At 57.5% G+C, this 55,961-nt stretch carries 55 protein-coding genes and 1 tRNA gene (1 of these 56 running past the window's edge); 34 read left to right on the plus strand and 22 right to left on the minus strand.

The genetic code is table 11. From position 1 onward, the window contains the following. The 5 genes from Q672_RS26920 to Q672_RS26940 all read left to right on the plus strand — a co-directional run. Window positions 1-873: hypothetical protein (locus Q672_RS26920; RefSeq protein WP_235047197.1), on the plus strand; the 873-nt coding region annotated here is incomplete at its 5' end. Between the two features lie 46 nt (window positions 874-919). Next, entirely contained in the window at window positions 920-2,755 is a 1,836-nt protein-coding gene (locus Q672_RS26925; protein WP_022985594.1) for an AAA family ATPase, read from the plus strand. A gap of 63 nt (window positions 2,756-2,818) precedes the next feature. Then, window positions 2,819-3,277 (plus strand): hypothetical protein, encoded by a 459-nt coding sequence (locus tag Q672_RS26930; protein WP_022985595.1) that lies wholly within the window; start codon window positions 2,819-2,821, stop codon window positions 3,275-3,277. A gap of 121 nt (window positions 3,278-3,398) precedes the next feature. Next, a complete protein-coding gene (locus tag Q672_RS26935) occupies window positions 3,399-3,800 on the plus strand; it encodes a GFA family protein (RefSeq protein WP_022985597.1) in 402 nt (133 codons plus the stop codon). 105 nt (window positions 3,801-3,905) lie between these two features. Further along, window positions 3,906-4,835, plus strand: coding sequence for an alpha/beta hydrolase family protein (locus Q672_RS26940; protein WP_022985598.1), 930 nt, complete (start codon window positions 3,906-3,908; stop codon window positions 4,833-4,835). A 32-nt stretch (window positions 4,836-4,867) separates the two neighbouring features. Here Q672_RS26940 and Q672_RS26945 read toward each other — a convergent pair whose 3' ends face one another. Both Q672_RS26945 and Q672_RS26950 read right to left on the minus strand, forming a co-directional pair. Next, window positions 4,868-6,190 carry a dihydroorotase gene (locus Q672_RS26945; RefSeq protein ID WP_022985599.1) on the minus strand — a complete coding sequence of 441 codons (1,323 nt, stop codon included), beginning with the start codon at window positions 6,188-6,190 and terminating at the stop codon, window positions 4,868-4,870. Between the two features lie 71 nt (window positions 6,191-6,261). Continuing rightward, window positions 6,262-6,480, minus strand: a complete 219-nt coding sequence (locus tag Q672_RS26950) for a hypothetical protein (protein ID WP_022985600.1) — start codon at window positions 6,478-6,480, stop codon at window positions 6,262-6,264. A gap of 73 nt (window positions 6,481-6,553) precedes the next feature. Between Q672_RS26950 and Q672_RS26955 the strand changes: the two genes are divergently transcribed. The 9 genes from Q672_RS26955 (at window position 6,554) to Q672_RS26995 (ending at window position 12,846) form a co-directional block, all read left to right on the plus strand. Beyond that, window positions 6,554-6,979, plus strand: coding sequence for a TraR/DksA family transcriptional regulator (locus Q672_RS26955; RefSeq protein WP_022985601.1), 426 nt, complete (start codon window positions 6,554-6,556; stop codon window positions 6,977-6,979). 4 nt (window positions 6,980-6,983) lie between these two features. Next, entirely contained in the window at window positions 6,984-8,207 is a 1,224-nt protein-coding gene (gene zigA, locus Q672_RS26960; RefSeq protein WP_022985602.1) for a zinc metallochaperone GTPase ZigA, read from the plus strand. Next, the gene (locus Q672_RS26965) at window positions 8,204-8,830 is read left to right on the plus strand and encodes a DUF1826 domain-containing protein (protein ID WP_031226558.1); all 627 of its coding nucleotides are present in this window, start codon (window positions 8,204-8,206) and stop codon (window positions 8,828-8,830) included. The genes zigA and Q672_RS26965 overlap by 4 nt, the downstream gene beginning before the upstream one ends. A gap of 13 nt (window positions 8,831-8,843) precedes the next feature. Next, a complete protein-coding gene (locus Q672_RS26970; protein WP_022985604.1) occupies window positions 8,844-9,305 on the plus strand; it encodes a transcriptional repressor in 462 nt (153 codons plus the stop codon). A 69-nt stretch (window positions 9,306-9,374) separates the two neighbouring features. Beyond that, window positions 9,375-9,785: a MerC domain-containing protein gene (locus Q672_RS26975; RefSeq protein ID WP_022985605.1), complete on the plus strand. Its 411-nt coding sequence runs from the start codon at window positions 9,375-9,377 to the stop codon at window positions 9,783-9,785. Beyond that, window positions 9,757-10,362 (plus strand): ZrgA family zinc uptake protein, encoded by a 606-nt coding sequence (locus Q672_RS26980; protein ID WP_022985606.1) that lies wholly within the window; start codon window positions 9,757-9,759, stop codon window positions 10,360-10,362. Before Q672_RS26975 ends, Q672_RS26980 begins: the two co-directional genes overlap by 29 nt. Window positions 10,363-10,364: 2 nt before the next feature. After that, window positions 10,365-11,060 (plus strand): ABC transporter ATP-binding protein, encoded by a 696-nt coding sequence (locus tag Q672_RS26985; protein WP_022985607.1) that lies wholly within the window; start codon window positions 10,365-10,367, stop codon window positions 11,058-11,060. Between the two features lie 2 nt (window positions 11,061-11,062). Next, window positions 11,063-12,301, plus strand: coding sequence for an ABC transporter permease (locus Q672_RS26990; RefSeq protein WP_022985608.1), 1,239 nt, complete (start codon window positions 11,063-11,065; stop codon window positions 12,299-12,301). A gap of 2 nt (window positions 12,302-12,303) precedes the next feature. Beyond that, complete coding sequence (locus Q672_RS26995) at window positions 12,304-12,846, plus strand: DUF3299 domain-containing protein (protein WP_022985609.1); 543 nt, start codon at window positions 12,304-12,306, stop codon at window positions 12,844-12,846. Window positions 12,847-12,882: 36 nt separating this feature from the next. On the opposite strand, the gene Q672_RS27000 is transcribed toward Q672_RS26995, so the two are convergent. Beyond that, window positions 12,883-14,775: a propionyl-CoA synthetase gene (locus Q672_RS27000; protein ID WP_022985610.1), complete on the minus strand. Its 1,893-nt coding sequence runs from the start codon at window positions 14,773-14,775 to the stop codon at window positions 12,883-12,885. Window positions 14,776-15,048: 273 nt separating this feature from the next. Between Q672_RS27000 and Q672_RS27005 the strand changes: the two genes are divergently transcribed. After that, complete coding sequence (locus Q672_RS27005) at window positions 15,049-15,351, plus strand: antibiotic biosynthesis monooxygenase family protein (protein ID WP_022985611.1); 303 nt, start codon at window positions 15,049-15,051, stop codon at window positions 15,349-15,351. Between the two features lie 188 nt (window positions 15,352-15,539). Here the strand turns inward: Q672_RS27005 and mscK are convergent, their stop codons facing one another. Then, a complete protein-coding gene (gene mscK / locus Q672_RS27010) occupies window positions 15,540-18,884 on the minus strand; it encodes a mechanosensitive channel MscK (protein WP_035482233.1) in 3,345 nt (1,114 codons plus the stop codon). A 263-nt stretch (window positions 18,885-19,147) separates the two neighbouring features. Between mscK and Q672_RS27015 the strand changes: the two genes are divergently transcribed. The 3 genes from Q672_RS27015 to Q672_RS27025 all read left to right on the plus strand — a co-directional run bounded on the left by Q672_RS27015 (window position 19,148) and on the right by Q672_RS27025 (window position 22,236). Further along, window positions 19,148-20,179: a phospholipase gene (locus tag Q672_RS27015; RefSeq protein ID WP_022985613.1), complete on the plus strand. Its 1,032-nt coding sequence runs from the start codon at window positions 19,148-19,150 to the stop codon at window positions 20,177-20,179. 87 nt (window positions 20,180-20,266) lie between these two features. After that, the gene (locus tag Q672_RS27020; protein WP_022985614.1) at window positions 20,267-21,610 is read left to right on the plus strand and encodes a peptidylprolyl isomerase; all 1,344 of its coding nucleotides are present in this window, start codon (window positions 20,267-20,269) and stop codon (window positions 21,608-21,610) included. After that, window positions 21,610-22,236 (plus strand): hypothetical protein, encoded by a 627-nt coding sequence (locus tag Q672_RS27025; protein ID WP_022985615.1) that lies wholly within the window; start codon window positions 21,610-21,612, stop codon window positions 22,234-22,236. Before Q672_RS27020 ends, Q672_RS27025 begins: the two co-directional genes overlap by 1 nt. Here the strand turns inward: Q672_RS27025 and Q672_RS27030 are convergent. The 10 genes from Q672_RS27030 to Q672_RS27075 form a co-directional block, all read right to left on the minus strand. Beyond that, window positions 22,182-23,171 (minus strand): PA2778 family cysteine peptidase, encoded by a 990-nt coding sequence (locus Q672_RS27030; protein ID WP_081703654.1) that lies wholly within the window; start codon window positions 23,169-23,171, stop codon window positions 22,182-22,184. The genes Q672_RS27025 and Q672_RS27030 overlap by 55 nt on opposite strands. 12 nt (window positions 23,172-23,183) lie before the next feature. Continuing rightward, window positions 23,184-23,573 (minus strand): PA2779 family protein, encoded by a 390-nt coding sequence (locus tag Q672_RS27035; protein WP_022985617.1) that lies wholly within the window; start codon window positions 23,571-23,573, stop codon window positions 23,184-23,186. A 43-nt stretch (window positions 23,574-23,616) separates the two neighbouring features. Next, window positions 23,617-25,806, minus strand: coding sequence for a selenide, water dikinase SelD (gene selD / locus Q672_RS27040; protein ID WP_022985618.1), 2,190 nt, complete (start codon window positions 25,804-25,806; stop codon window positions 23,617-23,619). Continuing rightward, the gene (locus Q672_RS27045) at window positions 25,803-26,576 is read right to left on the minus strand and encodes a PhzF family phenazine biosynthesis protein (RefSeq protein WP_022985619.1); all 774 of its coding nucleotides are present in this window, start codon (window positions 26,574-26,576) and stop codon (window positions 25,803-25,805) included. The genes selD and Q672_RS27045 overlap by 4 nt, the downstream gene beginning before the upstream one ends. A 35-nt stretch (window positions 26,577-26,611) precedes the next feature. Further along, window positions 26,612-28,096, minus strand: a complete 1,485-nt coding sequence (locus tag Q672_RS27050) for a PhnE/PtxC family ABC transporter permease (RefSeq protein WP_022985620.1) — start codon at window positions 28,094-28,096, stop codon at window positions 26,612-26,614. Continuing rightward, window positions 28,093-28,740 carry an ATP-binding cassette domain-containing protein gene (locus Q672_RS27055; protein WP_022985621.1) on the minus strand — a complete coding sequence of 216 codons (648 nt, stop codon included), beginning with the start codon at window positions 28,738-28,740 and terminating at the stop codon, window positions 28,093-28,095. Before Q672_RS27055 ends, Q672_RS27050 begins: the two co-directional genes overlap by 4 nt. Next, window positions 28,741-29,616: a putative selenate ABC transporter substrate-binding protein gene (locus Q672_RS27060; protein WP_022985622.1), complete on the minus strand. Its 876-nt coding sequence runs from the start codon at window positions 29,614-29,616 to the stop codon at window positions 28,741-28,743. A gap of 156 nt (window positions 29,617-29,772) precedes the next feature. After that, window positions 29,773-30,912, minus strand: coding sequence for a tRNA 2-selenouridine(34) synthase MnmH (mnmH, locus tag Q672_RS27065; RefSeq protein WP_326929259.1), 1,140 nt, complete (start codon window positions 30,910-30,912; stop codon window positions 29,773-29,775). 358 nt (window positions 30,913-31,270) lie between these two features. Beyond that, on the minus strand, window positions 31,271-32,140 hold the full coding sequence (locus tag Q672_RS27070) for a MaoC family dehydratase (protein ID WP_022985624.1): 870 nt from the start codon (window positions 32,138-32,140) through the stop codon (window positions 31,271-31,273). 144 nt (window positions 32,141-32,284) lie between these two features. Then, on the minus strand, window positions 32,285-32,920 hold the full coding sequence (locus Q672_RS27075; RefSeq protein ID WP_022985625.1) for a TetR family transcriptional regulator: 636 nt from the start codon (window positions 32,918-32,920) through the stop codon (window positions 32,285-32,287). A 184-nt stretch (window positions 32,921-33,104) separates the two neighbouring features. On the opposite strand from Q672_RS27075, the gene Q672_RS27080 reads away from it, so the two are divergent. The 4 genes from Q672_RS27080 (at window position 33,105) to Q672_RS27095 (ending at window position 36,900) form a co-directional block, all read left to right on the plus strand. Continuing rightward, window positions 33,105-34,229 carry a ferredoxin reductase gene (locus Q672_RS27080; protein ID WP_022985626.1) on the plus strand — a complete coding sequence of 375 codons (1,125 nt, stop codon included), beginning with the start codon at window positions 33,105-33,107 and terminating at the stop codon, window positions 34,227-34,229. Between the two features lie 18 nt (window positions 34,230-34,247). Further along, window positions 34,248-35,390, plus strand: a complete 1,143-nt coding sequence (locus Q672_RS27085) for a fatty acid desaturase family protein (RefSeq protein ID WP_022985627.1) — start codon at window positions 34,248-34,250, stop codon at window positions 35,388-35,390. A 123-nt stretch (window positions 35,391-35,513) separates the two neighbouring features. Further along, the gene (locus Q672_RS27090; RefSeq protein ID WP_022985628.1) at window positions 35,514-36,527 is read left to right on the plus strand and encodes an AraC family transcriptional regulator; all 1,014 of its coding nucleotides are present in this window, start codon (window positions 35,514-35,516) and stop codon (window positions 36,525-36,527) included. A 94-nt stretch (window positions 36,528-36,621) separates the two neighbouring features. Then, window positions 36,622-36,900, plus strand: coding sequence for a hypothetical protein (locus Q672_RS27095; RefSeq protein WP_031226569.1), 279 nt, complete (start codon window positions 36,622-36,624; stop codon window positions 36,898-36,900). Window positions 36,901-36,997: 97 nt separating this feature from the next. Here Q672_RS27095 and Q672_RS27100 read toward each other — a convergent pair. From Q672_RS27100 to Q672_RS27110, 3 genes are all read right to left on the minus strand, one after another. Continuing rightward, window positions 36,998-37,085, minus strand: a tRNA-Ser gene (locus Q672_RS27100). Window positions 37,086-37,226: 141 nt separating this feature from the next. Next, window positions 37,227-37,664 carry a YiiD C-terminal domain-containing protein gene (locus Q672_RS27105; RefSeq protein WP_022985630.1) on the minus strand — a complete coding sequence of 146 codons (438 nt, stop codon included), beginning with the start codon at window positions 37,662-37,664 and terminating at the stop codon, window positions 37,227-37,229. After that, on the minus strand, window positions 37,661-38,218 hold the full coding sequence (locus Q672_RS27110) for a nitroreductase family protein (protein ID WP_022985631.1): 558 nt from the start codon (window positions 38,216-38,218) through the stop codon (window positions 37,661-37,663). Before Q672_RS27110 ends, Q672_RS27105 begins: the two co-directional genes overlap by 4 nt. Window positions 38,219-38,375: 157 nt before the next feature. Here Q672_RS27110 and Q672_RS27115 point away from each other — a divergent pair, with 157 nt between their 5' ends. Then, on the plus strand, window positions 38,376-39,920 hold the full coding sequence (locus Q672_RS27115) for an adenylate/guanylate cyclase domain-containing protein (protein ID WP_031226571.1): 1,545 nt from the start codon (window positions 38,376-38,378) through the stop codon (window positions 39,918-39,920). A gap of 100 nt (window positions 39,921-40,020) precedes the next feature. Here the strand turns inward: Q672_RS27115 and Q672_RS27120 are convergent, their stop codons facing one another. The 3 genes from Q672_RS27120 to Q672_RS27130 all read right to left on the minus strand — a co-directional run bounded on the left by Q672_RS27120 (window position 40,021) and on the right by Q672_RS27130 (window position 44,103). Beyond that, window positions 40,021-41,673 (minus strand): hypothetical protein, encoded by a 1,653-nt coding sequence (locus Q672_RS27120; protein WP_022985633.1) that lies wholly within the window; start codon window positions 41,671-41,673, stop codon window positions 40,021-40,023. Between the two features lie 156 nt (window positions 41,674-41,829). Further along, window positions 41,830-43,086, minus strand: coding sequence for an HlyC/CorC family transporter (locus Q672_RS27125; RefSeq protein ID WP_022985634.1), 1,257 nt, complete (start codon window positions 43,084-43,086; stop codon window positions 41,830-41,832). Window positions 43,087-43,302: 216 nt separating this feature from the next. Next, the gene (locus tag Q672_RS27130) at window positions 43,303-44,103 is read right to left on the minus strand and encodes a cytochrome C assembly family protein (RefSeq protein ID WP_022985635.1); all 801 of its coding nucleotides are present in this window, start codon (window positions 44,101-44,103) and stop codon (window positions 43,303-43,305) included. Between the two features lie 219 nt (window positions 44,104-44,322). Between Q672_RS27130 and ffh the strand changes: the two genes are divergently transcribed. From ffh to rplS, 5 genes are all read left to right on the plus strand, one after another. Beyond that, window positions 44,323-45,759: a signal recognition particle protein gene (gene ffh, locus Q672_RS27135; RefSeq protein ID WP_022985636.1), complete on the plus strand. Its 1,437-nt coding sequence runs from the start codon at window positions 44,323-44,325 to the stop codon at window positions 45,757-45,759. Between the two features lie 302 nt (window positions 45,760-46,061). Then, window positions 46,062-46,310: a 30S ribosomal protein S16 gene (gene rpsP / locus Q672_RS27140; RefSeq protein ID WP_022985637.1), complete on the plus strand. Its 249-nt coding sequence runs from the start codon at window positions 46,062-46,064 to the stop codon at window positions 46,308-46,310. Continuing rightward, window positions 46,310-46,864, plus strand: coding sequence for a ribosome maturation factor RimM (gene rimM / locus Q672_RS27145; RefSeq protein ID WP_022985638.1), 555 nt, complete (start codon window positions 46,310-46,312; stop codon window positions 46,862-46,864). The genes rpsP and rimM overlap by 1 nt, the downstream gene beginning before the upstream one ends. A gap of 1 nt (window position 46,865) precedes the next feature. Further along, window positions 46,866-47,663: a tRNA (guanosine(37)-N1)-methyltransferase TrmD gene (gene trmD / locus Q672_RS27150; protein ID WP_022985639.1), complete on the plus strand. Its 798-nt coding sequence runs from the start codon at window positions 46,866-46,868 to the stop codon at window positions 47,661-47,663. A 10-nt stretch (window positions 47,664-47,673) separates the two neighbouring features. Next, window positions 47,674-48,030 (plus strand): 50S ribosomal protein L19, encoded by a 357-nt coding sequence (rplS, locus tag Q672_RS27155; RefSeq protein WP_022985640.1) that lies wholly within the window; start codon window positions 47,674-47,676, stop codon window positions 48,028-48,030. A gap of 531 nt (window positions 48,031-48,561) precedes the next feature. On the opposite strand, the gene Q672_RS27165 is transcribed toward rplS, so the two are convergent. Continuing rightward, on the minus strand, window positions 48,562-48,816 hold the full coding sequence (locus Q672_RS27165) for a GlsB/YeaQ/YmgE family stress response membrane protein (RefSeq protein ID WP_022985642.1): 255 nt from the start codon (window positions 48,814-48,816) through the stop codon (window positions 48,562-48,564). Window positions 48,817-48,951: 135 nt separating this feature from the next. Here Q672_RS27165 and xerD point away from each other — a divergent pair, with 135 nt between their 5' ends. The 6 genes from xerD (at window position 48,952) to Q672_RS27195 (ending at window position 54,845) form a co-directional block, all read left to right on the plus strand. Next, window positions 48,952-49,860 (plus strand): site-specific tyrosine recombinase XerD, encoded by a 909-nt coding sequence (xerD, locus tag Q672_RS27170; RefSeq protein ID WP_022985643.1) that lies wholly within the window; start codon window positions 48,952-48,954, stop codon window positions 49,858-49,860. Between the two features lie 46 nt (window positions 49,861-49,906). Next, window positions 49,907-50,677 (plus strand): DsbC family protein, encoded by a 771-nt coding sequence (locus Q672_RS27175; RefSeq protein WP_022985644.1) that lies wholly within the window; start codon window positions 49,907-49,909, stop codon window positions 50,675-50,677. Window positions 50,678-50,786: 109 nt separating this feature from the next. Further along, complete coding sequence (alaC, locus tag Q672_RS27180) at window positions 50,787-51,977, plus strand: alanine transaminase (protein ID WP_022985645.1); 1,191 nt, start codon at window positions 50,787-50,789, stop codon at window positions 51,975-51,977. A 66-nt stretch (window positions 51,978-52,043) separates the two neighbouring features. After that, window positions 52,044-53,345, plus strand: a complete 1,302-nt coding sequence (locus tag Q672_RS27185) for a homoserine dehydrogenase (RefSeq protein ID WP_022985646.1) — start codon at window positions 52,044-52,046, stop codon at window positions 53,343-53,345. A gap of 58 nt (window positions 53,346-53,403) precedes the next feature. Further along, on the plus strand, window positions 53,404-54,486 hold the full coding sequence (thrC, locus tag Q672_RS27190; protein ID WP_022985647.1) for a threonine synthase: 1,083 nt from the start codon (window positions 53,404-53,406) through the stop codon (window positions 54,484-54,486). Window positions 54,487-54,635: 149 nt separating this feature from the next. Then, window positions 54,636-54,845 (plus strand): DUF3565 domain-containing protein, encoded by a 210-nt coding sequence (locus tag Q672_RS27195; RefSeq protein WP_031226574.1) that lies wholly within the window; start codon window positions 54,636-54,638, stop codon window positions 54,843-54,845. 178 nt (window positions 54,846-55,023) lie between these two features. On the opposite strand, the gene Q672_RS27200 is transcribed toward Q672_RS27195, so the two are convergent. Continuing rightward, window positions 55,024-55,961, minus strand: partial view of an EstA family serine hydrolase gene (locus Q672_RS27200; protein WP_022985649.1) — the 3' portion only. 289 nt of this gene lie beyond the right edge of the window; 938 of the gene's 1,227 nt are visible here — the last part of the coding sequence; its start codon lies off the right edge, out of view — the gene reads right to left on this strand; it ends in the stop codon at window positions 55,024-55,026.

Consider the following 55,961-nt stretch of genomic DNA (forward strand, 5'->3'; position numbering starts at 1 on the left):
GTTCTAATTAATACGCTGTTATGTTTATTAGGAGGCTTAATGCCAGAACCAATAACAACTGTAGGTCTCGGAGCGGTAGCGGCTTATCTGGGTAAAGATGGACTTAATAAAATGCTTGGGCCTACGGCGGATTACTTGGGTGAAAGTCTTCGCGACTTTGCACAAAAGCGAGCACAGAATGTAGGAAGAATTTTCGGCAAAGCCGAGCAGAAACTAGGCGATAAAATTGAACAGCCAGGGCAAGTTCCACCCAAAGTCCTCAAAACAATAATTAATGAAGGCTCATATTCTGATGATGAGATTGCCGTTGAATACTTTGGCGGCATACTTGCTTCTTCGCGGACCGAGCAGGGTCGAGATGATCGGGGTGCTAGAATTGGAAAAATTCTAGATGGCCTATCTGTGTATCAAATAAGAACGCATTACATTGTATACACTTTGGTTCGTAAGCTATTTAAAGATAGTGGCTACAAATTCAATCAAGAAGACCGACCAAGAATGCAGATATTTATTCCATGGGATTCATATGTTGGTGCAATGGAATTTTCACAAAGTGAAATGGATCAATTTATACCTATAGTCAATCACTCGTTCTTCGGTTTGAATACTGATGACTTAATAGAAACTTTCCAATATGGGCCTGAAGAGCATATGAAAAAACTGTGCCCTGAAGTCCAAGGTGGAGGAATTATTGTTTCACCTAGTGCATTTGGCGCAGAGCTTTACTTGTGGGGGTATGGGCAAGGAGATAAAGATCTGGCTTTCATTTTGAATGATGATGAATTTGAGGATATGAAAGGCCTGCCCGTTATAATGAATGGCGTAATACCGAGTGATAAACAACATAACAAGAAAATGCAGCCGACGCAGTAAACTGCGCAGCTGATTTGAGCGTTATATTGAACCAAGGTAGTGCAGAGTGAATCTGATAGAATTAAGTAACTTTAAGAAATTTGATGAGATCAATGTTGATCTTAACGAAAATGGACTATCACTGATCTCTGGGGTTAACAACTCGGGAAAAACCAGCCTCTTACATGCTCTTGCTGTATGGGAGTATGCAAAGATCCTTTTGATTAATTATCGGGGGCAGCAGTCGTTACTTGAAGAATATGATGTAGAGAAAAAAGGGCTTGGTATTGCTCCTGAATCATTTTCACCAATTAGCATTCCTTCCTTGAGATATCTTTGGAAAGACCAAAGGACAATTGGCTCCTATCAGCTCAAAATAAAAGTAGGGTGGAAGGGGGCAGAAAATAGAAATCTCTTTCTAGAGCTTGCGTATACTCTTAACGGAAATAATTTCGCAATAAAAAAGTCTGATTCTAATCTTTCTGAGTCAGATAAAATACCTACTATTGCTTACCTTCCACCTTTTGGTGGAATGAATGAAAATGAAAGTTGGTTGTCTGTAGCAGATCGAAGAAAGCTAATAGGAAAAGGGCAGGCTGGCTCTGTAATTAGAAACTTACTGTTGGATTTACACGACGCTCATGAGTCGACCATTGAAGAGAAAAAGAATGAGCTTTTTCCAAATAAGCAAAGACTAACACAAGCAGACCAACAAGTACTTAAAGGTATAAGCACTGAATGGAGGCAGCTAAAAGAAATACTTTCTGAAGTGTTTCATGTAAATCTTTATGTGCATGATTTTGATAGCCAGTTTCATAATTTCGTAAGTGTCGATGTCATAGATTTGATTAAAAATCCTGACACCCAAGAGAAAGAGAGAAATAATTCAAGTAAAAGAGACCTGATGGTCGAGGGAAGTGGTTTTCTACAATGGTTAAGTGTTTTTGCTTTAGCCTTAGACAAAAACAACGATGTGCTTCTACTTGATGAGCCTGACGCCCATTTGCATTCATCTTTGCAGTCTCTCCTGATGGAGAAGTTGGAAAGGATATGCGAAGAAAACAACAAGCAGATTCTAATGGTTAGCCATAGTTCTGATTTAATAAAGCTAATTGACTACCAGAAAGTCTTGCATGTTGAAGCTTCAAAAGCAGAATACTTAAAAAACAATGAAGAAAAAGTGTTGGTTCTGGAAGGGCTCGGCAGCAAATATTTCCCCCTTCTTGATTCCATGATAGAACACAAAAAGGTATTACTTGTTGAAAATGCAAGTGATGCCCGTATTCTAAAGTCACTCTGTATAAAGCTGGGAAAGGTTTGGCCAGAAAATATTGTTGAGTGGGTGACGAACAAGAAGCATAAAGAACGTAAAACTTTAATTGTTGAACTCAATCAAAAAATAACTCAAGAAACTGGCAGCCACATAACAGCGTATAGCCTTAGAGACTTGGATGATGATAACTACAATACTACAAATTCAAGTTTGCATGACAATGGTAAAGATGTTCAGAGAGATGATTCAGGCCAACATGTGATAATGATGTACAGAACATTGAGGCGACGAGAAATAGAGAATTACTTGATAGTTCCTGAGGCAATCAGTCGCTATATTTCTAATAATTGTCGAAATCGAGAAATCATTAAGGATGTTGATGCGGTTAGGAATTATCTTGCAAATGAACATGGACTGGTAGTCCCTGAAACATATAAGCTCTCTGAAAGAGCGAGTAATACTGAGGCACTATTTATCAAGGATGTGAAGCCTGTTCTTGATGGGATAAATTCACACTTTAGAGTTAAGTTTGATAAAGAAGAATACATAAATTCAATTAATAGTAATGAAATAAGCGAAGATCTCATTACCATCATAGATGAAATAATAGATATGTGTACAACTGATTAATATAACAAATGGTTCCAAGTGACGCCTTTGGCGCACCTGAACCAAGCGTTAGCCAAGGACCCTATGACAATCACCATGGCAGCAATATTTTCACTGATTGCAGGACTGATCGGAGCGGTCTTTGGGCATGTTTTATCCGAAAAAAAGAGCCGCAACGATGAGTTGGCAAAAATGCGACTGGATGCGTACTCAGACTTTTTGAAAGCCATTTCATTCCTTGTTTCTGCTAGAAGATCCGGGCGAATACAAGATGAGATTTCTGAGCTTGGAGCTCTCAATGATGCGAAGTCGCGGATTTGCGTATGCGCCGATGCTGGTGTGGTAGAGGCCTTGGAAGGTTTTTGGCTGCAAGGTGGTACGCTTGAGAAAGAGCAGGAAATTCTTGCTTACACAAGGCTGTGTAGGATGATGCGTCAAAGTTTGGGTAAAGACGATCTTTCCCTGGAGATTCGCTTGTCCGATATACTTTTTAGACTGGAGCCTTCTACCTTCTCATATCGGAGAAAGGTTGATGAAGGTTAATAACAGGAAATGGGGTTAGATCTTCCATTTCCCAAAGCTGATGCCCTGCGAGCGAGGGTTGGGGCAGATCTCACATTCCAGTTTCAACCAGCTTCTCTCCCCATAGAATGGAAGAATATCCATGACGGATCATTTCGGCTCTTGTCTGTGTGGCACCGTGCGTTTTCAGATCAAAGGGGATTTTGACCGCTTCTATCTCTGCCACTGCCAGCATTGCCAGAAAGATACAGGCTCAGCCCATGCCGCTAATCTGTTCTCCTCTTCAGCTCAACTGATCTGGCTATCGGGTGTCGATGTGGTCAGGTCATTTACGCTTCCTGATACCCGGCATGCCAAAAGTTTCTGCTCGTTGTGTGGCTCGGCGTTGCCGGATGCGCAGGCTTCGGGTCTGCTGGTGGTGCCTGCAGGGTGTCTGGATACGACAGTCCCAGTGATGCCAACGGCACATATTTTTTTGGCCAGTAAAGCGGTTTGGGAAGGAGAGGTTAATGATGCGCCAGGGTTTGATGGGTTGCCTGGTTGAACTTTCCCGGGCTTGTCGGCCTCGAAAGAGGCAAGGTTCAGGTCGTTCCCCATACTCGGGATGATCACCAACGAGCTGCTCTGAACGGTCTGCCGGAAAATGCCCATGTATAAAGCTCTCGTGATCATAATGGCGTTGCTGCTGTTTGCTATTCAGGATGTGTTTGCCGAAGAGGGGGAGCGCTTAACACGGGCAGATGGGTCAGAGATCACGTTCTATCTGGACCAGAAAGGAAGCGGTCATTTGCTGGTGCTGATGCAGGGCTCAGACTGCAAGAGTGTGGCCCACAGCAAGGTGATTAATGATCGCTTTGCCACCGTTATTGGTGATGCGGATGTCCTTACGGTGGAGAAGTATGGCCTTACCCGGTCGGTTTCCTGGAACGGTTCGGGTGATAGCCCGGAGTGCCCCGCGTCGTATTATGAGCATGACTCGCCACAGCAGCGGGCGGACGATTATCTGCAGGTGATGTCCTGGTTGGATAACCGATTTCACTATGACCGCATTACGCTACTCGGGGGAAGCGAGGGGGCGTTGGTGGCGGCGATGGTGGCTTCCCGCAGTGATGCGGTGAGCGCGGTTGTCTCTCTGAATGGCGGCGGCCGCTTTTTCGTCGATGATGTGCTGCACAGTATGGCGCTTGAACTACCTCCGGAGGCATTCGAAGAAGCGAAACAGGATTTTCTGGCGTTTGCCGATTCTGTCGAAGCTGCCGAGAATATGGACCTTGTGATGAGCGGCCATGGGTTTCGTTGGTGGAAAAGCATGCTTGCAGCAGATCAAACAGCATTGCTGATGAGTGTCCGCACCCCTGTGTTGATTATTCAGTCTGCTCTTGATGAGAGCGTTTCGCCTGCGTTAGCGAGCAACCAGGCTCTCATGCTCAAACAGAATAAGTCTGAGGTAGAGTTTCTGTTTGCTGAGGGGCTGGACCACCGGTTTCATGACCTTGCCGGGGTAGATCGTACCAGTGAGATTATCGTGTTTGTCCGCGATTGGCTGGCGCGAAGGCGAAGTGGTGCCCCTGCCGGGTGAATGCCTCGGTTGTTCTTTGCGAGCGGGGCCTTTTACAGAAACTGAATGGCTTGCCCGGCCGGACTGCCAATCACTTCCTCCTCTGCCATAACGAGGCGGCCGCCAACAATGGTCGCGCTGGGCCAGCCTTGGAGCATCATTCCGTCAAAGGCGCTCCAACCAGAGGGCGACGCCAGTTTGCGATCATCCACAGCCTGACGTTTCTTCAGGTCGACCAATGTCAGGTCGGCATCATAGCCGACGGAGATACGCCCTTTGCCTGCCATACCGAAGAGACGGGCCGGGCCGGCGCAGACCAGATCCACGAGTCGTGTTAGGGTCAGTTTTCCCTCATTTACATGGTTCAGCATCAAGGGCAACAGGGTTTGGGTGCCGGTCATCCCACTGGGAGAATCGGGATAGGGGCGCTGTTTTTCGTCCCGGGTATGGGGAGCATGATCGCTGCCGATAACATCCACAATGCCGTTGGTGACCGCTTTCCAGAGGGCTTGCTGATGTCGCGAGTCCCGAATTGGGGGATTCATCTGGGCCAGCGTGCCCAGTCGCTCATAGCACTGTGGGGCGGTGAGAGTGAGATGTTGCGGCAACACTTCAACGGAGACCCGTGATTTGTGGTGTTGCAGGAAGGCCATTTCTTCTGCGGTGGAGATGTGTAGCAGGTGCAATGGGCGCCCGGTCTCATTGGCCAGGCTGACGATACGCCGGGTGGCCAGCAAGGCACTGTCCTCGTCCCGCCAGAGGGAATGCGCCCGGGGGTGCGCGGCGTCTTCGGCGATGTGGCGGCGAGCGCGCAGGCGGGCCTCATCTTCTGCATGAATGGCAACCCGCCGTTGCCCGTGGCGGAGGATAGATCGCAACACATTGTCGCTGTCCGCCAGCAAATCTCCGAAAGAGCTGCCCATAAAGACCTTGACGCCGCAGCACCCTGGCAGTCGTTCCAGGCGGGGTAGCTGTTCCGCGTTTGCCGCTGCGCCTCCTATGTAAAAGGCGTAGTTACACCAGGCATCCTGTTCGGCAATGGCAATCTTGGCCTGTAAATCCTCCTGGCGAAGTGTGAGGGGCTGGGTGTTGGGCATTTCGAACACACTGGTAACCCCGCCGAGTACGGCGCCTCGGGTACCGGCTTCCAGTGTTTCTTTGTGGGTCATACCGGGTTCACGGAAATGCACCTGGGAATCCACCACGCCAGGTAGCAGGTGCAGACCGCGCGCGTCGATTTCTGTTTCTGCCGAAAGGGATTCGCCAATGGCGACAATCCGGCCTTCGTGGCAAGCCACATCGGTTTCTGCCGGCCCACTGGGCAGCATGACGGTGGCACCTTTGATAAGCAGGGTAGAGCGGTTGCGAGGTTTCATTCTGATGGTTGTCTTTTCAGGCAAAAGGGAAGGGGCGGGTGTATGCCGGGTCCAGGCATGGGCCAGCTCTGTCAACGGTCAAGTTCATTCAGTGCGTCCATGAACCATTGTTTGGTCTGTTGCCAGTGGGGCTTGCCATACAAGGCAATGAATCTTTTTGTCATGTCGTTGTGGGGGTTACCCAGCGCCGAGAGCCGTTGCTGAATGAAGTCCGCGGTGAGGGGAATGCCGCAGACCTCGGTAATGCAGTGTCGCCACTCGGTGTAGGTTGCAGGGAGTGAGGGCGTCATGGGGGCTCCTGTAGTGCGGAGGGCTTGAGTGTTTGTTTTGATATGTTATAACATAACTAAAAAGGAGCCAAACATGTCTCGCACGATCAGTGAACAAACCCTGCTGGCAATGTCCGCGTCGGATTACATGAATGGCGAACAGCAGCAATTTTTTCGTGATCGGCTGGTTGCGCTGGCAGGGGAATGTGAGAAGGACATCGCCAGTGCCATGGCGCATCTACGTACCCCGGTACAAGAGCCAGACCCTGTCGATGCGGCAGCTGAAGAGGAAAGCTGTCGTCATCGGTTACGTTTCATGGCCCGCCAACAAGCCTTGTTGGGGAAAATTCGTGATGCGCTGCGACGGCTCGACGGACATGAGTACGGGTACTGTCGAATCAGTGGCGAACCGATAGGACTGCGTCGATTGCTGGCCCGCCCGACAACGGAATACTGTGCCGAAGTGAAAGCCCGCCTTGAACAGAACGAGCGTCACTTTGCCCACCAACGAACCGGATGATGTGATGAATCCAGAACAAGCCAGCCCTGCACGCCAGCTACCCGTAACCGTCTTGTCCGGTTTTCTCGGCGCGGGCAAGACCACGGTCCTTAATCATATTCTTAACAATCGCGCCGGCCTTAAGGTGGCGGTGATTGTGAATGATATGAGCGAAATCAACATTGATGCCGCCCTGGTCAATCAAGATGTGTCTCTGAATCGGGCCGAAGAAAAGCTGGTGGAAATGAGCAATGGTTGTATTTGTTGCACTCTGCGTGAAGATCTTCTGCTGGAAGTGAACCGGCTCTCACGGGACGGACGATTCGATTACCTGGTCATTGAATCTACCGGTATTTCAGAGCCGCTGCCGGTGGCAGAAACCTTTACGTTTGAGGATGAAGACGGCACCAGCCTGTCGACGATAGCCCGTCTGGACACCATGGTGACGGTGGTGGACGCCGTGAACTTTCTGCGCGATTACCAAAGTACCCGTAATTTGCAACAGGAGGGCGAGAATCTTGGCGAAGAGGACCTTCGTAACGTGGTCGATCTTCTGGTTGAACAAGTGGAATTTTGCGATGTGCTGTTGATCAGTAAAACAGACCTGGTGACAGACGAGGAATTGGAAACACTGAGCGCCACGTTGCGGCTTCTTAATCCGGATGCGCATATTGTGCCCATTAGCCATGGCAGAGTTCCCTTGCAAGAAGTGCTTAACACCGGCCGATTCAATTTTGAAAAAGCGCAGCAGGCACCGGGCTGGCTTAAGGAAATGCGTGGTGAGCATCTTCCGGAAACAGAAGAATACGGGATCAGCAGCTTTACCTATGAAGCACGCCGCCCGTTTCACCCGGAACGTTTTTGGGCATTCCTGCAGCAGCCCTGGCCTTACGGGACCCTGCTTCGTTCCAAAGGATTCTTCTGGCTGGCCACACGTCCCCAGTTTGCCGGCAACTGGAGCCAGGCCGGAGACATTGTGCATCACGGGCCAGCAGGCCTGTTTTGGAAAACCGTGCCGGATCAGCACTGGCCGACGGACCCCGAGTACCGCGCCATGATCATGGAAAAATGGCAGGAACCTTTTGGTGATATGCGGCAGGAATTGGTCTTCATCGGCCACCATCTGGATCCGGAGGCAACCTGCAGGGCATTGGATGATTGCCTGTTGAGCGAAGCGGAAATGCTGGCCGGGAAGGCGCTTTGGGAGCAGCTTGAAGACCCGTTTCCTCAGTGGGAGATGGCGGGATGAGCGCACTAAGACACTCGCCATTATCACCGTTGGGGCTTGCGATAAGTGAAGAGGCGGGAGTTCTGGGCGAAATCGGCCATGAGCATGTCTTTGTGGCGGTGTGGGACCGACTGAGCCCGGTGGGAGCCGATGTCGTGGCGCTGGCCTGCCAGCAACGTATGGCCGTACGAAGCTGGGTAGACATGGATCATGGTGTTGCCGGTTCGCTGCAGCATTTGATACCGGGCGATGCCTTTACTGAGCTTCGTCAAGATGTGCAGTTGCTGTCCGAAATGATGGCATGCCTGTTTGGTGTCAGTGGTGTCGGTGTGCGAGTAACGGCGCTGGAAAAACCCATGTGTCCGCGTTTTCATGTGGATCGCATTCCCGCGCGGATGTTGTGTACCTATGGTGGCCCGGGTAGTCAGTGGCTGCCCGCCGACGCCGTGACCGAAACCTTGCTGTTGCCCGGTCAGGATCAACAAGGCTGTTACCGCGAGGACAGTCTGGAGCAGCTACAGGCTGGCCAGGTCGCCCTGTTCAAAGGAGACACATGGCGGGATAATCACGGCCAGGGTGTGGTGCATCGCTCTCCCCCTGTAACCCCCGGCCAACAGCGTTTGTTGGTGACACTGGATATTTAAAGGATCTGCCCTGATGAGTCGTAACGAACGTATCCTGGCCAGCGCAGAACATCACTGCCGTGAACAGGGGGTGCGTTTGACTCCACAGCGCAAGCAGGTCATGAACCTGTTGTTGAGCCAGGATGGTCCTCAGACTGCGTATCAACTGCTCGACCAGTTCAAGGCGCGTTTTCAGCATAATGCCCAGCCGCCGACCATCTATCGGGCGCTGGATTTTCTGGTTCAGCAAGGGTTGGCCCATCGGCTCAGTTCCACCAACCAATATCTCGCGTGTGGCCACATCACCTGTAAACACGATCATAACGGCACGGTATTTTTGCTTTGTGATGAATGCGGTGCCGTGCAGGAGACCCCCATGGCCGGCGCCGCGGTGGATGAGCTGCAGCAGACTCTTGATGGGCTTGGATTTGTCATTCAGCAGGAGCCCCTGCTGGAAGTGCACGGGCGATGCGCGCGTTGTGCGGGAACCCGGTGAGGTAACACCCTGCCGGCCACCTGCGCAATGCGCTTTACCCCTCTGTCAGAAATCAATCAGGAGAGCACAATGCACCGCTCCCATCTGGACAAGACGGCGATCGTCCTGTCTGGTCTCTGCATGATTCACTGCCTGGCCAGTGTAGCCGGGTTATTCGCGTTGGGACTGCTGTCAGCCTTTGGCGCCATGGACGAGGTTTTTCATGTGGCCATGCTGGTGCTGGTCGTGCCCGTCAGCGTATTCGCCATGGGATTGGGGTACCGTCATCATCGCAAGCTTGCCATCGTGCTCACCAATCTGGTGGCGCTGAGCTTGTTGTGTTTGCTGGCGGCCTTTGAAGAGACCCTTCATGGCACCCTTTGGGAACCGGTGCTGACGTGCGTGGTCGGATTTTGTCTGGTTGCCACTCATGTGGCGAATATTCGTGCGTGTCGACACTGTGAGGTGACGAATGATCAACGGGCTTCCTGTGCGTCTTGAATGGGTGTTGGCCCCCTTGTTGGTAGTGCTGGCTGGCCATGCAGGAGCTGCGGAGATTCACCAGCATGGCATGGCAAAGGCTGCGGTGGTCATCGACGCGGGAGAGGTAACCGTCAGTTTTCGGGCGCCGCTGATGGATATTCTTGGTACAGAAGCCGCCCCGGTCGACGCGCCGGCCCGCAAACGTTATGCCGACCGGCTGAACCGTATTACCGCACCGGAACTCTCTCCGGCCGCGCAGTGTGAGCGGGTCAAGGCGACGCTGAGTACGGTGGATACCTTGTTTCCGCTGGCACAACCGGTTGATGATCACGACCACGACCACGACCACGACCACGACCACGACCACGACCACGACCATGACCATGACCATGACCATGACCATGATCAGGCCAGTCATCAGGATGTCGACAACGAATGGGTGTTTTCCTGTGCGGCGCCAGAGAAACTTGCCCGGGTCTCTTTGCCATTCCTGAAGATTTTTTCCGGCCTCACCACCGAGGTGATACTGTTATTGCCAACAGGACAGAGCGCATTGCGTCTGGCCCCGGGAGAAACCCGCATCCCCCTGGAGTAACTGTGAGTCAGGTATTGCAACTGAACGGCCTGGAATATCGATATCCTGGTCAGTCGTATCCATTTCTTCAGGTTCCGTCGTTTTCCCTGCAGGCGGGGGAGCGGGTGTTGCTTCACGGGCCTAGCGGATGTGGCAAGAGTACGCTTTTGTCGCTGATTACCGGAATCCGCCCGGTCCAGCAGGGTGAAATCCGGGTGGCCGGACAAGCCTTTTCCTCTTTGCCCCAGCGTCATCGCGATGCGTTTCGTGCGGCTCATATGGGGATCATTTTTCAAGCCTTCAATTTGCTGCCTTATTTGAGCGCGGTAGATAACGTTTGCCTCAATGCTCGCTTCTCCCGTCGCCGCTGTGAGCGTGAAGGGGCACGCAATCAGACGCAGCGACGGGAGGCTGCGCAAGCCTTGTTGGCCCGTCTGGGGCTGGCGCCAGGTACCATCGAGCAGCCCGCCTGGCAGTTGTCCTTTGGTCAGCAGCAGCGAGTGGCCGCAGCCAGGGCGCTTTTTGGCAAGCCCGAACTGATTATTGCCGACGAGCCTACCTCGGCACTGGATAGCGCCAGCCGGGATGCCTTGTTGGCGCTATTGTGTGAGCTGTGTGATCAGTCGGGGAGTGCCTTGCTGATGGTCAGTCATGACAGCCAGGTAGCGGGGTACTTCCAGCGAAGTGTCGCCTTTGGCCGCCTGGCGGGGAGGACTTGATCATGCTGGCCAAGGTGATGCTTTCCTCCCTGCGAACCCGGCGAACTTCCGCATTTCTTATTGTCACGGCGATGGCCTTGAGTGTGCTGATGATTATCGGCATCGACCGGGTGCGTCACCAGGTACGTGCCAATTTTTCCAGCACGGTCTCGGGTATCGATTTGATTGTCAGTGCCCGCGGTGGGCCGATGAATATTCTGCTCTATAGCGTTTTCCGCCTCAGTGATCCTACTGCCGGCATCCGCTGGGAGACGGTGGAGCACCTAGCCAATCATCCTGATGTGAAGTGGTGGATTCCCGTGGCGCTGGGGGATTCCCATCGTGGTTACCCTGTGGTGGCAACCAACGACAGCTATCTGTCGCACTATCGATACGGCCGTGGTGAGGCACTGGCGTTGCGCGCCGGCAGCTGGTTTGCCGGGGCGGATCAAGCCGTATTGGGTAGTGCTGTTGCGGCCCGCCTGAATTACCAGTTGGGCGATGACATTGTGCTGGCTCACGGTGCCAGTGGGCCGGCGATCATTGAGCATGATAACCATCCGTTCACGGTAGCAGGCATTCTCGCGCCCACGGGCACCCCTGTGGATCAGAGTGTGCATATTTCGCTGAATGGCATGGCGCTGATTCATCAAGGCGGGGCGTTTCTGTCTGGCTTGCCAGCGATGCCTGGCCGCCGGGCGGATACGCCGGATTCGGTAAACGCGGTAATGCTGGGGCTGGAACGTCGCACCGCCGTGCTGGGATTACAGCGTGAGCTGTCGCGTTACCGCGGAGAGCCTCTCAGCGCCATTATTCCCGGAGTGCAATTGCAGCGATTGTGGCGTATCACTGCGGCGGGAGAAAATGCCCTGCGAGGTACCTCGTTGGCGGTGCTGGTAGTGGCCTTGCTGGTACTGGTCTCCACCGTGTTGGCGGCTCTGGAGGGGCGGCGGCATGAATTGGCGGTGCTACGGGCTTCGGGGGCGGGTCGAATAGCCGTTTATGGCATCATTATTGGCGAGAGTCTGTGCCTGACCTTGCTGGGCTGTATGCTGGGCTTGTTGCTGTTGTTTGTGGGGCAGTGGTCTCTGGCCGGTGTTGCACTGGAGCAGTGGTCGCTGCGGCTGCCGGAGACGTTTCTGACGATCCGGGAATTGCCCGCACTTGGCAGTATCGTGCTGGCAGGCTCCCTGGCGGGGCTTATTCCCGCTGAAAAAGCCTTCCGCAACAGCCTGGCGGATGGCCTGACCCCAAGGAACTGAATATGCGAGTAGCGATAGCGCTTTGTTGCCTGTTGGTCAGCATGGCCAGCCATGCGACAAGACAGCTGGAATGGGAAGAGTTGGTTCCCGCAGACTACGATCCATCGCAAATTTATAGCGAGATTTTCGATCGAATCTATGGGGAGAACGCAGCACCGGACAGCATTGCAGACGGGGATGACAAGGGGCAGTTGATGATGGATGCCATCGACAAAGCCTGGCGTGAGGCCCCGCTGAAATCCTCGCTCGATGGACAACAGGTGCGTTTGCCTGGCTATGGCGTTCCCCTCGACGGTGACGAAACCCATGTCCGTGAGTTTCTTCTGGTGCCGTACTTTGGTGCCTGTATTCATACACCGCCGCCGCCCCGGAACCAGATTATTCTGGTAAAGATGGACGGGCAGGGGGTTCCTCTGGACCTCGCCGTGGACGCCATGTGGCTTGAAGGCACGCTCAGGGTGTCCAGTCAGGATACCGAATACGGTACCGCGGGTTACGTACTTGAAGGTAAAGCCGCGACGCCATTCACTGGATTCGATCAATAACCTGACAAGGCGGCGTGCCGCCAAGGGCGCCCCTCGTCATCCCGCCAGTGTCTGGCGTTGCCCAAGCAAGGTTGCTATCTCGGTAATGCTGGCCGGGTCATCAATGGTCGAGGGGATGTTGTAGGGATCGCCGTTGGCGATCTGGCGCAGTAGCTTGCGCAGGATTTTGCCCGAGCGGGTTTTGGGCAGGCGCTGGGCGATCAGGGTGTCTTTGAGACAGGCCACTGCGCCAATCTCCTGGCGGATGCGGGCGACCAGTTCGCTGTTGAGGGTGTCGGCTTCTACCTCCATGCCATCTTTGAGCAAGACCAGCCCAATGGGCACCTGCCCCTTGAGATCGTCGTTAATGCCGATGACGGCGCATTCGGCGACGGCCGGGTGGCCGGCGAGCACTTCTTCCATTTCGCCGGTGGAGAGGCGGTGGCCCGCCACGTTAATCACATCGTCGGTGCGGCCCATGATGAACACATAGCCGTCGTCATCCTTGTAGCCACCGTCGCCGGAGGTGTAATAGCCGGGAAACTGTTCCAGGTAGCCGGCAAGAAAGCGGTCGTGGTTGCCCCAGACGGAGGGCAGGCAACTGGGTGGCAGGGGCAGTTTAATGGCCACGTTACCCTGTTGGTTGGGGCCCACTTCGTTGCCGTTGTCATCGAGTATGCGCACATCGTAGCCGGGGCTGGGCAGGGTGGCTGAGCCTGGTTTGCAGGGTTTGGGGTCGATACCCATGAGGTTGGCGCAGATCCCCCAGCCGGTTTCGGTTTGCCACCAGTGGTCGACCACCGGCAGGCCGGTGATGTCCTTGACCCATTCATAAGTGGGTGGGTCCAGCCGTTCGCCGGCCATGAAAAGGGTTTCCAGGGCGGAGAGGTCATGTTGCTTGATGCCCTCGCCATTGGGGTCTTCTTTCTTGATAGCGCGGAAGGCGGTGGGGGCAGAGAACAGGGCCTTGACCTTGTATTCCTCCGCCACACGCCAGAAGGCGGCGGCATCGGGGGTGCGAACCGGTTTGCCTTCGTAAAGTACGGTGGACAGGCCACTGAGTAACGGGGCGTAGACGATGTAGGAGTGGCCCACCACCCAGCCCACATCGGAGGCGGCCCAGAAGGTGTCGCCGGGGTTCATGTTGTAGATGGCTTTCATGCTGTAGTGCATGGCCACGGCGTGGCTGCCATTGTCGCGGATCACCCCTTTGGGTTTGCCGGTGGTGCCGGAGGTATAGAGCACGTAGAGCGGGTCGGTGGCGAGCACGGGGGTGCAGTCCACCGGGCTGGCGGCGGCGACGGCTACCTGCCAGTCCAGGTCGCGACCCGCTTGCAGGTTGGCGTGGGCCTGGGGGCGCTGGTAGATCACGCAGCGCTCGGGTTTGTGTCGGGCCTGCTCGATGGCCGCGTCTACCAGCGGTTTGTATTCAATGATCTTGTTCACTTCTACGCCGCAGGACGCCGACACAATGACCCTGGGTTCGGCATCGTCGATACGCACCGCCAACTCGTGAGCGGCAAAGCCCCCGAACACCACGGAGTGGATGGCGCCCAGGCGCGCGGTGGCGAGCATGGCCACGGCGGCTTCCGGGATCATCGGCATGTAGATCAATACCCGGTCGCCTTTTTTCACCCCTTGCTGGCGCAGGGCACCCGCGAAGGTGGCGACGCGTTCGGTGAGCTCGGCGTAGGTGATGGCCTGTTTGCTGTTCGTGACGGGGGAATCGTAGTAGATCGCCACCTGATCGCCGCGCCCGGCAGCGAGGTTGGCATCCAGCGCCATGTGGCAGGTGTTCATGACGCCATCGGTAAACCAGCGGTCGATACCGTTTTCATCCTTGCCGAGAATGGTGGAGGGGAAGGTGAACCAGTCCAGCTGGCGGGCCTTGTCGGCCCAGAAGGTGTGCGGATCGTTGATGGACGCGGAGTATTCTTGTTCGTAACTCATCTTTGGCCTCTTTTTGCCCCAGCTCGGGTACCAGCAGGGTGGTGCATAGCCCATGGTGACGCCGTTCGTGACGGATTGTCATGATGGACTGCACGGGTTGGCAATGTGCTTTCATGCTAGGAGGCGCTTGAGGGGGAGTGAATTAGACCAAAGTTTGTAGCGGTGATTCGTGGAAGTCAGGGGCGTGGGAAGGCGTGATGCGTGTTTGCGTCAATGCACTTGCGGATCACCTGCGCCACTATAGGGGCCCATTCACAATGACGGAGGGTGAGCATGTATATCGCAATGAACCGTTTCAAGATCAAGCCAGGCTGTGAGCAGGATTTCATCGAGATCTGGAAAGGGCGGGATACCTACCTGCAGGAAGTCCCTGGCTTCAAGGAGTTTCATCTTCTGCAGGGGGCGACGAATGACGAGTACACCCTGTTTTCGTCCCACGCGGTGTGGGAGTCCCAGGCCGCATTTGAAGGCTGGACCAAATCCGAGGCATTCCGCAAGGCGCACGCCAATGCTGGTGCCCGCCGCGATATCTACCTGGGCCCGCCCCAGCTGGAATGTTTCGAGGTGGTGCTGTAACCCCGCTGCGTTGCCGCACGGGGCTGGCTTGAGAGACACCCCACAAAGGCCGGGGGTTGACCACTGAGGTCAAAGAGATCACCGGGATGCACAAGTGTGTTTTCTGCGGGCCCCGGTCTCATCGGTGCGGAACACATCAGGCCACCCTGACATCGCCGCGGTGAGCGGCGAGTCTGCAGGGTGTGGTGTTATTTCGGGTCGCCGGTTTCGTTGGATTCACCATCGTTGGCTTTTGGTGGCGGAGTGTTGTCGTCACTCTGTGTTGTTTTGCCCTCCAGGGTTAGCTGCTCGCCGTCGCCATTGCGGATATGAATATCCAGCTGGCTGAAGGCGATTTCCACGTCGTGCTCCTTGCACAGGGCATCAATATGGCGATTCAGCTCGTCGGTGGCAGCCAGACGGTCGTTGATGTCGCTCACGTGAACGCGCAACTCATGATCCAGTGTGCTGGCTCCGAAGCTCATGAACAGCACCACGGGCTCGGGGTCACGCAGCACACGACGGTTTTCTTTGGCCGCCTGTAGCAGAATCTCACGGCACTTTTTCAGGTCTGAGCCATAGGCAAAGCCCACACGCAGGATAATCCGGGTGACGGTGTCGGACAGCGACCAGTTGATCAATCGCTCGGTCACAAACACCTTGTTGGGTACCAGAATTTCCTTGCGATCAAAGTCGATCAGGGTGGTCGCACGAATGCGTATCCGGCTGACGGTGCCGTCGAGGTTGTTGATGGTGATCACGTCGCCGATGCGAATGGGGCGTTCAAACAGCAGGATGATGCCAGAGATAAAGTTGGCAAATATTTCTTGCAAGCCGAATCCCAGGCCTACCCCAAGGGCGGCCACCAGCCATTGCATCTTGTCCCAACTGAGACCCAAGGCTCCCAGCGTCAACACGATGCCGCTGGCCACAATCACGTAGGACAGCAGGGTAGTGGTGGCATAACTGGTGCCTTGGCGCAGGTCCAGACGCGACAGAACCAGCACTTCCAGCAGCCCGGGCAAGTTACTGGCCAGCAAAAAGGTGACGGCGCCGATAATGAGCGACGCGATCACATCACCGAGACTGATCAGTGAGGCGCTGGCCGCCTGACCGGTGCCTTCTGCAGCGGTTTCCCACAACACAATCTGGTCAGTGTAGGCGAACGCATGAAAGACATCTGCCCAAACCCAATACACCAGCAGACCAATGATGCCCACCAGCGCCAGCCGGATAAGACGTAACGACTGTTGGTTGACCTGTTTCAGGTCCAGTTGTGGCTCTTCGACTTCCACCGCTTCGGCGCTAGCGCTGTCTTTTTGTTCGGTTTCCCGTTGTGCAACCGCGCGTTTGTACGCCAGCCGTTGAGCCGCTACCGCCAGACCGCGTACCGCGGTAGCGTCGAGCAGGATCCACAGCGCGACCAGATACAGGCTGTAAATCATGTGCCCGGCCAGACGCACCGAGGTGTAGTAATAGCCAATCCCGGTGAGAATGATCAACGCCAGTGGGGCCAGCGCGCACAAGCCGGTAGACAGGGCTTTTACGGCGCCGCTGTAGTGTCGACCCGGGTAGGCCTGGGCAATGGCAGGCAAGCTGACCATCACAGTGAACAGGCTGATCAGCATGATGACCAGGCCAAGCCGGTCGTTACTCAGCTGGGCCGGCCACTGGTCACCAAAGGCGATGATGAACATCATCGGTACCAAGGCCAGACCAGTGAGCAACATCCGGCGGCGCATTTGTTGCTGGTGGGTCATATCCCATCGGAAATGGCGTTGCGCGATTCCGTCAGTCTTGAGTAGCCGGTAGAGCACCTCAAAGACCAACCAGAGCAGAGCCAGTTGGGTGAGGGCGGCACCAATCACGCTGCTGAACGTGCCAGGTGTCAACCAGATTGCGCTGCCCAGCAACGACAGAAAAAGCGGTACCGGAGCTGAAATAATGAAGGTATAGAGCAGGCTGGTGGGGGTGTGGGCCTGGCTGTCGCGGCGCAGCGAGCCGACATCACGATTCATCTCTGCGATGCGTTTTTTAAGTCGCGTACGGACCAGCAGCAACAATACGGGCGGGATGATCATGCCGATCAGCCATCCCCAGCCATGGGTAAACAGCTTCCATACGCCGCTGCCGATCGTCTCCCATGGCAGATTCCTCACTTGGGTGATCAGCTCTGCGGGAAGCCGCGCCAGCCAGTGAATGCTGAGTGGCTGATTGCTTGGCATCCAGAATGTCTGTTCAGAAATCGTATTGTGCAAATCCCGGGTAATTTTGCGCAGCTGGTCATGATTAAGCTGCGTACGGGTGAGGATGGCGAGCTGGCGACTCAATTCCTGATCCAGTTGATCATACAATTCCAGCCGCTCCTCACGGAGAATGTCAAACGCCTCATCAAGCCCCGGTTCTGCTGATGAGCCATCCTCGGCGAGGGGGAGAGGGGCGTCATCCAGTGCCTGAATGTGCTGTTCTATTTCAAACTGGCGTAGCCGGGCTTCGGTAATCTCTTTGCCAAGATCCAGTTCCCCCTGATCCTGGGGCAGGCTTTTTTGCTGTTTGTAGAGAATTCGTGATAACAACAAGCTGCCATCCAGCATGCGAATCTGGTCGTTGACGGTGGCGGAGAGAGAGCGGGCCTTGTCCAGTTGGGTTTTGGTGTCCACGGCGGTACGCAGCAACTGATTGACGCTGTCGCCGGTCTTCGCAAGCTCCTGGCGCAGGGCCTGATTGGTTTTCATGGCCTGTTGTACTTCGGCGTTCTGTAATACCGAGGCCGGCAGTGGGGAATCCGGGGAATGGGCCTGTTGCTCCAGCTGATCGGTCCGTTTCTGGTTGATCAGCGGTTGAACGGCGTCGAGGCGTTGTTCGATCAGGCTTTGCTCGAGTTTGAATATTTGTTGTTCGAGCCGGGCAATGTCCTGCTGGCGGTCAATGACTGACAGTTCCTGATTATAGCGCTCGATTCGCGTTTCCAGAGCTTTTTGCTCTGTCTGCAAACGGCGGATCTCCAGTTCTTCAAGCAGGTCCCCGTCTTCATCGGTGCCATTATTCAAACGGGTACGAATCGTATTGATACGATCCATGGCATCACCGATGACCTTTTGCGCTTGCTCGGGAAGGGTCTGGGTACGGGTCAGCTCGCTATTGGCACGGGCAAGTTCACTCTGGTTGGTTTCCAGTGCGTCGAGCTGGGTAACCAGAATGTTGATCAGGGCTTTCAAGTCCTTGTCGGCATAGCCTGCCGCCCAGTCAGAATCCCGCTCCTGACGTAAGCGGGTCAGTTCGGCCTCCAGTCGGGTGCGCTGAGAAGGCGCCTTGCGGGCAAACGCCTCCAGTGACTTGATGCTGCTCTGGTTGCTGTCGATTTCCTGGCGGAAGGAAAGCGTTTTTTCCAGCGTTTCCCGGTCCGGGTTACGACTGCCGTCCTTGTTGTCTTCACCGGTTTCAGTCAGCTGTTTTTGCAAATCGCCGACACCTGGCAAGGAAAAACTGCCGGTTTGAGCGGTGGCGAACAGAGGCAAGATCAGCAAGAGGACGAGAGTAAGTCGTCGATCCATAACAGCGCGGGCTCCGGGAATCGCAGTAAAGCCCTGTTGTATCACAGGGCTGTGGTGAATGCTGTGGTGGCGATGGCATTCGGCCTGCCTGTCGGTAGGTTGAATGCCGCTCATCCACATTGTAACGGGCAAAGGCGCCGCTGGCAGAAAATGTCCATTAAATGTCCCGCCACGCCCTAGGGCTGTGATATACGTTTGGTTATTGTTTGTTCAATTCAATAACAATTCGAAGCAATTCAATAACAAAACGGAAGGGGACCCCCATGAAAACGCTAGCGCTTACCGGCCTGCTTGCGGCCACCCTGTTGTCATCGCCAGTCCATGCCTTTCAGCAAATCACCCACAAGCGTATCGCCATTGATGCGGTGAATTACATGAAGGCCAACCCGCAAAGCACCGAGTACAACCGCCTGAAAGCCTGGGTGAATGCCGCGGGTTACAGCATGGATCAGTTTGCGGAGGTGATCGGGCAGGGCGCCTACGATGTGGATGATTTCCAGGATACTTACCTGTGCGGTGCGGTGACCGGGGACTGTGTGTACGCGCCGGTGTTCAACGCCGGAGCATCGCTGGTCAACTATACGTCTTACTGGCATTTCCAGAATCATACCCGGGGTTCCGATGTTCATGGGAACGACTTCGGGGGCTATAACTACGACCTGCTGACCGTGTGGGGTGATATCGACAATCTCGCAGCTGCCTGGCTGGTGGGTGACTACATGGATGACGGTAACGGTGGCATGACTGGCTGGTGTTTCTGGAGCTGTGCCGATGACAGCGAGTACAACACCTATGGGGTGACCGAAGCCAACTACCGCCAGGGTAGCTACTCGAGCAAGTCCATGTACGATGATTTCGAGGAGATGCCGTTCCAGCCCATCGATAACCTGGGGCAGTACTGGTACAGCCAGTTCCTGGCAACGCCCACCGCCCAGACCCTGGGTTTCGTGATGCATACCACTGACTTGCTGCAGCCCCACCACGTGTGGACTACCTCGGCCCTGAATCACAGCGGTTGGGAGTCCTGGGTGGCGGACTACTATGACAGCGAAAACCTGAACAACAGCGCACTGGTGGATCAGGCCATGATGGACTACACCCCGCTGTCCACCAGCAGCAATGATATCCGTCCACTGCTCACCCAGGGTGGCGCGCTGGCCTACGGTAATGGCGGTATTGTGCTGTCCAGCACCGACCACGGCGACCGTGTTCAGGTGGCGCAGGTGGTGATTCCCCATGCGATTGCCATGGTGGTGCACCTGTTGAACCACGCGGCGGTGAAAGTGAACCCCTAACAGGCTTAATCGCCTGCGGCCCTCCTGCTTTCTGCGACACGTTGAAAGCAGGCAGGGCGCTTCCAAAACAATAACAAGGGTGGCGCCATGAAACGCTCGATTCCTATTCTGTTTGTGGTCTTTCTTGCTGCGGTATTACTGGGCCCGGTGGCCTGGCAGGCGTGGGGTCCGCTACCGGACTCTGTCGCGGCGAGAATCAACGGTGAGGATTTGCCGGCGGACACCCTGGCGGTGTTTGTGGCCGCCGCGCGCCGCGCCGATCCGACGACGACTCCCCAGGTTGTGCTCAAGGGACTGGTGGAAAACCGGTTGCTGGCGGGCATGGCGGAGCACGAGGATCATCACGGCCACCACGCTGCCCAGGTCGGCTCCGGCAATGTGGGCTATGACCGTGATACGGTGCGAGAGCAGCAACGCTTTCGGCTGTTGCGTTCGGCCTTTGCCGAGCCCTTGCGGGCCGCCGTGCAAACCCGTGGTGCCGACAATAGTCTGACGTATCTGACGCAGCCTCTGGAGCTGGACGCGACGGCGTTGGCCCCCATGCTGACCCTGGAACAAGCTCTCTATACCACGATGACAGAGGCCCAGCAGCAGGCGGCGAAGCAGTACGTGTTGGCCCGTTACCGGTTTGCGGAGTCACAGCCGGAACAGACCCTGAGCCTGTGGGATCTTTACCGCCGCCAGAATATTCAGCTCAAGGTGCAAATGCATAATCTGAATCTGGCCTTTGTTCGCGAAGCCATCAAACAACAGCTCACCATGGAGTTCGTGTTCTACTGGTTTGAACAGGAGTCCGGCCTGTCTCGACAGGCGGTGGCGGCAGTGGACCGTTGTCTTGATGATGCGTTGCATCGCGATGCCCTGCTGCATGAGATGGGGTTGATGCACGACATTCACGATGATAACCCCGCCCTGCGGGAGCAGGCGGGCAAGGTTACCCAGCAGCAGATTGCCGAGTATTACGCGGCCAACAAGGATGAATTTACCCGTGTCGAGCGGGTGCGGGCGCGTCATCTTAGGGTAGATTCCCAGCAGGCGGCGGATCGCATCGTGGCGGAGATTCGCGATGGCCTGTCATTTGAACAGGCGATAGCCCGCTACTCCCTGGCTGAGGATGCGACTGACGGCGGCCAGTTGGGGTGGATTGATCGCGAGAGCCGGGACGATCACTGGACCCGGGCGTTGGCATTTGTCCAACCGCAAGGACGGGTGTCTGCGCCTTTCCGTAGCCCCGCGGTCAGCGGTGCCCCCTACTGGGAAATTCTTCAGGTGGATGAAAAAGTCATGGGTTACCAGCCGCTGGACAGTGAATCGGTGCGTTACCGAGCCTCGTTGGCGATTGCCCGTGAACAGCTTGAAGCCCGGTTTCGTCAGCAGCTGGCGGATGCCAGTGCCGATGCGTCATTGCGCATCAATCAGGGTGTAATGTGATGAAACCCGGGCCGTTAGTCGCACTGGTTGTTGCGGGTCTGGGAATTACCCTGGCCGTGTGTGTGGCTTGGGCCCGGCTGCATCAGGACACCTCGGCAGCCGCAGTGGCAGAGCCCCCGGCCCCCCCGGCAACGGTGAGCCCGTCGATGGCCGAGAAGTTGCCTGCGGATGAGGCTGAGACGATGCCGACCTACATCGGGGATCGGGTTATCGACGGCCCGGCGTCAAATGCGTCTCAGGGGGGCGCCCCTGCGGTGGTGCCGGTGCCCTCTGCCAAGGCGGTGGCGGCATTGCGAGAGAGCATGGAAAACGGTGACCCCCGCACCCCGCCACTGGCGCGCAGCACCAACCTGCGTGAGATGCCGTCAGCCGAGGAGCTGGCGGACCCAGGGCTGTACCAGCAGTACGAAATGCGCCAGAAGCAGCAGGTGTATGCCTCTTTTGTGACGGCAGCCAATCGCAAGATTGGCGAGCTGGAAAGTCTGATTGAACAGGGGGAGGCATTTGGCATCGATCCGGAGCAGCTGGCCGAAGGCCAGCGCAAGCTGGACGGTCTGATGGCGCAACGCGATCAGTTGCTGGAACAACACCCGGAGCTGGTCGAGCCGGAGCCGGGGCAGGAGTAGCCCAGGGTGTTCGCGGTGTCGAGAATATTCTCGTCATCCGGAGCCAGGTTCATTGCCTTGCAGAGGCTGCGTCTGGCGGCAGTGCTATCTCCCTGTTGATGCTGGGCGAACGCCAGGTTGTTCCAGGCCGCGGCCATCTCTGGCGCCGCCTTTACGGCATGCTCGAAGGCCTCCAGAGCGGCAGGCTTGTCTCCGCCTTGCCACAGGGCATTGCCGTAACCGAACCATAGCTCGCCACTGTCGGGGAAGGCCTTCACGGCTTGGGGCCAGTAGTCCATGGCATTGGGGGTGGCCGAGATGGCCCGGAAGAGCGGCTGCGGTTCGGCACTGGACGGCAGTTCGCCGGGGGCGATGAGGGTGAATCCCCATTGCTCTGCCCGCGCCCAGGTGCGGATAAACCGGTTCCAGTGCGTGGTTTTGCTTTGTGTGGTGCCGCTATGCATCACCACCGTCTTGCCCTCATCGTGATACCCGGTGACCACGGCATAGTGCCATTTCGGCCAGCTGGGCAGGGCCAGATTCTGCATCACCAGCACCGGGCGGCCTGCCTGTAATTCCTGATACAGATGTTTGGCATCGTTGACCGGATAGGCCAGCAGGCCCCGGCTGCGAGCCGCCGCCATCAGCTCGATTCCCAGACTGCCCTTGCGCTCAGGTAGCCAGACTTCGTCCACCAGCGCATCGGCGCTGACCGGTTTCCCGGCCCATTGCAACATCATGGCCAGCGCGGCCGGACCACATTGGTAGGCCTCTTGCGGGACAAAGGGCACCACGACCTGTTCGTGCTGGGCGACCTGAGCACTTTGCGGTGGCGGAACACTCTGACAGGCGCTCAAGAGCGCGATCAGAATGAGCAGGAGGGTTGTCGCGGCAGCGCGGTTACGGGGCTGTGACGCACACGCCAGCGGGGGCGCTGGCGTGTGGGAACGAAACATCAACGTCATCGATCAGCTGACGGGATCAATCACCGGGAAGACATCGGTGGCACCCAGCAGATCCAGAATCACCAGAATCAGGATGATGGCAAGCACGATGCCCAGCACGCCCTGGCCTGCGGGCAGCTCTTCAGATTTCTGTGCCAGTTGCTGCAGCTCCTGATGAGAAAGACGATCCAGACGCTCGCTGACCTGTTCCTTGGTGACACCATTTTTTTCCAGTGCCTGCGCGGCGGCCTGATGATCCATCAACTGCATGACTTGCGCTTTCATGGTGGCGCGATCCTGTTGCTGGATGACGGTATCGTTACCGACCATAGCCGCATGGGCGGCCGGGACGACCATCAGTTGCATGAACAGGAAAATGGATGACGCAACGAGTCCTGTCAGTCGCTTGGACATGGTGGGGTTCTCCTTCTCAGCTCAAGTTGGAATTACTGTGACGCTATTGAAGAAAAATATCTGCATCCCCATGCCGGTTTTTTACAAGGACTTTACCGATTACTGCGCTTTTTACACCGTTTTGCGCCAGTTGTTGCTGGGCATGCTCTGACATAGCGGCAGGTAAACAGAACACCAGACCTCCACTGGTTTGCGGATCGCACAAGGCTGTTTTCAGGGCCTCGCTGACGCGCTCGTGCGCCTGGCAATGCATCAGTATCTGCCGGTTGGTGTCGCTCAGCGTACTGGCGATGCCTTCCTGAATCAGTGTCAGGGTGCCGGGCAACAACGGGATCTTGTCGGTATCCAGCGTCATGCTGACATCGCTTTGCTGGCAGATTTCATGCAGATGGCCCAGCAAGCCAAAACCGGTGATATCCGTGCAGGCATGGACCGGCAGTGACCCCATGGCGTCACAAGCGGAACCATTGCTGAGCAACAGGCTGTCGAGGGTGGCCGCGAGCCAGGGGCTGCGCAGGGCGTTGCCGTGCATCATGGCAGCCAGTTGGACGCCACTGCCCAGCGGTTTGGTCAGAATGATCACATCGTCGGGCTGGGCGCCGCGTTTGTGCCACAGGACATCGGCCGGTGCGCTGCCATTGACGGTAAACCCCGCGGCCATTTGTGGCCCTTCTGTGGTGTGTCCGCCGACCAGGGTGCAACCGGCACGGTTCAGCTCTCGTACGGCCCCCGCCATTAACCGTTGCAAGTCTCGGCCCTGCAGTTTGGGGTGATGCCAGTTCACGGTGATATTCGCCAGGGCGGAATGGGGCCGGGCGTTCATGGCATAGAGATCACTGAGGCTGTGTAGTGCGGCAATCCGGCCAAACCGATACGGTTCATCCACAAAGGCGGGGAAGTGGTCCAGGCTTTGCACCAGTCGCTGGCCGGCGGGCCAGTCGATCACGGCGGCATCGTCGGCGGTATCTACCCCGGCGTCGATGCCGGCATTGAGATGGGGTTGCAGGTCGGCGAGTGCGTCGCTTAACGCCTGGCTGCCCACCTTGGCTCCACAGCCCGCGCAGTGCAGTGGCATTGCTTGCGAAGAGGGGGCGCTCTGGGTGGCGGGCATGGTGGGCAAGTCGATACCGAACTTGTCCATGAAGCGGCGATCAATGCGATCTTTCCAGCGCCAGACGAATTTCCCCGACAGGGCGGGCAGTCCGGCTCGGGACGCTACCGCTTGCTTGTCTCCGGTCGACAGTAACGACAGAAAATGGCGTTGGGGCCGATAGGGTTTCAGCGGGGCTTCGGTTATGGCTGCGCGTAAATTATGGGCGAGCACCGCGGCCTGGCGTACCGCGTAGACCCCGGCCTTGGGCAGGGGGGAAGGGAACGCTGCACAATCGCCAGTGGCAAACACGCGCGGGTGGCTCAGGCTGCGCAACTGCGCGTCGACTTTTACAAAGCCCTGAGCGTCACAGGCAAGCGAACTGTTCGCCAGCACCGGGATGCCGCTCACCCCGGTGCACCACACGATGCCGTCTGCGGCCAGCGGCTGGTCGTTGGCCAGCAGTGTTTCTGCGTTCTCGGCCCGGGTCACCCGGGTGTGCTCCTGTAGCCGGATATTATAACGCTGCAAGTGCCGTCGCATGCGTGCTTGCACTGCGGCACCATAGCCCGGCAGCAGCGTGCCGCCGGTGAGCAGGCTGAAGGTCACGGGGCGTTGTTGCTGGCGGCAATACTCCGCCATGGCCAGCACCATTTCTGTGCCACCGGCACCGCCGCCGACCACGGCCAGATGGTGTTTCTCAGCGTGGTTGCGCCATTGCTGCCAACGCTGCCAGAAGGTGGCGACGGGTTTGACGGCGAGCACCTGGGGGTGGCTGTCGCCGACCGGAGACAGGTCCGGTGTGGCGCCCACGTCCAGGCTTAGCCAGTCATAACCCAGGGTGCTGCCGTCACTGAGCTGCACGGTGTGCTGATCGGCTGCCAGCGAGGTGACGCTGGCGTGGACAAAGCGGACGCCGGTGGCCAGACACAACCGGTACAGATCGACCTGGGTCTCGGCGGGGGCATAGTGCCCGGCAATCAGTCCGGGCAGCATGCCGGAATAGGCACTGGTCGGGTCGGATGACACCAGCGTGATACGCACGCCGGGTATCGGCTGCATGGCCAGCATGCGCAGGGCCAGACAGTGGCTATGGCCACCGCCGATGAGCAGCAAATCGGTGTGGGCGGGAGGAATATTCACAGCAGAATGTCGCCTTTCAGGTAACAGCGCGCTTCACCACTCAGCGATACCCTGTCGCCGGTCATCTCGCAGAACAGTTCGCCGCCACGAGCGGACAGCTGCCGGGCATGCAGTCGTTTTTTGCCGAGTTTGTCTGCCCACCAGGGCACCAGGGTGCAGTGGGCAGAGCCGGTAACCGGGTCTTCGGGCACTCCTTTTGCGGGAGCAAAAAAGCGGCTGACGAAATCACAATCCTCTCCGGGAGCGGTCAGCATCACGGCAAAGGTATCCAGTGCCGCGATGGCGGAAAAGTCCGGCTGGTATTCACGAACGCAAGCGGCACTGTCCACTTCAATGAGCAGATCACGGGCTTGCGCGGCGGCGCGAATCGGTACGCCCAGAGCGTGTTCGAGAGTGCTTGTTTCGGTGATGGGGGTTGCAGGCCGGGCAGGGAAGTCCAGCGTTAGCCGTTGGCCGCTGCGGGTGACATACAGTGGCCCGGAGGCAGAGTTGAAGCGCACCCGTTCCCCGGCAAACCCCAATGCATTAAAGACCACCCATGCGGCGGCCAGTGTGGCATGACCGCACAAATCCACTTCTACCCGGGGGGTAAACCAGCGTAGTGCATAGCCGGTGTCATCCGGCACCAGAAACGCGGTTTCCGACAGGTTGTTTTCCAGTGCGATGTTCTGCAGCAGGGCGTCGTCCAGCCAGCGCTCCAACGGCACCACTGCGGCAGGATTGCCCCGGAACAGGGACGAGGTAAAGGCATCAACCTGGTAGAGCTTCATATTTCCCTTTGCAGCCGTTGTTCACGATGGGCGACTTACACGCCGAGCCCGGGTTTGAGCCGCAGGCGTTTACGCAGTCCGCGCGACAGGGCATCGACACCGAGATTCAAGATGACCGTGGCCAGTATCAACAGAGCGGTACGGTCAAAACGAAATTCCGCCACGCTGGAATCAATATAGAAACCCAGGGTGTGGATGCCAAGGATCCCCAGTACTGCCGTTTCCCGCATGATCACTTCCCAACGGTATAACAGAAAGGCCAGCAGGTTGGGGCTGACCCGGGGAAGGACTTCCCAGGCATACCGACTGACTCCGCTGGGGGCATCCGCCCTTAGCACCAGTGTTTCGCTGAAGCGCCCGGTCAGGTGCGCGACGATGGCACCGGTATGCAGCGCCAGCGCCAGGATGCCCGGCAGCATGGACGGACCGAGCAAGATCAGAAAGAAGAAAGCCAGAAAAAACTCCGGCGTGGTGCGTAAGACCACCAGCAACCCATGGCCTGCATGGCGGCTTGCCCGGTTACCGAACAAGGGCGAAATCAGCGGGAACAGCACCAGTGACAGGAGTGCGGTGACCAGCAAGGCCGCCATGCCCAGCACAACGGTTTGCCACAGCCCGGGCCAGAGTTGCTGGTGCCAGAGGCTGATCAGCCATGACAGCAGCTCGCTAGTTCCCCCGCCATGGCGCAAGGGCGCCGGGACCAGATCTTCGGTGACAAAGCGAACCAGCGTGTCGAGCTGGCCATGGAAGAGCGGTGGCGCCCAGGCGATGGCGGCGATCAGGTAGAGAGGCACCAGAGCGGGTCGTAACCACCAGCGCAACGTAAAAATGAGGGCAAAGAACAGATACAGCAGGGCGGCACCCTGATCGTAGGTGCCTTCGCGAAAGGCGGTTTCCAGGTGAAAGCCAATGGTGGGCAGCCCGATGAAACCGAGGATGGCAGAGGCACGAATGGCGCACTCCAGGCGATAGCCGCCGTAGGCGCGAAACGCTCGCCAGACCAAAGGTAAACGGGCATAGAAAAACAGGCTGAGGGACGAGGTGTGTTGCGGCAGGGCACGGCCGGGTGCCGGATCAGCTTCCTCCAGAAATTCACCGAATACCTTGGCAAAAATGCCGGCATAGGGGATGGCGATGGCGAGCACACCGGTGATGGTGCTGAGCCCGGTCACCTGCAACAACAGCAGCCCCCAGAACAGCTCATGAATGGCCCTCAGGCAGGCCGCCACACTGCGCACCGCCTGGCGATGCCAGAGCATGGCCATGAGGAAACCCAACAGAGCGCCAAGGGCGGTACCTTGCCAGGCGAAGGACAGGGTATTGGCGAGGGCGCGCCAGAGAGCGTCGGTGGCCAAGAAATCCGGTGACAGAAAACCGCTGGCCATCCGTTGCAGTTCATGGCCGGGGGAGGAGCGGGTGATCTCCAGATCCGCGAGCAGAAACGCGAGCAGCCCGGCCACCGCCAGCCAGCCGCTGGTGCGGCGCCACTGGCTGGCGGTGGTATTCAGGGTCGGGGTCATTGGTAGAGTGCATCCAGATCCCCCAGCGACAGGCTGTCGCTGGGGGCATCCAGGGCGATCTCTCCGTGGCGAAGACCAATGATGCGCTGGCAGCAAGCCAGGGCCAGACTACGGTCGTGCAGGGCCACCACGGCGGTGGTGTGTTGTGCCAGGGTATGGCGGAGCAGCGTTAGCCCCTGGTGTTCATCCAGGCTGGAGACCGGCTCATCGGCAAGCAGTACTGGGCGCCGGGTATAGAGCGCACGGCCCAGAGCCACGCGTTGTGCCTGCCCACCAGAAAGTCGGTCGACGCTGGTGAACAGTTTGTCTTCCAACCCCAGCGTCTGCGCCAATTCGCCTACGGCGTGTTTTTCCGCTGCACTGGGCAGCAGCAGCGTGCGAAGGTTGTAGAGGGTGGAGTGGCGTGCCAAGGCACCCATGTAGATATTGTGGAAGACACTCAGCATGGGTACGAGCGAGCCGGCCTGGGGGCACCAGGCCACCTGGTGTTCCTGCTGCTGACGCAGGGCCTCAAGCAGCGTGGACTTGCCCGCCCCGGATGGGCCGAGCAGGGCGACTATTTCACCGGCGCCGATACTCAGGCTCAGTGACTCAAACACCGCCTGGCCGGGGTGGCCAAGCGATGCCTTGTCGAAGCTGAACACCTAGGGCGTGTCCAGCAGACCAATTTCCGCTGCGGTGTCTTCGATAGGGGCGTAATCGTCATTGCTGGCGGGGATGAATTTCTCCCGCGGGAAGGCATTCAACAATACAGGATCGTCGATGGCGAGCAGGACTTCGGTGACTTTCTGGCTGAAACCGTCACCAAATTTCTCGTCCAGATCCCCGCGTACGGTCCAGTGGTAATCGGGGTACACCGGGGTTTCCCAGATGACCTGCACTTTGCCGGTATCGATCTTGCCTTCGGCCAGCTCGCGCTCCCAGACCTTGTAGTTGACCGCGCCGGTGGCATAGGCGCCGCTTTGCACGAGCGCAATGGTGCGGCTGTGGTCGCCGGAGAAACCGACCTTGTCGAACAGGGCATCCGGTGCCTGGCCAAAGGTTTCACGCAGATAGAATTCCGGCATCAGACGGCCGGAGGTGCTGCCTTTGGAGCCGAAGGTGAAGGAGGGTTGGGCAACGAAGTCTTCGCCAAGGGTATCAACCGGGCTCAAGCCGGTACTGGTGTTGGCAATAAAGTAGCTTTTGAAAGCGGTGTCTTCCTGGCCCTGGGCAATGGCTTGTGAGCCCGGTACCAGACGGCGCGCCTGCACCCCCGACAGCCCGCCAAACCAGGCCATTTGCACTTGATCGTTGCGGAAGGCGGTGACCGCTGAGGCGTAGGATTTCACCGGTACGTATTTCACGGGTACGCCCAGTTGCTCTTCCAGATAGAGAGCAACCACGCCAAAACGTTTTTCCAGTTGGGATTCATCCTGATCCGGGATGGCGGTGAAAGTGAAGGTCCCCAGGTGAGGCTCGTTGTTGCAGGCAGACAGCAGCATGGCCATCAGCAGAGCGGCAAGCAGTTTGAAGCGCATTGTTGACTCCGTTCAATAGGGAGGCGTACCGGGCGGAACAGGGTGTGCGGGTGCCGTGGGCCCGGCCAGACACGACGGGGAAATTATAGGAATGCTGACGCCGGGTTGCCAGAGCCGGTTAACACTACCGGGATAGCTCCTCCACAGGCCCGGGAGTCAGTGCGATTGACTGGCATTGCGCTCATTGAGAAACGCCATGACCTCGTCACGGCTTCCCTCGAACACGATCTCGCCATGTCGTCGGGAAAGCATGTAGTCGTACATGGGGTCGTAGTAATCTGCCAGCAGGGTGTGAATCCATTCGCGATGCAGTTCGGTATCGCCGTTGATGGCCTGGACCGCAAGTGCTTCCTCCAGCACCTGACGCAACTGCTGGTGGCGCAGGCCGCCCAGGCGCCGGCGAATGCGGTCCATGGCGGCGAGCAATTCCTCACCCAGTTGCTGCAGCGCCTGTTGTTCACCAAAGTGCTGGCGATACTCCTGCAGTGGGCCGACCACATAGTCTTCCAGCGTGACCTGAACGCGAGACGCCAGCGTCTCATTGATCACGATGCGCGGCTGGCTCTTGATACGGTCCTGCAGACTGAAGGGTAAATGGCAGCGTCCGATCAGCTTGCTTTCATCTTCCAGCAGCACCGTGTGATGGTTGGCAGCGTGGGCTTTCAGCAGGTCAATGCTGAGGGTGTTTTCAAAATCAATCTGGCTGGGCTGCCCGCCGGGGCGACGCCCAAATGCGGACCCGCGGTGATGTGCGATGCCTTCCAGATCAATGGCGTTGGGCTGGGCTTCGATGACACGGGTTTTGGCGCAGCCGGTTCTGCCGCACAGGATTTCGAAATGTTGGGCAGCGATGCGGTTTTCCAGCTGGTTGAGCAGGAAGGTCCGCATGGCCTTGTAGCCACCCCGAATCAGTGGGGCATCGACCCCGGCCTCTTTTAGCCAGGCCTGCGTGGTCTGGCTGCGCAGGCCGCCCCGGAAGCAATAAAGATAGCCGTGGGGGTTGTCGCGCCACCATTGCTGCCACGCTTGCATGCGCTTGTCCCGCTCTTCACCGCTGACCAGTTGGTTGCCCAGATCAATGGCTGCCTGCTGCCCATGCTGCTTGTAGCAAATACCGATCTGATGCCGTTCATCATTGTTGATCAGCGCAAGATTGGTCGCGGCAGGGAAGGCGCCCTTGGAGAATTCCACAGGGGCTCGCACATCCAGTAGAGGAATGTCGTTGAGAAACAGGGATAGATAATCGTGGCTGTCATCGCGCATGGGCAGGAAGTTTACGGCAGCAGCACGCGACAAGCTACAAGCTACGAACTACGCACGACTGGACGGGAAAACCCAAGCTAGATCCCGGTTTTAGGAAGAACGGAAACGCTTTCCAGATCGTTGGGTTTGGCGCCAGTAAATCACCCGAGAACCCGGCAGGAACCTGGCGCAGTGGCGTAACGCGGGCAGTGCGGCCCCGAAGGGACGAGCGAAGCGAGTAACCATGCTGCATGGTGAGCCGAGCCCAAGCGAGGAAGAGATCCCGGAAGCACATCCAACGGCTCCCCTGAACCGCTTCACGCACCTCTCCACTAACCCTCAGGCATAAAAAAACGCGGGCAGGGTATCGGGGAATCCCCGCAGCCCTGCCCGCGTTCTGGCGTCTGGCGCTTTACTCTGCCGGACGGATCTGGCCGGCCAGATGGGGCTTGATGCCGTCTTTGGCCAACAGGCGGAAATCGCTTCCGCCCTTGGCCGGCTTGTTCTCAAACTTGACGCTGGCAGGAATAAACATGGGCAGCTTGAACTGCACATCGACCGTAAAAGCGGTCTCGGGGAGCTGGTTTTGCAGTTCGGCCAGGCAGCGGGCCTTGGACCACATGCCGTGGGCAATTTGACGCTTGAAACCGAACAGCTTGGCCGACAGCGGGTACAGGTGAATCGGGTTGCGGTCACCGGATACCGCGCCATAACGGCGACCGGTATCACCGGGGACTTTCCACTCCACGGTGTCCGTGGCGGGCGCGGGCTTGGGGGCCTCTTTCTTCTTGCTGCCACCGCCGCCGCCGGTGCGGAAGAAATTCACGGATTCGCTTTCCCAAACACGCTCACCACCGGTGCTGATGCTGGTGAAGATAGAGAACTCGTAACCCTTGTCGACCTTGTTCAGGTTGCCCAGATAGCACTTCACATTGAGTTGCTCTTTCTCACTGATCGGGCGGTACTGGGTAATGCTGTTGCGGACATGCACCAGCCCCATGGCCGGGAACGGGAACCCATCACTGAGAATCAGGGCCATGTGCAGCGGGAAGGCATGCATATGGGGGTAGGTAACGGGAAGCTTGCCGTCTGCTGCGAAGCCACACACCTTGCGGTAAGCCGCCAGGTGTTTTTCGTCCAGCGCCACATCGTTGAGTCGCAGGCCGATTTCCGGCAGGGCCGGGTTCTTGCCTGGCTTGACGGTGGCACGCAGCACTGCCTTGGCAAAGTTAACCACCATGGGGGGTGAATTACGCAGTTCGCGGAATTTTACCTCGCTCATTACTCGATCCTTTCCCTTTACCTGTTGTAAGCCGTGGCTTTGGTAGCTGGCTGATTCTCCGGGAAAGTATAGAGCAGCAAGGGCAAGCCGCTATTGGCCGCGCAGACGACGGCGCTGGCGACTCAAGCAGTCATCGGGCAGGGGTCAGGATTTCCACTGGCCCACGCCAAGGAAGATCAACCGCAATTGTTTTTCGGCGGTGCCAAGCACTTCCTGCTGGCCGAAGGTATCGCTTTCTTCCAGTTCCAGCATTTCCTGAGTCAGTGCAGTGACGTTGTTCACTACCAGGCCGGCCATCATTTGCAGGTCTTCAGCGCTGAGGTGGTTAAGGAAGGGAAAGCGAGCCATGTCCATGGCCAACTCGTTGGTGAACATGCGGATTTCACGGCGGATAGCATTGCGCATGGTGGGGGTGCCACCAAACAGCTCCTTGGCGACGAACAGAAAATGGGCGCGGTTCTCGCGCACATAATTGAAGTAGGTCTCCATGGAGCCGCGCAGCATGTTTTCGTTGGGCTGATTTTCCTGTCGGACCTGACGCATCATCTGCCGCAGAGTGCGGAAGGACTCGTCCAGCAGGGTCAGCCCCAGGGCGCTCATGTCGGTGAAATGGCGATAGAAGGCGGTGGGGACCACGCCGGCGCGTTTGGTCACTTCACGCAGGCTCAGGCTGGAAAAGGGCGCCTTTTTGACCACCAGATCCAGGGCAGCCTCCATCAAGGCCTCACGGGTCTGGCCCCGTTTAGGCTTGCGGGATCTGCTGCTGCTTTCCTTGGACATCGGATTGGCCTCCAAAAATACGCTGTAAATTCTCCTCGTTGTGGGACGGTGATGCAACTAATTCCACAAAAAGCTTTGTAAGCACATGAAAATGAAAGCCTTTATTTTTTTAGTGAACAAGTGTTGACTTTAATCGCTGTGCTGAGAATAATGCGTACATCTGTTCACTTTAAGGGTTTTTCCCATGAACGCAACTACACAGACTCCGCGACGTTTTCAGCAAGGCCTTCAGCGCCTGTTGCAGTCCCGTGTTGCCGGGGTGCTCAGCTACCCCCACGGCGTTGATCGCTACCTGGAAGTGCTCAACCCACTTTGGTCCACCACGGAAGTCCGTGCACGGGTGGAGAAGATTGAACACCTGACGGCCGACAGCGTGACCGTGACCTTGCAGCCCAATACCAACTGGCAGGGCTTTATTCCGGGCCAGTTCGTGCAGCTGACGGTCAGCATTGACGGCAAGCGCCACACCCGTTGTTACTCTCCGGCCAACTCCCTGCATCGCACCGATGGCCGCATTGAGCTGACCGCCAAGGCCCATGCCAACGGCTTCGTTTCACGTTACCTGCGCGAGCAGCTGCAGGAAGGCGAGGTCGTCACCCTGAGCCCGGCTGGGGGTGAGTTTGCCCTGCCGGAGCAGCGCCCCGAGCGGGTGCTGCTGATCAGTGGCGGCAGTGGTATTACGCCGGTGATGTCCATGTTGCGCACCTTGTGTGATGAGGGCTATGACGGCGAGATCACGTTTTTGCACTACGCCAATCGTGCCGAAGACATGATCTATGCAGACGAGCTGGCGGATATTGCCACCCGTCACAACAACGTGACCCTGCTGCGTGCTTTTGGCGAGGGCGAATCGGGTGGCGAGTTGTCGGGGTTGTTCTGTAGTGAACACTTGTGCAGCTCTGTTCCGGATTTTGCACAGGCAACCACTTTTTTGTGTGGTCCGCCGCCGATGATGGCGGCAGTGGAAAAGGTCTGGGAAGAGGAAGGCCTGAGCGACCGGTTGCACAAGGAGCAGTTCACCCTGGCAACGCCACAGCTGGACACCAGTGATGAAGCGGGGGGCGAAGTGCGTTTTGCCCGCAGTGAAACCCTGGTCGCCAATAACGGCAGCAACCTGCTTGAGCAGGCCGAGGCGGCAGGCCTGACCCCGGAATCCGGCTGCCGGATGGGGATCTGTTACAGCTGCACCTGCAAGAAAACCGCTGGCAAGGTACGCGATCTGCGCACCGGTGAGATCAGCAGCGGCGATGAAGAAGACATTCAACTTTGCGTCAGCGTGCCAGTGGGCACGGTGACCCTGGACATTTAAAGGAAAGGAGTCAGCATCATGAGCATTTACCACACTCTGACCCCGGAACAATTTGACGCCATCGGCCAGGAACTGGATGCCATCCGTAACCGTGAAATCGCGGACCTGGGCGAGAAGGACGAGAAATACATCCGTACCCTGATCAAGCGCCAGCGTCAGCTGGAAGTGGCCGGCCGCGGCCTGCTGATGGCGGGTTTCCTGCCGCCGGCATGGCTTGCCGGGGTAGCCTGTCTGTCGGCTTCCAAGATCCTGGATAACATGGAAATTGGCCACAACGTCATGCATGGCCAATACGACTGGATGGGTGACAAGAATATCAACTCGCGGAACTTTGACTGGGACAACACCTGTACCAATACCGCGTGGAAGCACACCCACAACTTTGAGCACCATACCTTCACCAACGTGCTCGACAAGGATCACGACATTGGTTACGGCATTCTGCGTATGTCAGACGATCAGGAGTGGGAGCCGCGCTTTGTCCTGAACCCGATCCTGGCGGTGATTCTGTCCACCTTCTTCCAGCACTTTGTGGCGGTACAGAGCCTCAAGCTCGAGGACTACCTGATCTACAAGACCAAGACGAAGGAAGAGTTGAAGGCAGAGTTCAAGCCGACCTGGAAGAAGATGCGCAAGCAGTTGTTCAAGGACTATCTGCTGTTCCCGGCGCTGGCCGGCCCGTTCTTCCCGTTCGTGTTTGCCGGAAACGTGACGGCGAACCTGGCGCGTAACCTGTGGTCTTCCCAGGTGATCTTCAATGGTCACTTCCCGGAGGAGGTCGAGCAGTTCCCGGAGTCGGTACTGGAAGACGAAAGCCGTGGTCACTGGTATGTGCGCCAGATGCTGGGCTCGGCCAACTTTGAGGGTGGCCGTCTCATGCACATCATGAGCGGTAACCTGAGCTTCCAGATCGAACACCACCTGTTCCCGGACATTCCTGCGCATCGCTATGCAAGAATTTCTCCTGAGGTAAAGGCGATCTGCGAGAAGTACGGCCTGCCCTACAACACCGGCTCGTTCATGAAGCAATCGGTCAGTGTGTGGAAGCGGATTTTCAAGATGTCCCTGCCGGGCAAGCGCGGTGGAAAGGGCAAGGGTTTAATGGCAAAAGTCATCCCTCTGAAGTCTGAATCCGGCTCAACTTCCCGTCAGGCCGCGTGACCCGCTAGTCGCAGCAAAGAGCACCCGGTAGAGGCCGGTTAGCTGGTTCCGGCCCTGCCATCCTTATGCTACTCTCAGTCGATCTGAGAGTAGCTTTTTTCATTTTGGGGACAAGGCAAACGCATGGCAGAAATGACAGATTCCGGTGTGCTGTTGCGCATGGCCTACAAGGCCATGGTAAATGCCGGTATTGATGCTGATGCCGTGTTGGCAGAGGTCGGTCTCGACAAATCCATCTTGCAGGTTCCTGACCTGCGTACCCCCCACGATGCCCAGGAATGGTTCTGGCAGGCTCTTGAGAAAGTGTCTGGCGATGAACACATCGGTTTGCACCTGGGCCAGCATATTCCTGTCTACAAGGGGCAGGTGCTGGAGTACCTGTTTCTGTCGAGCCCTACCTTTGGTGAGGGTCTGAAGCGGGCGCTGGATTACCAGCGACTGTTGTCTGATGCCGCGCAGGGCGAATTGTTTGAGGAGGGAGAGCGTGTCTTCCTCAAGCAGATGATCTGGAGCAAACGCCTGAGTCATCTGAACGAATGCATGATGATGGGCATCATCAAATTCTTCCGGTTTGTCACTGATGGCGCTTTCGAGCCGCTGGAGATCCATTTTGGTCATTCTCCCCATGCGGATCAGAAGGAATATGAACGCCAGTTTGAATGCCCGGTGAAATTCGACATGCCCAGTGTGGGCATGTATTTCGATGCGTCGGTCATGAGCCTGTCTTCTGCCCACCACGAGCCGGAATTGCTGCACCTGCATGAGCAGCTGGCCAGCGAGCAGGTGGCACGGCTGGAAAAGCAGGATCTGGTGGCGCAGGTGAATCGCCTGATCGGGGAGCTGCTGGAATCCGGGCACGCCAACCTGGAAGAAGTGGCCGAACGTTTGGGTATCAAGGCGCGGCAGTTGCGCACCCGGCTTGCCGATGCAGGTACCAATTTCAACCAGCTGGTGGCCGATTACCGTTGTCGGCTGGCCAAACGCTTGTTGGCCGGCACGGACGAATCCATTGACGAAATCGTTTATCTGACCGGCTTTTCCGAACCGTCGACCTTTTATCGTGCCTTCAAGCGCTGGGTTGGGATGACCCCGATCGAGTACCGCAAGCTGAAAGCCGAAGAGGATGCCATGGGTTAGCCTGCCGGCGAATGACGGTAAGCTTACCAAAGGCGCCGTTGGCGCCTTTTTTGCTTAAATGGTCTGGATTGTTGTGCCTGTTGTGGAGCCCACAGTGAAAACCTTTTTGAGAAAAGTCTTCTGGCCGATCCTGCGGCCCTTCGAATCCGGTACGGATGAGTACAACTACCGGGCGTCTTACCGCAAGATTCTTCTTGGGGTGGGAAGCCTGTTCCTGATCCTGTCCGCCGCAACGTTGGCGATGAGTCTTCACTCCGGGCTCTATGGCGGGCTGATCCCGGCGGTGTTTTTCGGGGTGTCGGCGTTGGTGTGTGTCGTGGTGGGCCTGTTGGGCGAAGACAAGGCCGTTGCCCGGATCTGGAAGAGCCGCTGAATCAGAGCGTTATTGGCAAGCTGTCGTCACGGCTTTAGGCTTGCAAAACGCAGTAATCAACCACAAAAAAGCCCCGCATTGCGGGGCTTTTTTGATTTGGCGGTGAGGGAGGGATTCGAACCCTCGATACGTTTCCGTATACACACTTTCCAGGCGTGCTCCTTCGGCCACTCGGACACCTCACCTTGAAACAGTTTGGCACTGCCTTGCGGCAGTGGAGCAGGCGTATGGCCATTACCTTGCTCACTCTTGAGGGCGCGTAGAGTACCGGAGGGTGGGGGTGCTGGCAAGTACTGCGGGGCCGGTTGGTCAGGCTTTGAGCGATTTCAGGTTCGCGCCAGATAAATCCCGGTAAATTCACAGACGGTTTGGCCTTGCTGATCTTTGCCGATAGCGCGAATGGCCAGGCTGGCCTTGCCGCGCAGGGTCAGGCGCTCCTCAAACCGGGGACGCTGCTCGGTGGTCACGGTGATCTGCATGTCGCTATGTAGCGGCAGGGTATATTTGAGCTGAGTCTCCACTGCCACCACATCAGCAGGGTGCCCGGCCTGTTGAGCGAGCAAGGTGGTCAGCCCCCAGCCGGACAGGGCCAGCAAGGCGGCCTGGCTGCCAGCGAAGAAGGTGCCCTTGTCATTATGGTTCGGGGCCAGTGGGGCGCTGACCCGCAGCTGATCGCCGTCAAACTGTTCGAACCGGAAATAGAGATGCCGGGTCAACGGGATTGCGTCACGAACCTGATCCGCCAGCGCGTCCAGATCGATCATGGCAGCTGACGGATGTAGTCTGCGGGGGCGTCGTCGGGAAGGCTCTTCAGACCAATGGCCGGGGTACCGAGATACAGATAGGCGATCACCTGGTCCTTGGCCGCAAACCCAAGCATGGATTTGGCCAGGTCGGAATTAGCCATGGCACCAGTGCGCCACATGGCGCCGATGCCGATTTCATAGGCCGCCAGCATCATGTTTTGAACAGCAGCTCCCACAGCGAGCATCTGCTCCCAGGCGGGGATTTTATGATTTTCGGTGATATCCGCTACGACGACGATGATGGTCGGAGCGCGTAATGCCTTGTTGCGGGCAATTTCCCGGGTGCGGCTGTCGGCCTGGGGCTGCTCTTCGAGAAGCTGCGCCTCCATGATGTCGCCAAGCCGCTCGCGCTGTTCGCCTTCCAGTACGATAAAGCGCCAGGGTCGCAGCAGCCCGTGATCCGGAGCGCGGATCGCTGCGCGCAGCAACAGGTCCAGCTGTTCGTCGCTGGGGCCGGGTTCGGCCAGGCGGGGACAGGATACGCGGGTGGTGAGGGCGGTGAGGGTGTCCATTCAGTGCTCCATTAACAAGGGCGCCATGGTATCCCGAATTGCGAATGAGTCCCAGCCACGACCTTAAAAGGGAGAAATAATCGCGTTAGTCGCCCCAGCCTTTTTTCTTAGAAGGGAAAGCGCTAAGCTTCCCGAAAATCATGTGAAACGATTCACAATGTCTTCCACCTCGAAAAAGAAAGCTCGCCGTCCGTTGATCGGGCCCATGGAGCGGGCACGCCGCCAGGCCAACTATATCCGTCTGCTTGCCTTTCTGGTGGCGGCAATGATGCTGGTGGCGGGTCTGAAGCTTGAGCTGTACCCACAGTTGCACCTCTTGGGGGTGGCGGGATTACTGGCCTATCCGCTGGTGGCCCAGGGCATCCTGTTCCTGGCCATGAAAAAAGACAAACCCCAGAAGCCGGTGCATCAGGCACTAATGCAGTCCGATGCCATGATTATTGGGGTCGCGTGTGCGCTTCTGCATTTTGCGCTGGTGCCATCACTGGTGTTGTTGATCATCGTCCATGCCAATGCGGTAAGCAGTGGAGGCCTCAAACCCTGGCTGCTCAACCTGCTCATGACCAGTATTGGGGCCCTGTTGATGGGGTATCTGCTGGGTTTTGCCTATTTGCCGCCGGATCAGGCCCCGGTATTGCTGACGGTGATTTCGCTGCTCGGCCTGGGTATCTATGTGGGAGCGTCCTCGACCTTTGCGCATTTACAGGCTAAATACCTGAAGCAAGCTCAGGAGCTGGTCACCCGGCAGCAACAGCAGGCTGTAGAAATGTCCCGCAAGCTGGCCAAGTATTTGCCGCCACAGATCTGGGGCTCGATTTTTTCCGGTAAGCGTGACGCCAAGTTGGAAACCCGCCGCAAACGGCTGACGGTGTTCTTTTCCGATATCAAGGGCTTCAGTGCTATTTCAGAGGAACTGCCGCTGGCGACCCTGACCAGCATGCTGAACTCCTATCTTAGTGAGATGACCCGAATTGCGCTCCGGCATGGCGGGACGATCGACAAGTTTATCGGTGATGCGGTGATGGTGTTCTTTGGTGACCCCAAGAGTGCGGGAGCCAGAGAGGATGCCTATCGGTGTGTGTTGATGGCCATCGAGATGCAGGAACAAATGAAGCTGCTGCGCCAGCGTTGGAAGCGCGAAGGCATTGATCACAAGCTGGAAATCCGGATTGGCATTAATACCGGCTATGTCACGGTGGGCAACTTTGGGACGGATTCGCGCATGGATTACACCATTCTGGGCACGGATGTGAATCTGGCCAGCCGTCTGGAGTCGGCCTGTCGTCCCGGGGGGGTACTGATTTCCGAAGCGACACAGGCGTTGGTGAAAGACCGCATTCGTTGTCGCAACATGGGCGATATTCAGGTCAAGGGTTTTAATCGTCCGATTCCGGTATTCGAAGCGCTGGGCGCACAGAAGGATGCCGGCGCGAAGAATCGCTACGTGTCTGCGCAAACCAGTGGCTTTGGTATTCACCTGGATGTGGAGCGTATTCGCAACTTTGACAAGAACACTATTCTCAGAACGTTGGCCCGTTCCGCCACTGATCTGAAAAAAACTGAGCCGGTGTCGGTCAATTACGAGGCGGAAGGGTTTAGCCTGCATGTGGACAGCGAGGCCATCAAGAAGAGAGAGCGGGAAAAAGTGATCGAAATGATGGGACGGGTAGCCAAGAAGGTACAAACCCAGGTCCGGGTGTAAGCCTCTAATGACGGCAGGCGTCATGCGAGGGTAGTTGCATGCCCTATACGAAAAACCACGCCAAAGGGCGTGGTTTTTCGTTTCCGGGTTCGTCGTTCTGTTAGTTCAAAGGATAAGACGTCCAGCCATCCGTCCAGTTCTGAACATTTCCGGGGCGCACGGCACCGAGATAGTTAGCGGCTTCATCCCAGAACTCCCCTTGCGGGATCGGGCTGGCTCCATTGCGGGCGGGGGAGCGGGCGGTGGGAGCGAAGTCCGGGTGTGAGGCGCTGGTGGCATCCCGTGTCAGCAGAGGGTCTGTACCGAACTGTGCCGCGACCGCACTGCTCTGGAAGTAGCGTCGCTCATCAAAACCATCGTCGTCGTCACTGTCCATCGCTTCAGCATCGAAGAAGGTCAGGCCCCGGTTTCCTACCTTGTGCACCATCATGCTGTTGAAGGTAAGTTCTCCGTTGCTGATGCGGCGAACGGTTTCGGCACCTTTCAGGTCGATGGTTTCGCCGGAAAATCCATCGATGATGATGTTATGAAAATGGCCGCCGGTGCCGACTTTCAGGGTCATGGCGCGGTGGTATTTTTCATGGCTCCGGGGGCTGATCAGCGTCACGTTGTACATGGTGGGTTCTGACAGAGGCGATGCATTCGGGTTTGCCTTCAGGTTGTCGCCTTCGAAAGCATTGTCGCCCACATTGGCATGTTGCTGTGCGACCAGAAATTGCACGTTGCCCCGCCAGCCCATGTCCCAGTCCAGTGAATCGTCTCCGGCACCGGTAATGACAATATGTTTGAGGTTGACGGTACCACCAAAGACCTCGATACCATCATCCAGGGCTCGATGAACCTGTACATGGCGAATAATGGTATTGCTGCCGCAGCCGCCCAGGGTCAGGCCGTTGAGTTCGTTGTTGGCATATACCTCAAATCCGGCAAACTCGATACGGGAGTACTCCATCACGCCGCAGGAGGATTCCACATCACGGCCACCAAACTCGCCGCGGGTATCGCCGGCAGGGATGCCTTCGATCTGTGCTCCCTCGACATTGACGGGGGCGCTGCCCAGCATTACGACGCCACCCCAGTCGCCTGCAGTTCGTGTGCCCTCAGCCTGGTTGCTGGTGAAAATGATGGGGGCGCTTTCCTGTCCGCGGGCAAACAGGGTGGCATCGCGGGTAATCACCAGGGCAGAGCCTGGGCGACCTTCGATGCGGGTGCCGGGCTCAATGGTCAGGGTGCCGCCTGCTTCAACGTAGACAATGCCGTCCAGAATCCAGGTGGTATTGGCGGCCCAGGTCTGGTGGCCGAACAGGGATCCCTTGATCACCTGGGTGCCGGCGATCAACTGGTGGATTGGTTTGTAGGCAAAGTAGGTGATGATGCCGAGCATGACTGCAGCCAGCCCCAGCCAGGCGTAAGTGCCGCGATGGCTCTTGCCCTGGCTGGTGTCACGGGAAGGCTGTGTTCCGAGGGTTTCAGCAATATCCGGGTTGGTCAGCGGGGTGCTGGCGGCTGGGCGTTTGTGCAGTAGTACGCCGTCACGATTGGCCTCCTGCAGTTTCTGGCCCAGCGCACGAATCTTGCGGTTGTCGTGATGGATTGCACGCTTGATGATCTCCGCCCGGTAAGTGGGATCATTCAAAAGGGTATTGAAGTGCACGAAACGAAGGCTGCTATCACCTTCTTGATCAAAGTTTTGTTTCAGTTGCCAGAGCAGTTCGACTAACTGGGCGCGCGGCGATGAGACTGCGTCCACCATAACTCCCCCAAATGGATACGGTGTTGATTAGGAAGAAAGGAGTATGTGGAAGAAAGATGACTGTTTGGTGAAAGTCGTATAGCGAATCGAAGCGAGTCGATCACACAGGAAAAACAGGGGGAATCTGCAATCGCAGCAGTGACCGGAAGGCGGTGCTCAGACCGCCAGGCGCATCCGGGTGGTTTTCACCATGTTGTCTTTAACCTGAAGAATCTCGATCTGGTACTGGTCGATTTTTACCGAAATATTGGCGTCCGGGATGTCCTGGAGGTATTCGAGGATCAGTCCGTTGAGGGTCTTGGGGCCATCGGTTGGCAGCTCCCACTGCAAGGCGCGGTTGATGTCACGCAATGTGGTGGAGCCGTCAATCACGAAGCTGCCATCTTCCTGGGGGTGAATATCCTGGCTGGTGGCGGCCAGATCGGTGGTAAATTCACCGACAATTTCTTCCAGGATATCTTCCAGTGTGACTAGTCCCTGCACATCACCGTACTCATCGACCACTACCCCGATGCGTCGCTTGGCATTCTGGAAGTTGATCAGCTGTTGGTGCAATGAGGTCGCTTCTGGCACGTAGTAGGGTTCGACGGTGTACTGCATCAACTCAGCCTTGTTGATGTCTTCCTTGAGGAGCAGGCGGCTGAGCTTGCGCAGGTGGAGCAGGCCAACCATGTTATTAGGGTCGCCGTTGTACACAGGGAGGCGGGTGTGCTGGCTGGCGCGCAGGGTGGTGAGAATGTCATGCATGTCATCCTCCAGATCAATACCGACCATCTCGTTGCGCGGCACCATGATGTCTTCCACGGTGACGGTTTCCAGATCGAGAATGTTCAGCAACATCTTCTGGTGGTTTTCCGGGATCAGGCCGCCGGCTTCGTTCACCACGGTGCGCAGCTCTTCCGGGCTGAGATGATCGTCGTCATGTTCGTTGGCCCGAATCCCGGCGAGGCGAAGCAGCAGGTTGCTGACGCCGTTGACCATCCACACCAGCGGGGCCAGCAGGGTCTGTAAAGGTTTTAACGCGAGACTGGCGGGAAAGGCGACCCGCTCCGGGCGCATGGCGGCAAAGGTCTTGGGGGTGATCTCCGCAAATACCAACATGATGATGGTGATGACCACCGGAGCCACAGCGGCCCCGCTATCGCCCAGCCAGCGAATGGCCAGGATGGCGGCCACGGTGGCGGCGAAGTTGTTGACGAAATTGTTGCCGATCAGGATCACAGACAGCAGACGGTCGGTGCGTTTAAGCAGCTTTTCGACCCGGGAGGCGGCCTTGTGGCCCTGACGTGCCAGATGCCGCAGGCGATAACGGTTGATGGCCACCATGCCGGTTTCACTGCTGGAGAAAAAGGCTGAGCCAAGCACAAGGAAAATCAGGGCGCCAATGAGCCACCCGTCAGAGAAGGTATCCAAGGGAAATGTCGTTTATCCGCCAGTTGGGGGGATATTGTTTGGGGTAGGACCGAGAGGTGTCAAGGAGGCAGTGAACAGTTAACAGTGAACAGTTCGCGATCCGGGGTTGTCTTTTTCCTTATGCCTTGAGGCCGCGTTCGGGCTTTAGGCGCGGGCTCAAGGTTTCAAACGCAAGTAGTGGGTGATCCGTGTTTCAACTTTGGACGTTCAATTCAATCAGCGCTTCAGAATGAACTCGAGCACCAGCTGACTACCGAAGAAGGCTACCAGCAGTACGGCAAAGCCGCTGAGGGTGAAGCGTGTGGCGGTGCGGCCTCGCCAGCCGCGCAGGTAGCGCCCCCCGAGCAGGATGGCGAAGACTACCCAGGCAATCAGGGTCAGGACCGTCTTGTGGACCAGGTGTTGGGCGAACAAATTGTCTACGTAAAAGAAGCCAGTGACGATAGCGAGGGTCAGCAGTATCTGGCCCAGCCAGATGACCTCGAACAGCATGGATTCCATCACCTGCATCGGGGGGAATAACCGCATCACACCGCGGATATGGCCACTGCGAAGCTGGCGGTCCTGAATGCTGAGAAGTACCGCTTGCCCTGCGGCAACACTGAGAACAGCGTATGCCACGATGGAGAAGAACACATGCTGGCCCAAGCCGTGCGCCAGGGGTTGGGCCACGTAGCCGGTATTGACCCATAGCATGGCGGGAATGGAAAGGGCGGCAAAGGGGTACACCATGGCCGAGATCCACTCAAACGGGCGGTACAGGCTGGAAATCAGCACCAGGGCAGTGCCGGTCATGGCGACGGTGGAAGCGACAGGAAATAACCCTAGCTGTAGCCCCTGGGGCGTAATGATCACCTCCCACAGGCTGATGGCATGGGCGATGACGGCGAGCAGGCCGGGAATCAGGATGGATCGGCGTGACGGCGCTTTCTCGCCGCGCAGCTGCCGGATCACGATCAGACAAGCGACGACGTAGAGAACAAAGGCCAGCAGGCCGCTGATCACCGAAAAATCCATAACGTGCTGTAATCCCTACAAAGGCCCGGGCGAGAAGTGCCGGGCAAGCCCGCTGAAGTCTGGCATAGGCGCAACTCTTCTATCAACAATCATTCTCATTTTACCGGTGGGTTTGTGGTTGGGCCCCATGACGTTGGCGGTAAATGAGGGCTATAATCGCGCCCTTGTCCCTGCCGCAGGCCCAATTGCGCGCAGACATAAGGATCTGGAGGTAGCACCATGTTCGAGAATCTCACCGACCGGTTGGGATCGTCGCTTAAAAACCTGGCAGGTCAGGGCTCCCTGACCGAAGACAATATCCGCGACACCCTGCGCGAAGTGCGCAAGGCGCTGCTGGAGGCCGATGTGGCCTTGCCAGTGGTGAAAGAGTTTGTCGAACAGGTAAAGGAAAAAGCCCTGGGGCAGGAAGTGCTGCAAAGCCTGAATCCTGGCCAGGCATTCGTGAAGATCGTCAATGACGAGCTGGTTCACACCATGGGCGACGCCAACGACGGCCTGGATCTGGCCGCCAAGCCGCCCGCGATCATCCTGATGGCCGGTTTGCAGGGGGCAGGTAAAACCACCTCGGTGGCCAAGCTTGCCCGCTTCCTGCAGGAGCGTGAGAAGAAGAAGGTCATGGTGGTGTCGGCCGACGTGTACCGCCCGGCGGCTATCGAGCAGCTGAAGACGCTGGCCGGAGAGGTTGAGACCCACTTCTTCCCGTCTACCGGCGATCAGGATCCGGTGGATATTGCCAACGGTGCGTTGGAAGAGGCTCGCCGTCGTTATATGGATGTGCTGATCGTCGATACTGCCGGTCGTCTCCATGTGGACGACGAGATGATGTCCGAGATCAAGCGGTTGCACGGGGCGATCAGTCCGGTGGAAACCCTTTTCGTGGTCGACGCCATGACCGGTCAGGATGCAGCGAATACCGCCCAGGCCTTTAATGAGGCGCTGCCGCTGACCGGTGTGATCCTGACCAAGGCTGACGGTGATTCCCGTGGTGGTGCGGCTCTGTCCGTTCGCCAGCTCACCGGCAAACCCATCAAGTTTATCGGCATGGGTGAAAAGACCGACGCCCTGGAGCCGTTCCACCCGGATCGTATCGCCAGCCGGATCCTCGGCATGGGCGACGTGCTCTCCCTGGTGGAAGAAGCCGAGCGCAAGCTGGACAAGAAGAAAGCCGAGAAGATCGCCAAGAAGTTCAAGAAAGGCAAGGCGATGGACTTCGAGGATCTCAAGGACCAGTTCCAGCAGATGCGCAACATGGGCGGTATGGCGGGCCTGCTCGACAAGCTGCCTGGCATGGGCGGCATGATGCAGGCGGCCCAGGACCCGGCGGCCATGAAGCAGATGAAACACATGGAGGCGTTGATCGACTCCATGACGGTAAAAGAACGTCGCAACCCGGACATCATCAAGGGCTCACGCAAGAAGCGCATCGCGGCGGGTGCCGGTCTTGAGATCCAGGACCTGAACCGCCTGATGAAGCAGCAAAAGATGATGGCCAAGATGATGAAGAAGATGCGCACCAAAGGCGGCATGAAGAACATGATGCGTGGCCTGGAAGGCATGATGGGTGGCAATGGCGGCCCGGGTGGTTCCGGTGGCATGGGCGGGCCCGGTGGCGGCATGCCTCCGGGCGGCATGGGCGGTGGAATGCCGCCGATGTAAGGAGCGGCACGTTTCAAGCCTCAAGCTGCAACGCGCGGGCAGGGCAGGTGGGAATTCCGCCTCTCTGCCCGCGCGGCGTTTGGGGCAGGGCGTTTGTTGGCGCGGCACTTGAGCCGTTGGGGAACTGCGAAACTCTTGTTGCGTGCTGCATCTCCCTGTATAATCCGCGCCCTTCGCGGCCTGTCCTTTGTTTTGCGCTCTGATGCAAGGCAGGGCCTGGCTTTCAAGCGGATACGATGGCTCGCTATGCCCTCCTCGGCAGGCGGCCGGGAAACCGGATTGATAAAAAAGGTAGATAAACCATGGTAGTTATTCGTCTCGCTCGCGGCGGTTCCAAGAAGCGCCCGTTCTACAGCATTGTTGTTGCCGATAGCCGTAACGCCCGTGATGGTCGTTTCATCGAGCAACTGGGTTTCTACAACCCCATCGCCCGTGGCGGTGAAATCCCTCTCAAGCTGAACCTCGAAAGCCTGGATGCCTGGGTGGGTAAAGGTGCTCAGCTGTCTGACCGCGTCAAGACCCTGGTTAAGCAGGCCCGTAAGGAAGCCTGATGATCACTGGAGGGCAGACGTCCTCTGAGCTGGAGGTTGTCGGTCGCATCCTCGGGGTGCACGGCGTGCAGGGGTGGGTAAAGGTTTTTTCCAATACCGACCCCCGCGAAAACATCCAGCACTACCAGCCTTGGCACCTTAAGCAAGGTGGCTCCAGATCTGGTGGAGAGTGGAAGCCGGTGAAGGTCATCGGCTTTCGTCCCCAGGGCAAAGGCCTGATCGCACAACTGGAAGGGGTAACCGACCGGAACATGGCGGCAGCGCTGGTGGGGCAGGATATCGGGATACCTCGTGACCTGTTGCCACAGTCTGGTGGTGGCGAATATTACTGGCGCGATCTTATCGGCCTGCGGGTCTTCCATAGTGAAGGCGCAGATTTCGGCAAGGTAGTCAGAATGCTGGAAACCGGTGCCAACGATGTGGTCGTGGTGCGCGGTGACAGCAAAAGCCTGGATCGTCGCGAGCGGCTGATTCCCTGGCAACCGGATGACGTGATCACCGATGTGAATCTGGCCGAAGGCCGCATGACGGTGGATTGGGACCCGGATTTTTAATATGACGACGGATACGGTGCCGTATCAGGTCACTCTGGTTACCCTGTTTCCGGAGATGGCAAAGGCGATTACCGACTTCGGCGTGACCCGGCGGGCAGTGGAAAACGGCCAGCTGGCGGTGGAAACCGTGAATCCACGGGATTTCACTGAAGATCGTCACCGCACCGTGGACGATCGCCCCTTTGGGGGTGGCCCCGGCATGGTGATGAAGGTGGACCCGCTGGCGCAAGCCCTGCAGGCCGCCCGCGCTGCCAACCCGGCAGCCAAAGTGATTTATCTGTCCCCTCAGGGGCAGACGCTGACCCAGGCGAAAGCCGAGGCGTTGGCGCAGCAGCCCGGCCTGGTATTACTGGCAGGGCGCTACGAGGGCGTAGATGAGCGTTTGCTCGACGCCGAGGTGGATGAACAGATCTCCATCGGCGATTACGTTCTCAGCGGCGGCGAACTGCCGGCGCTGGTGCTGATCGATGCGGTCAGCAGACTGATTCCCGGAGTGCTGGGTCACCAGGATTCCGCCGGACAGGACTCGTTTTCAGGTGAATTCGAAGACCTGCTGGATTGCCCGCACTACACCCGCCCGGAGGTGTACGAGGGGCAGGCAGTACCGTCGGTACTGCTGAGCGGCAATCACGAGTTGATTCGCCGTTGGCGCCTGAAGCAGGCGCTGGGACGGACCTGGCAACAGCGTCCGGACCTGCTGGAACGCCGCCGGGCGCGGGGTTTGAGCAACGAAGAGCAGCAGCTGTTGGACGAATACATCGCCGAGCAGGTGCCGCATACAGCAAAACCGAACGAATAGGAGCATTGCCATGAGCGGCAAGAACCTGATCATCCAGGGCATTGAAAATGCCCAGCTGAAAGCCGACCTGCCGGAATTTGGCGCCGGCGATACCGTTACCGTTCAGGTAAAGGTGAAAGAAGGTACCCGTGAGCGTCTGCAGGCGTTCCAGGGTGTTGTTATTGCCCGTCGTAACCGCGGCCTGAACTCTGCGTTCACCGTGCGCAAGATCTCCCACGGTGTGGGCGTTGAGCGTGTATTCCAGCTGCACAGCCCGCTGATCGATTCCATCGAAGTGAATCGTCGTGGTGACGTGAGCCGCGCCAAGCTTTACTACCTGCGCGATCGCTCTGGCAAGTCTGCCCGGATCAAAGAAAAGATTCGGTAAGACCGGCAACACCGGGTCTGCCGAGGGCGAATGTTGGTTCAGCCTTTGCTGTAGGGCATGCGGAATCAACCTCTGGACGGGCAGACCACAGCTCCAACGAAAAAGCCGCTTCCTTTCGGGAAGCGGCTTTTTTGTTGGTTCATCTTCGGGGCCGCCCTGCGGGCGTTCCTCGCTGCGCTCGGTGGCGGCGCGATAGCCAGAACCGTTAAAAGCAATATTTATCACAGAGGAGAACTTAAGAGCGTCTTTTCTCAGTCTCTGTACCCTTTGTGGCTTGATCCAAGGTTGGGCTATCGCGCCGCCAGCGACGCTCCTACGGATAGGTGGGAGTATCAAATGGGGCTTTCCCGCTAATCTGCGATGATCCTTTTTTTGGGGCTGCGCTATGGTTGCATCACGATGCGACGGTCGGGCAGACCGTCGTTGTGGGAAGCTTGCGGCAGGCGACCCTTGAGATAACGAGCCTGGCGTAAGGCGTTACCCGGGTTAGGGTCGGATCGCCTACCGGGAAGGTTGCCCGAGTTCCGCGTCTTACGCCTTTTTCAGCATCCGGTACAGGAATAGCAGCACCAGTGCCCCGACAATGGCGGTCACAAAGCTGCCCAGGCTGAAGCTGCCCACTGAGCCGCCCAGTCCGGTGATGGAGCCCAGCCAGCCGCCGACAAAGGCGCCAGCAATCCCGATGAGAATGGTGACAATAAAGCCGCCGGGATCCTTGCCCGGCATGATCCATTTGGCAACAATGCCGGCAATCAGGCCAAACACAATCCACGATAAGATTCCCATGTGTCCTCTCCTTGGTTGTCACGGTGTACCTCTATTGATGCCAGAAAGCCGTGCGTTTGTCCTTTGGATAAGCGGAAATCACGGTAATATTTGGTAAAAAGGGATTCGGCCATGGTAGTAAGGCAATGATAATTCATGAGTGACACTCGCGATGCGCAGGCACGGCTGATTGACGCCTGGCTGGACCAGCAGTGGCTGGAAAAAGGTCTAAGCGAAAACAGCCTCAGCAACTATCGCCGGGATGTGAGGCAGTTGGCGGATTGGCTGCACGAGCGGGGCGGTTCACTGCTGGAAGCGCAGCGTTACCAGCTGCTGGAGTTCCTTGCGGCCCGCCACCAGCTGGGGATTTCTGCCCGCACCGTGGCGCGACAGTTATCCGCGGTAAAAAGCTTCTATCGCTGGCTAAAGCGCGAGGGGCGGGTGCCGGAAGACCCCGCATTGTTGATTGAGCGGCCGAAAACGGGCCGGCCACTGCCCAAGACTCTTACCGAGGCCGATGTGGAGGCCCTGCTGGCGGCACCGGATCTGGATACCCCGCTGGGGTTACGTGACCGGGCCATGCTGGAGGTGCTCTATGCCACGGGGTTGCGGGTCACGGAGCTGGTCACGCTGACGCAAAGCCAGATTAATCCGCGGCAGGGGTTGGTGAGAGTGATCGGTAAGGGTGACAAGGAGCGGCTGGTGCCACTGGGTGAAGAAGCACTGCATTGGCTTGTTCGCTACCTGCGCGAGGGACGCCCCATGTTGCTGGGCAATGACCAGGAACTGCTGTTTCCCAGCCTGCGGGGCACCTGCATGACTCGACAGACATTCTGGCACCGTATCAAACAGATGGCGCAAGTGGCAGGGGTGCAAAAAGCCCTGTCACCTCATACACTGCGGCATGCTTTTGCAACGCACCTGCTGAATCACGGGGCGGACTTGCGGGTGGTGCAGTTATTGCTTGGCCATAGTGACCTGTCGACCACTCAGATCTACACCCATGTGGCACAGCAGCGATTACAGGATCTATACCAGAAACATCACCCTCGCTCGGGAACCTGAGTGGGGTTAACGGCTCCAATCAGGGAGCGGAAGGAGAAACGACAGAATGAAGAAGTGGTTTGTATTTGCCCTGATGGGACTGGTGACGGCCTGTGGTGCGGACTCCGGAGCAACTGAGAGTGCGGCGACCGGTGCAGGTGAAACGGGGGCAGAGGTAGCCAAGGCGGCATTTGAGAAAGTCTTTACCCGTGGCAAGGTTACCGAGGTTCGCGAAACAGAAATGGCTGGTGTGCTGGAGCTGACTATTAACGGTTCCGACACCTTGTACATGAGTGATGATGGCCGGTTCCTGTTTAATGGCAAGATGCTGGAACTTCGCGATGGCGATGTCATTGATCCCGTGGAAGAGCGCCTTGCCAAGGTGCGTACGGAAGGCATCAAGACGCTGGATGCAGAGGACCTGATTACCTACCAGGCCGAAGACGAGAAGCACGAGGTGTACGTTTTCACCGATATTACCTGTGGCTACTGCCGTAAGTTGCACCGTCATATTGAGGAGTTTCAACAGGCGGGAGTAACTGTGCATTATCTGGCGTTCCCCCGTGGCGGTGAATCGTCCCCGGCCACTGACCCGATGCGCCATATCTGGTGTGCGGATGATCCCCGCAAAGCGCTCACAGATGCCAAACTCTCGGAGACTCTGAGCGAGTCTGAGCTCAAGGAAGACTGCGCCGCAGTGGTGATGGAGCAGTACGAGCTGGGTATCGAATTCGGGGTGCGCGGCACGCCGGCCATTTACACCACGGACGGCCAGCAACTGGGTGGCTATCTTGCCCCGCAAGATCTGCTTTCCCGGCTTGAGGCGGCGGGCTCCTGACGCCCGCAATCCGGCGCTTTGCGCTGGATTCACCGGTGGCTATACATTGACGGCGCAGTGATGCGCCGTTAATGTGTCCGCCTTGTTTTCCCTGCCCCCAAGGTGTCCTGTGGATACGGATTTTCAGCGCATTCGACGACTGCCTCCCTACGTCTTCAATATTGTTGGCGAGATGAAGAAGGCGGCGCGAGCGCGGGGCGAGGATATTATTGATTTCGGCATGGGCAACCCGGACCAGCCCACCCCGAAGCATATCGTCGACAAGCTGGCGGAAACCGTGCAGCGGGGCGATACCCACCGTTATTCCCAGTCGCGGGGGATTCCGCGGCTACGCAAGGCCATCACCGATTGGTATCAGCGCCGCTACAGTGTTGCGCTGGACCCGGAATCCGAGGCCATTGTCACCATCGGCTCGAAGGAGGGCCTGGCCCACCTGGCGCTGGCGACCATGGGCCCGGGTGATACGGTACTGGTGCCGAACCCCAGCTATCCGATTCACCCCTACGGTTTCGTGATTTCCAATGCGGACATTCGCCATGTACCCCTGGTGAAAGGGGTGGATTTCTTCGCCGAGCTGGAACGCGCGATCAAGGAATCCTGGCCCAAGCCGAAAATGCTGGTGTTGAATTTCCCGGGGAATCCCACCGGGCAGTGTGTGGAGCTGGAGTTCTTCGAAAAAGTGGTGGCCATTGCCCGTGAGCACAATATCTGGGTAGTGCACGATATTGCCTATGCAGACATCGTGTTTGATGGCTATCAGGCCCCGTCTATCCTGCAGGTCGAAGGTGCACGGGATGTGGCGGTAGAATTCTTTTCTCTGTCAAAGAGTTACAATATGCCCGGCTGGCGGGTGGGCTTCTGTTGTGGCAACAAGGACCTGATTCACGCGCTGGCCCGGATCAAGTCCTATCTCGACTACGGCACCTTTACTCCGATTCAGGTGGCCGCCATTGCGGCGCTGGAGGGAGATCAGAGCTGTGTCAGTGAGATCTGCGAAATGTACCGTCAGCGCCGTGATGTGCTGGTAGACGGGCTGGCCGAGATCGGCTGGCAGGTGGAGCGACCCCGTGCCACCATGTTCGTATGGGCCGAAATCCCTGAGCCCTACCGGGAAATGGGCTCACTGGAGTTTGCCAAAAAACTGCTGACGGATGCCGGCGTTGCGGTGTCTCCCGGCGTGGGTTTTGGGGAATACGGGGATGATCATGTCCGTTTTGGTCTGATCGAGAACGAACAACGCACCCGGCAGGCTATTCGCGGCATCAAGAAGATGTTCCGTCAGGATGGGCTGCTGGGCTGAGATGGCGGGCAGGTGAGGCCTGCCGCTGACTGAATAATGAATGATGTATCTGAACGAGGAAACGCTGTGAAGCCGGTGAAGGTGGGAATTGCAGGTCTGGGTACCGTTGGCTCAGGCACCGTAAACGTGCTCAAGCGCAATGCGCGTGATATCGCCCGTCGTGTGGGGCGTCCGATTGAAATTACGCACATTGGTGCTCGCCGTGACAACCCGGCCTGCGAGACTGACGGCATTCGCCTGTCCCGTGACATTTTTGCCGTGGCCAGCGACCCTGATATCGACATTCTTGTTGAGCTGATTGGCGGCACCGACACCGCTCGTGAGCTTGTCCTCACGGCCATTCGCAACGGCAAGCACATTGTGACCGCCAACAAGGCGCTGATCGCTGAGCATGGCAACGAGATCTTCCAGGCTGCCCAGGATAATGGCGTCGATGTGGCGTTCGAGGCCTCTGTGGCCGGTGGTATCCCGATTCTGAAATCCCTGGGTGAAGGTCTTGCGGCCAACCATATCCACTGGCTGTCCGGGATTATCAACGGAACCGGCAACTTTATCCTGACGGAAATGGAAGAGGGCGGTCGTGATTTCAACGACGTGCTGGCCGAAGCCCAACAGCTGGGTTATGCCGAAGCGGACCCGACTTTCGACGTGGAAGGCATCGACGCTGCGCACAAGCTGACCATCCTCGCGTCCATCGCTTTTGGTATCCCGCTGCAGTTTTCCAAGGTCTACACCGAGGGAATCAGCCGAATCACTACGGAAGACGTGGCCAGCGCGGCCCATTTCGGTTATCGCATCAAGCACCTTGGCATCGCCAAGGACACGGGCAACGGGATTGAGCTGCGAGTGCACCCGACCCTGATTCCCAAGGAAGCGATGCTGTCTGCCGTCAACGGTGTCATGAATGCGGTGATGGTCAATGGCGATGCGGTTGGCCCGACCCTCTTCTATGGTGCCGGTGCTGGCGCCGAGCCGACTGCCTCTGCGGTGGTGGCCGATATTATTGAGCTGGGCCGTGCGCTGACCGTGGACCACGATGAGCGGGTGCCTTACCTCGGTTTCCATACCGATCATATGTCTGACGAGCCGATTCTGACCATTGATGACGTGACCTGCTGTTTCTACCTGCGTTTGCATGTGCAGGATCAGCGTGGGGTGCTGGCGGACATCACCCGAATCCTCAGCGACAACAACGTCAGTATTGATGCCATGGTGCAGCGCGAAGTGGATCAGGGGCTGGTGCCTATCGTGATGATGACCCACGAGGTCCGCGAGGGTGACATGAATGCCGCGCTCGACAAGATCGCTGCCCTTGAGACCGTGGATAGCGATATAATGCGCATCCGCGTGGAATCCCTGGACGCCTGATTTTTGTCGTCTGGCGGCAGACGCCAGACGTCCGATGCTTTAAAAAGAGATGAAGACTATGCCTTTTCGTGACCGTTACACCGGCCTGATCAACCGCTACCGTGACCACCTGCCGGTGAATGATGACACGCCGATCATCAGCCTGGGTGAAGGTAACACCCCGCTGATCCGCCTGAAGAACATCCCCAAGATGTTGGGCAAGGATGTGGACATCTACGTCAAATACGAAGGCCTGAATCCCACGGGGTCGTTCAAGGACCGCGGTATGACCATGGCCGTTACCAAGGCCGTGGAAGAGGGCAGTAATGCCATTATCTGTGCCTCCACCGGGAATACCTCTGCGGCCGCTGCGGCCTACGCGGCTCGGGCCGGCATCACCGCCTTTGTACTGATCCCGGAAGGCAAGATTGCCATGGGCAAGCTGGCTCAGGCGATGATGTACGGTGCGGTGATCATGCAGATCCGTGGCAACTTCGACCAGGGTATGGAGTTGGTGAAGCAGGTAGCCGAAAAAGCACCGGTGACCATCGTTAACTCGGTGAACCCCTACCGCCTGCAGGGCCAGAAGTCTGCTGCCTTTGAAATCGTGGAAGAGCTGGGCCGTGCCCCGGATTTCCACTGCTTGCCAGTGGGCAATGCGGGCAACATCACCGCGCACTGGATGGGCTACAGCGAATACAAGAAAGCTGGCGTAGTGAATGCGGCGCCCAAGATGGTGGGCTACCAGGCAGAAGGCGCCGCACCGTTCCTGCGCGGCGGCCCGGTCAGTGATCCGGAAACGGTCGCTACAGCGATCCGTATCGGTAACCCGCAGTCCTGGGACAAGGCCTGGGCCCTGCAGGAAGAGTCTGGCGGCTGGTTCGATGAATTGACCGACCAGGAAATTCTGGCAGCCCAGAAGCTGCTGGCCGAGAAAGAAGGCGTGTTCTGTGAGCCTGCTTCTGCTGCGTCTCTGGGCGGTGCTATGCGCGATATCCAGAGCGGCAAGATCCCGGAGGGGTCCACCATCGTGTGCACCCTCACTGGTAACGGCCTGAAAGACCCCGATACCGCCATTGCGCAGTGTCAGGACAGCCGCATGGTGACCATTGATGCGGACCTGGACGCGGTGAAAGGCGCGATCCTGTCCAATATGTCCTGATCCCTGCCGGGTATCGGGAAGACGAGAAACGGAGCGCCTGGCGCTCCGTTTTTTTATGGCCGTTGCCGTTGGGCTTGCCAGCGAGTCGCTTGAAGGGCGAAGGCGTTGAGGATTAGATAGGGGCTATGCGGACCATGGAGGGCCAGACCATGAGCTTTCAGGTGACGGTGACCGGGTTTAGCCAGGATGAACGACTCGACTGGGTGATGCTGCTGTCCTGCGGCCATCGCCAGCATGTGCGCCATCAGCCCCCGTTCATCAATCGCCCCTGGGTGACCAGCGAGGCAGGCCGTCATCAGCATCTGGGCATGGTGGTCACTTGTACCCAGTGCCAGCGGTGCATGCCGCTACCGCGATAGCGGTGTCATCTGCCAGGCGTCGGCGGCCATCTCCGGTGTCTACGGAAAATTCTATGGTGCCCGGCAGAGCCCTGTTAGCTGTTGCGGGTCACCATAGAATCTCCCACAGCCGAAAACCTAACGACAGCCGAGGTTGCCGGACGAGCTTTTGCGCCGTGTTTAATGTGGGAGCAGGCCTTCAACGCAGCCGTGTGTGCCGGTTGATAGTGTGCTGCAGACCAAACAGGGACGGCAAGTGTGGACCAATCACGCCTTTTCCGGTGGTCAGCAATGCACCGCTCAGATCCCGTTGCGGGTCGGCCCAGCAATAAATACTGATAAAGCCCAGATGCCCAAACGCTTTTGGCGCGCCGGGGCCAAACATACCCATTCCCCGGTTGCCGAGCATGAACCCGTTGGAAAAGTTCAGCGGCAACATCAGGCTGCGATCGAAGCGAGGCCGGTGATAGGCCGGTTCCAGCGCACGCGCCACGGTCTCTGGCTGAAAAATCTGTTGGCCATCGTAGCGTCCCTCGTTAAGCAGCATCTGAAAGAAGCGACTGGCTTCTTCCGCTGTAGCATAGAGGTTGCCCGCAGGGACAATGATGTCCTGGAAACGATCATCGTTTGAGACTTCCACGACCTCATCAATGCTTCCCCCCACCGCGTGATTGAGGAACAGATCGACCAGCTTGAATGGCACGCCGGTGGACACATCCAGCGCCCGTTCCGGACCCGTGCCGCCAAAGGTGAAATACTTCATGCCCATGGGCTTGCGCACCACCCGGTCCAGCGTGGCATTCAGATCTTCACCGGTTACAGCCTCAACGATGCGACCGACAATAAAGCCCGCGGTCACCGCATGGTAGGCCTGAGCATTCAGGGTGGTTGGCTTGGCCGCACACAGCAGGTCAAAAATTTCTTCTGGCCGGAAAAGAATCTCCGGAGATACCGGCTCTTGGGGGCGGGGGATACCTGCCTGGTGAGTTAGCAGTTGGCGGAGGGTGGTGCGGCCCTTGCCATTCTGGCCGTACTGCGGCAGGTAGCGGGTCACGGGATCATCCAGGTCCAGCTGTCCTTGCTCCACCAGATGATGAATCATCATTGCGGCCACCACCTTGGAGGCCGAGAACAGGC

It is taken from the genome of Alcanivorax sp. P2S70 (assembly GCF_000475295.1).
In the GTDB taxonomy this organism is placed as follows: domain Bacteria; phylum Pseudomonadota; class Gammaproteobacteria; order Pseudomonadales; family Alcanivoracaceae; genus Alcanivorax; species Alcanivorax profundi.

What these genes read in the sequence shown, in the direction of transcription:
- Q672_RS26930 (WP_022985595.1), top strand. Translation starts at nt 2,819, where the DNA reads ATGACAATCACCATGGCAGCAATATTTTCACTGATTGCAGGACTGATC.
- Q672_RS26935 (WP_022985597.1), top strand. Translation starts at nt 3,399, where the DNA reads ATGACGGATCATTTCGGCTCTTGTCTGTGTGGCACCGTGCGTTTTCAG.
- Q672_RS26940 (WP_022985598.1), top strand. Translation starts at nt 3,906, where the DNA reads ATGTATAAAGCTCTCGTGATCATAATGGCGTTGCTGCTGTTTGCTATT.
- Q672_RS26945 (WP_022985599.1), bottom strand. Translation starts at nt 6,190, where the DNA reads ATGAAACCTCGCAACCGCTCTACCCTGCTTATCAAAGGTGCCACCGTC.
- Q672_RS26950 (WP_022985600.1), bottom strand. Translation starts at nt 6,480, where the DNA reads ATGACGCCCTCACTCCCTGCAACCTACACCGAGTGGCGACACTGCATT.
- Q672_RS26955 (WP_022985601.1), top strand. Translation starts at nt 6,554, where the DNA reads ATGTCTCGCACGATCAGTGAACAAACCCTGCTGGCAATGTCCGCGTCG.
- zigA (WP_022985602.1), top strand. Translation starts at nt 6,984, where the DNA reads ATGAATCCAGAACAAGCCAGCCCTGCACGCCAGCTACCCGTAACCGTC.
- Q672_RS26965 (WP_031226558.1), top strand. Translation starts at nt 8,204, where the DNA reads ATGAGCGCACTAAGACACTCGCCATTATCACCGTTGGGGCTTGCGATA.
- Q672_RS26970 (WP_022985604.1), top strand. Translation starts at nt 8,844, where the DNA reads ATGAGTCGTAACGAACGTATCCTGGCCAGCGCAGAACATCACTGCCGT.
- Q672_RS26975 (WP_022985605.1), top strand. Translation starts at nt 9,375, where the DNA reads ATGCACCGCTCCCATCTGGACAAGACGGCGATCGTCCTGTCTGGTCTC.
- Q672_RS26980 (WP_022985606.1), top strand. Translation starts at nt 9,757, where the DNA reads ATGATCAACGGGCTTCCTGTGCGTCTTGAATGGGTGTTGGCCCCCTTG.
- Q672_RS26990 (WP_022985608.1), top strand. Translation starts at nt 11,063, where the DNA reads ATGCTGGCCAAGGTGATGCTTTCCTCCCTGCGAACCCGGCGAACTTCC.
- Q672_RS26995 (WP_022985609.1), top strand. Translation starts at nt 12,304, where the DNA reads ATGCGAGTAGCGATAGCGCTTTGTTGCCTGTTGGTCAGCATGGCCAGC.
- Q672_RS27000 (WP_022985610.1), bottom strand. Translation starts at nt 14,775, where the DNA reads ATGAGTTACGAACAAGAATACTCCGCGTCCATCAACGATCCGCACACC.
- Q672_RS27005 (WP_022985611.1), top strand. Translation starts at nt 15,049, where the DNA reads ATGTATATCGCAATGAACCGTTTCAAGATCAAGCCAGGCTGTGAGCAG.
- mscK (WP_035482233.1), bottom strand. Translation starts at nt 18,884, where the DNA reads ATGGATCGACGACTTACTCTCGTCCTCTTGCTGATCTTGCCTCTGTTC.
- Q672_RS27015 (WP_022985613.1), top strand. Translation starts at nt 19,148, where the DNA reads ATGAAAACGCTAGCGCTTACCGGCCTGCTTGCGGCCACCCTGTTGTCA.
- Q672_RS27020 (WP_022985614.1), top strand. Translation starts at nt 20,267, where the DNA reads ATGAAACGCTCGATTCCTATTCTGTTTGTGGTCTTTCTTGCTGCGGTA.
- Q672_RS27025 (WP_022985615.1), top strand. Translation starts at nt 21,610, where the DNA reads ATGAAACCCGGGCCGTTAGTCGCACTGGTTGTTGCGGGTCTGGGAATT.
- Q672_RS27030 (WP_081703654.1), bottom strand. Translation starts at nt 23,171, where the DNA reads ATGTTTCGTTCCCACACGCCAGCGCCCCCGCTGGCGTGTGCGTCACAG.
- Q672_RS27035 (WP_022985617.1), bottom strand. Translation starts at nt 23,573, where the DNA reads ATGTCCAAGCGACTGACAGGACTCGTTGCGTCATCCATTTTCCTGTTC.
- Q672_RS27045 (WP_022985619.1), bottom strand. Translation starts at nt 26,576, where the DNA reads ATGAAGCTCTACCAGGTTGATGCCTTTACCTCGTCCCTGTTCCGGGGC.
- Q672_RS27050 (WP_022985620.1), bottom strand. Translation starts at nt 28,096, where the DNA reads ATGACCCCGACCCTGAATACCACCGCCAGCCAGTGGCGCCGCACCAGC.
- Q672_RS27060 (WP_022985622.1), bottom strand. Translation starts at nt 29,616, where the DNA reads ATGCGCTTCAAACTGCTTGCCGCTCTGCTGATGGCCATGCTGCTGTCT.
- Q672_RS27070 (WP_022985624.1), bottom strand. Translation starts at nt 32,140, where the DNA reads ATGAGCGAGGTAAAATTCCGCGAACTGCGTAATTCACCCCCCATGGTG.
- Q672_RS27075 (WP_022985625.1), bottom strand. Translation starts at nt 32,920, where the DNA reads ATGTCCAAGGAAAGCAGCAGCAGATCCCGCAAGCCTAAACGGGGCCAG.
- Q672_RS27080 (WP_022985626.1), top strand. Translation starts at nt 33,105, where the DNA reads ATGAACGCAACTACACAGACTCCGCGACGTTTTCAGCAAGGCCTTCAG.
- Q672_RS27085 (WP_022985627.1), top strand. Translation starts at nt 34,248, where the DNA reads ATGAGCATTTACCACACTCTGACCCCGGAACAATTTGACGCCATCGGC.
- Q672_RS27090 (WP_022985628.1), top strand. Translation starts at nt 35,514, where the DNA reads ATGGCAGAAATGACAGATTCCGGTGTGCTGTTGCGCATGGCCTACAAG.
- Q672_RS27105 (WP_022985630.1), bottom strand. Translation starts at nt 37,664, where the DNA reads ATGATCGATCTGGACGCGCTGGCGGATCAGGTTCGTGACGCAATCCCG.
- Q672_RS27110 (WP_022985631.1), bottom strand. Translation starts at nt 38,218, where the DNA reads ATGGACACCCTCACCGCCCTCACCACCCGCGTATCCTGTCCCCGCCTG.
- Q672_RS27115 (WP_031226571.1), top strand. Translation starts at nt 38,376, where the DNA reads ATGTCTTCCACCTCGAAAAAGAAAGCTCGCCGTCCGTTGATCGGGCCC.
- Q672_RS27120 (WP_022985633.1), bottom strand. Translation starts at nt 41,673, where the DNA reads ATGGTGGACGCAGTCTCATCGCCGCGCGCCCAGTTAGTCGAACTGCTC.
- Q672_RS27130 (WP_022985635.1), bottom strand. Translation starts at nt 44,103, where the DNA reads ATGGATTTTTCGGTGATCAGCGGCCTGCTGGCCTTTGTTCTCTACGTC.
- ffh (WP_022985636.1), top strand. Translation starts at nt 44,323, where the DNA reads ATGTTCGAGAATCTCACCGACCGGTTGGGATCGTCGCTTAAAAACCTG.
- rpsP (WP_022985637.1), top strand. Translation starts at nt 46,062, where the DNA reads ATGGTAGTTATTCGTCTCGCTCGCGGCGGTTCCAAGAAGCGCCCGTTC.
- rimM (WP_022985638.1), top strand. Translation starts at nt 46,310, where the DNA reads ATGATCACTGGAGGGCAGACGTCCTCTGAGCTGGAGGTTGTCGGTCGC.
- trmD (WP_022985639.1), top strand. Translation starts at nt 46,866, where the DNA reads ATGACGACGGATACGGTGCCGTATCAGGTCACTCTGGTTACCCTGTTT.
- rplS (WP_022985640.1), top strand. Translation starts at nt 47,674, where the DNA reads ATGAGCGGCAAGAACCTGATCATCCAGGGCATTGAAAATGCCCAGCTG.
- Q672_RS27165 (WP_022985642.1), bottom strand. Translation starts at nt 48,816, where the DNA reads ATGGGAATCTTATCGTGGATTGTGTTTGGCCTGATTGCCGGCATTGTT.
- xerD (WP_022985643.1), top strand. Translation starts at nt 48,952, where the DNA reads ATGAGTGACACTCGCGATGCGCAGGCACGGCTGATTGACGCCTGGCTG.
- Q672_RS27175 (WP_022985644.1), top strand. Translation starts at nt 49,907, where the DNA reads ATGAAGAAGTGGTTTGTATTTGCCCTGATGGGACTGGTGACGGCCTGT.
- thrC (WP_022985647.1), top strand. Translation starts at nt 53,404, where the DNA reads ATGCCTTTTCGTGACCGTTACACCGGCCTGATCAACCGCTACCGTGAC.
- Q672_RS27195 (WP_031226574.1), top strand. Translation starts at nt 54,636, where the DNA reads ATGAGCTTTCAGGTGACGGTGACCGGGTTTAGCCAGGATGAACGACTC.